Genomic DNA, 53,798 nt, shown 5'->3' on the forward strand with positions numbered 1-53,798 from the left:
GGCGTTCCTGGCCCGCCGCGGCTACGTCTACGGAGGCACGACGCCGGCCGGCAACCCCCGGAGGTACTGGACGTACGGCTTCCTCAGGTGGCTCGACGGCATACGCCCCGCCGACGACGGCGGCATCCGGGCGCTCGCGGCGCTGAGGAACGAGGTCGAGGCGGCCGACGAGACGAGGGAGGCCGTCCTCGCCGAATACAGGGCCGCCGTCGCGGCGGGCCCCCTCTCGGCCGAGGTCGAGGCGCTCCAGTCCATCAAGGGGTGCGGGTTCGTGCTCGCCGCCGCCTTCGCGTCCGAGGTCGGCGACTTCTCGAGGTTCCGTTCCGGAAGGCAGGTCACGGCCTATTTCGGCCTCGCGCCGAGTCAGAGGTCGAGTGGCGACTCCGTGCGACTCGGCGGAATCAGCGGTGCGGGCAACGCGCTCGTGAGGAGGCTGGCGGTCGAGGGGTCCTGGCGCTACGCCCAGGCCGGGCACCAGCCCAAGCTGATGCCCAAGGGCTCCGGAGTCCCGCTCGAGGTGAGGATGCACGGGAGGAAGGGGTCCGAGCGCCTGCTCCGGCGACGCGAGGAGATGCTCGCCAGGGGCATGCCCCAGGCGAAGGCGAACGCCGCCACCGCCGCCGAGCTCGTGAGGTGGCTGTGGGCCCTCGGCATGATGTGCCGGGAGGCCGGCGAATAGACATAGCCCCCGTCCCGGCGAGCCGGGCAGCCTTCGGGGATACCCCCGTTCTCGCTGTGCGCGCGGCGGTCGCCGCATTCGCGTCGACAGACTTGGGGAACCCCCGCCGAAGGAGAGGATTGCGGGCCGCCGGAGCGGTATCCGCGGATATGAGACTGAGCCGAAGGCGTCGATGACATGCCGGGGGCGGACCGGGACGGGTTCAACGGCAGGCCCCGCCGACCGATTGCAAGCGGTCGGCGGGGCCATTGCGGCTCTTGACAGCGGATTGGGTCATATGAGCGAGCGGGTCGCATTTGTGACAAGGTGACGTGAAACAAAAGGGCGCTGACCTTCTGGTCGCGCCCTTGAAGTTGAACGTCAGATTGTCCAAATGCGGCCCGCGCAGCGTCGAGCAGTTACGGCGTTTGGTAAAACGCCGTAACTAACGTGCTCCGTACTGCTCGTAGTAGGCATCGATGGCGGCCTTGAGCTCGTCGTCGATGACAACCTTGCCGTCGATCTCGTGGTTATAGAGGGTCTCGACGACCTCGGCCATGGAGACGATGCTCGCGACGGGGAAGCCGTACTTGGCCTCGATCTCCTTCTGGGCGGTGGTCACACCGCCCTTGCCGACCTCCATGCGGTTGAGGGACACGATCAGGCCCTTGATCTCGACATCGGCAGCAGCCTTGACCTTGGGATAGGTCTCGTCGATGGACTTACCGCTGGTGGTGACGTCCTCGACCATGACCACGCGGTCGCCGTCCTGGGGCTCATAGCCCAGCAGGTTACCCTTGTCGGCACCGTGGTCCTTGGCCTCCTTGCGGTCGCAGCAGTACTTGACCTCCTTGCCGTACAGCTCGTGGTAGGCAATTGCGGTCACGACGGCCAGCGGAATACCCTTGTAGGCCGGTCCAAACAGCACATCAAAGTCGTCGCCAAAGTTATCGTGGATGGCTTGGGCGTAATACTCGCCCAGCTTCTTGAGCTGATAGCCCGTCACGTAAGCGCCGGCGTTCATAAAGAACGGGGACTGACGGCCGCTCTTGAGCGTAAAGCTGCCGAACTTAAGGACGTCGGACTCGACCATAAACTTGATGAACTCTTGCTTGTAAGCCTCCATGCGGGCTCCTCTCGTAATCGCGTACGTGCCTTCCAGTTTAGCGCAGGCGAAGCGTAGATGCGGGCGCGCTTTGGGGCCACGGCATTCTGTAAAGGCTTTGTCAGGGGGAATGGTTTTCCGAACAATGGGGTTGACATGTCAAACCCCCTCATCAAGAATACGGGCGGATTAAAAAGGGGTACGAGATACCCAAAGCGCGCTGCGCTCAGCCTTTAGGAGGTGTGCCATGGAAGGCAGTCCTAGTCGAAAAACCTGCATGTCGCCCTCGGCACGCCGCGAGGACTCCGCACACGCATAAACGCCACCGGCAGATCGCCAAAACCACCGCAAAGGCGCGCTGCACCCTTTGTGGGCTCAAGAGCTTGACGTGAGCGACATCTAGGTTTTTTGAAGCAAATACGACACGTACGCTAACTCCCCTCAACAAGGAGGACCCTATGCTGATGCTCAAAACCGTCACGGTACTCGAAGCCATCTCCAAGCGCCGCCGCACGGCGCGCCCTGCCGCTCATACCGGCCTGTCCAAGAACACCATATTCGCCGCCACCCATAGTGCCGAGGACGCCCTCGTACTGCTTGACGCCACGGCAAACGGCCTCACCGTCGAGCAGGCAACTGAGCGCCTGAACGCCGCCGGCCCCAACACCATCGAGGCAACGACCAAAACGCTCGCCCGCCGCATCGCCGACGCGTTCATCGATCCCTTCGCCGGCATCCTCGCCGCGCTCGCACTGGTCTCGCTCTACATCGACGTGCTCGCCGTGCCCGAACCGCAGCGCGACCCCTCCACGGTCATCGTCATCGGCACCATGCTGCTGGTATCGGGCGGCATGAAGTTTATCCAGGAAGCCCGCAGCGGCAATGCGGCCGAGGCCCTCAAGGACCTGGTCTCCAACACTTGCACCGCCCTGCGCGACGGCGAGCGCATCGAGATCCCCTTCGACGAGCTCGTCCCCGGCGATGTAATCCGTCTCTCTGCCGGCGATATGGTGCCAGCAGACGCCCGCATCATCACCGCGCGCGACCTGTTTGTGATCGAGTCCGCACTCACCGGCGAGAGCGGGGCCGTCGAGAAGACCACCGCCACCACCGTCGTCGAGGGCGCCGACGGCTCCGCACTGCCACTCTCTGCCTGCAAGAACATCGTCTTTACCGGCACCTCCGTGCAAAACGGCGCCGCCATGGCGCTTGTCGTTGCCACCGGCTCGGACACCTACCTGGGCGGCATCGCCAAGATGCTCAACGGGCGCGGCGAAAAAAGCGCGTTTGACCGCGGCGTCTCGAGCGTCTCCATGCTGCTGGTGCGCCTGATGCTCGTTATGGCGCCGGCCGTCTTTGCCATCAACGCCGCCACCAAGGGCAACGTCATCGACGCGCTGCTGTTCGCCACGAGCGTGGCCGTGGGCATCACGCCGCAGATGCTTCCCGTCATCGTGACCACGAGCCTGTCGCAGGGCGCCAAGGACCTCGCCCGTCGCCAGGTTATCGTCAAGGAGCTGCCGGCGATTCAAAACCTCGGAGCGATGGACGTCCTGTGCTGCGACAAGACCGGCACCCTCACCGAAGACCGCATCGTGCTCGAGCGCTACCTCAACACCGATGGCAGCGAGGACGCGCGCGTGCTGCGCCATGCGTTTTTGAACAGCTTCTTCCAGACCGGCCTCAAAAATCTTATCGACCTGGCCGTAATCGACCGTGCCGATGTGACACCCTCGACCGTCGCACCCGATTCCATGCTGGGCCAGAGCCTGCGCGACCGCTACACCAAGGTCGACGAGGTTCCCTTCGATTTCTCGCGCCGTCGCCTGAGCGTAGTTGTCGCCGACGCCCAAGGCAAAACCCAGATGGTTACCAAGGGCGCTGCCGAGGAAATGCTCGAGATCTGCTCCTTTGTCGAGATCGATGGCATCGCTCAGCCGCTCACCGACGAGAAGCTCGCCCAGATTCGCAAGCAGATCGCCGGACTTAACGCCGAGGGCCTACGCGTAATTGCCGTGGCGCAGAAGACCAATCCGCGCTGCGTGGGCGAGTTTGGCATCGCCGACGAGTGCGACATGGTGCTGATGGGCTTTTTGGCCTTCCTCGATCCGCCCAAAGCAAGTGCCGCGGGCGCCGTCGCCACCCTCGAGGCCAAGGGCGTGGCGGTCAAGGTCCTAACCGGCGACAACGACCGCGTCGCCGCCACCGTCTGCGAGCAGATTGGTATCGATGCGAGCAACGTCTTGCTCGGCTCCGAGATCGATACGCTCGATGACGCCGAACTTGCCGAGCGCGCCGAGAAAACCCACCTCTTCGCCAAGCTCTCGCCGCTGCAGAAGGCGCGCCTGGTACGTGTCATGCGCGAGATGCTCGACCACACCGTGGGCTTTATGGGCGACGGCATCAACGACGCCGCCGCCATGCGTGCGAGCGATTGCGGCATCTCGGTCGATTCGGCCGTCGATATTGCCAAGGAATCCGCCGATATCATCTTGCTTCAGAAGGACCTGGGCGTGCTCGAGCGCGGCATCATCGAAGGCCGCCGCACTTACGGCAACCTGCTCAGGTACCTCAAGACCACGGTGAGCTCCAACTTTGGCAACGTGCTGTCCGTGACCGTCGCGAGCCTGTTCTTGCCGTTTTTGCCCATGAGCGCCCTGCAGCTGGTACTGCTGTCGCTGGTCTACGAGATCGTGTGCATCGCACTGCCGTGGGACACCGTCGATGACGCCTGGACTGCCCGCCCGCGTGCCTGGGACGCCGCGTCCATCAAGGGCTTTATGCTCGAGCTGGGCCCCGTGAGCTCGCTGTTTGACATCGTGACCTTCGCCGCGCTCTTCTTTGTCGTGTGCCCCGCCGCCGTGGACGCAAGCTGGTCCGAGCTTGCCGCCGCGGGCGACGTCGCGGGTATGGCGACCTTTGCTGCGCTCTTCCAGAGCGGCTGGTTTGTCGAGTCCATGTGGTCGCAGACACTCGTGGTCCACATGCTGCGCTCCCCGCATCTGCCGAGCCCGCGCGACCACGCCGCGCCCGCATTGTGCGTTCTTACCGTGCTGGGCCTGGCGCTCGTCACCTGGCTGCCGGCAAGCCCCATCGCCGATGCACTGGGCCTCATGCCGCTGCCCACGAGCTTTTTTGGGCTGCTCATTGGCATCGTTACCGCCTATATCGCGCTCACCCAGCTGGCAAAGCGCCGCTACATTGCCCGCCACGGCGAGCTGCTGTAGCAAGTAGACGGAAAACACCCTGCCAGCTGCCGTTGCCACTACCACAGCTGCCAACGCCGCTGCCGTTGCCTCTGCCGCCGCCGCAGTCTATCCCCCCAGCAGTTGCGGTGAAATAGTTCCTGTTTAAAGCCCCGTGACTTTAATTTAGGGACTATTCCACCGCAACTTATTGGGGGATTAGCTAGTCTTGAGGCGTCCAGGACCAGTAGAAGTTGATAAGGGCCACGCGCGAGGCGGTGACGGTCTTTTTGTTGATTGAGGAAATGTGACGGTAGAGCGTGGAGCGCGAGAGGAAGAGCGTCGTGGCGATGTCCTGAACGCTCTGGTCCGAAACGACCAAGGCCTCAAGAATATCGCGCTCGCGCTCTGTAAGCCCAAAGGTGGCGACGAAGGCATCGAGGCGTTCATCGGACGTGAGCTCCGCTGCCTCCACGGGCTCGGGGTCGGAGCATGTGGGCGCAAGATCCCCACCAAGATCGTCGGTGGCAAGCGGCAGGCCATCCTGCATCACGGCATCATCGGCTCGTTGCCCCAACTGCCCCAGCAGCGTAATCGCAATGCCCACAAACATCACGAGCGCCGCACCGACCGCAGCCAGCACATTTTGACTCGAGATAATCGCCACTGCCGGCGCCGTCACGAACATCGAGCACACGTTGTTGACGACGCGACCCATGCACGGCCAAAAATATGACCAGCGCGCATAGAGCGAGACGGCGGCATATTTTGTGGTAAAGAACACCACGAAAAAGCCCGAGCCCAGATAAAAGATGATCGTGGCAGCAAGCTCGTTGCCGCCATTGCCATCGACGATGAGCACAAAGAACGAAAGCGTGGACAGTATGGCGGCACACGTCATGCCGATATTCATATACGAGCGGCCGTGCAGGTCAAATAGTGCGCCAGCGACCAACGAGCTCACGACAAGCAGCAGGCGCGGCCAATCGCCCAAATCGACGGCTCCGACAGCATGCAGGGTCGTGAAGCCCGCGTTGAGAGCGGCGAATACGCTGGAAAGATACGCCGTCGCCACGGTCAGGCGAACTACGGCGCGACGGAATGCCGCCTTTGCCTCGGGATCGTCATGCCACTTGGCGCCATATTCCAGAGCATCTACCGAAAGCCCGGCAGCACTGGGTTCAAAGTTGGGATCGGACTCGTCGCGCAGCTTGGCGCGTCGGGCACCGTGGAGCAACGCCACCTGCGCGATCGCACAGACGACCAGAACAGCCTGCTGAGGAATGCCGACAGGCATCACCATGTGGTTGAGAACCTGCACCAGAACGCCCATGGCGTAAGAAAGTGCGGCGGCGCGCGCCAAGCAGGGCGTTCGCGCAAAGCGCCTCGCAAAATTTGCATGAGCAGTCGATCCGCAGTAGCCCAGCGCGCAGCACGCCACCAAACCGCCGGCAATTACCACCTCAACCTGAACCGCCATAATCAACAGCAGCAATGCCGCCACCAGCAAAACGCCCGTGACGTCACTCGTTGCGTCGATAACATGGGGACGGCGATAGTACAGAATGGGACGCACAAAAAAGCCAATCACGCTCGCGCCGATGACAAGGCTCTCATAAATAACGACCTCGTTCGGAGACACGAACTCGGCCATGCGCACATCAAAAAGATACTCGCACGCCAAAACGTGAAGAAGAACAGCGCCAGGCATATAATCTCCCGAATGCCCCGACGCAAATATGCGTTTGTGTCTCCCATGCCCCTCATGGTTAACCCCCAGCCGCTCAATTGTCTGGAAATCTATTTTAATAAAGAACCAGTCTCAATATCGAAGCCAGGCTCGAAATGTTGCCAATTCGACCCCAGCCGTCCACATCACGCCGCGATTTTGAGCCGCATGGACCAGAAGGGACGCGCGCGATCTCTAGCTCGGCCAGGAGTGTCCCCAACTACCACTCATTTAAGTACGTCCCCAATGAGTGGCCGAAGAGTGTCCCCGGCGTCCAATCAAAAAATGGGCCATGTGTCCCAGTTGTGGAGACTCCTTGAGCCGTCTGGGTATCGCGAAGGATCGCGCACTCCCCCATCATCAAAAGTGACACACGCTACCAGTTGATGGGAGGCAGCCATGGGCTTCTTTGACAAGATGTTCGAGAAGAAAGAGTGCGCGATTTGCGGTACCGAGCTGGGACTTCTAGGTAAGACAAAAATCAATGAAGGCTACCTGTGCAAAGAGTGCGCCGGCAAGCTCTCCCCCTACTTTCACGGCTATCGCTCCAGCACCGCGGACGATATCCGTGAGCAACTCGCCTACCGCGAGGCCAACGCCGAGCGCCTGTCTTCGTTCAACCCCACGCGCACGCTTTCTGCCGGGCGCACCAATATTATGCTCGATGAGGACGCGGGCCTGCTGATCATCACTTCGCAGAGCCGCTGGCGCGACGCCAATCCCGACATCATCGAGTTCTCGCAGGTACTCGGCTGCGATATGGATATCGACGAGCATCGCACCGAGATCTATCGCGAGACCAAGGACGGCGAGCGCGAGAGCTACAACCCGCCGCGCTACGACCTGGATTACGACTTTAATCTGACCATCCACGTCAACACGCCGTACTTCACCGAGATCAACCTGCGCGTGAACGACTCCACCATCGATCAGCGCGGCTCCATCGAATACCGCGAGGCCAAGCGCCAGGCAACCGAGGTCCGCGACGCCCTGGTGCAGCTGCGCCAGGAGACGCGCGACAGCGTCGTGGCCGCCAAGGCTCCCAAGACCGCGGTGACCTGCCTCTTCTGCGGAGCCACCACCATTCCCGATGCCAGTGGGCGCTGCGAATACTGCGGCGGCGCCATCGGCGCATAGCCCCCGGCAGCGAAAGGACCGATCATGGCCTTCGAGAGCGTTAACTATCAGTGCCCTGCGTGTGGCGGCCCCCTTCACTTTGCCAGTACCGAGCAAAAGCTCGTCTGTGACTACTGCGATTCTCGTTTTGAAGTCGAAGAAGTCGAGGCCCTCTATCGCGAGCGCCAGGACAAGGCAGATGCCAAAGCCGATGCAGCAGCCGCAACGCCCAAGCCCGTCGCCGACGACGCGGTGCAGGAGCTCGCCCAAAACGCTGGCTACATCTGCTCGTCGTGCGGCGCCGAGCTCGTGTCCGACGGCACCGTCGCCGTCACCACCTGCCCGTACTGCGGCAACTCCGCCGTGGCACCCGGCCAGCTCTCGGGCGACTTCTCACCCGACCTGGTGATTCCGTTTAAGCTCGGGCGCGACGATGTCATGGCCGCGCTCAAAGACCACTACAAGGGCAAAATCCTGCTGCCCAAGAGCTTTGTCACCGGCAACCATATCGACGAAGTCCAAGGCGTTTACGTGCCGTTTTGGCTTTACGGCGCCCGCGTGGACGGCGAGGTGTGCTTTGATGCGACCAACGAGACCGTAACCGAGGAATCCGACCGCACCGTCACGACCACCGACCACTACGATGCCTACCGCAAGGGAAACATCTCGTTTAAGCGCGTGCCCGTCGACGGATCGTCCAAGATGCCCGACGGCCACATGGACGCCATCGAGCCGTTTGACTACGACGCGCTGCGCCCGTTCTCGGTCGCCTATATGCCCGGCTACATCGCCAACCGCTATGACGAGGATTGCGAAACCTGCAAGGCGCGCGCCGAGCGCCGCATGGAGGAGAGCACGATCTCGGCCCTGCGCGAGACCGTCGTCGACGAGTACGACGACGCCACGGTCGAAAGCAAGCAGCTCGACTACACCTGGGAAGACAGCGACTATGCCCTGTTCCCCGTGTGGATGCTCTCCACCTCGTGGAACGGCAAGAGTTACCTGTTTGCCATGAACGGCCAGACCGGTCGCATGGTCGGCGAGCTCCCCTGCTCCAAGCCCAAGCTCGCCATCGCCTCGGTGCTGTTCTTTGTGATCGGGTTTGTCCTCTCCCAGATCCTCTTTATGGGAGAGAACGCCTTCAATCCGGATTACCTCACCTTTGATATCGAGGGTATCCTCATCAACATCGTCGCGCCGCTAATCATCGTGATCATCGCAGACGTGCTGCTGGTGGGCCAGCTCAAGACGGCCAACGAGGCCACCCACGCCGATTGCTACTGCGGCGAGCTCGACCTGACCGAGAAGCACGACACCTTCAGCCACACCGAGACCACCGTTGTCATGAAGGACAACAAGGACGATTAGCCATTCTGACCAATACCACCCGGCCTTTGACGAGAAAGGAAGATCACCATGGGACTCTTGAAAGCTGGATTGGGCGCTGCCGGCGGCGTCATGGCCGACCAGTGGAAGGAATTTATCTATTGCGAATCGATGCCCGCTGACGTCTTGGCCTGCAAGGGCAGCAAGCGCACCGGCGGTCGCAGTTCCAACACGCGCGGCGAGGACAACGTTATTTCCAACGGCTCCGTCATCGCCGTCAACGACGGCCAGGGCATGCTCGTGGTGCAAAACGGCAAGATCATCGAGGTCGCGCTGGAGCCTGGCGAGTTTGTCTTTGACACCGGCAGCGAGCCGAGCGTCTTTAGCGGCAACCTGGGCGACTCCATCAAGGAGACGTTCGCCAATATCGGCAGCCGCTTTACCTTTGGCGGCGACGCAGGCAAGGACCAGCGCGTCTACTTCATCAACACCAAGGAGATCGTCGGTAACAAGTACGGCACCGCCTCGCCCGTGCCTTTCCGCGTGGTCGATAACAACATTGGCCTGGACGTCGACATCTCCGTTCGCTGCAACGGCGAGTATTCGTACCGTATCACCAACCCGCTGCTGTTCTACACCAACGTGTGCGGCAACGTGACCGATAGCTACACGCGCGATAAGATCGACAGCCAGCTTAAGTCCGAGCTGCTCACCGCTCTGCAGCCCGCTTTTGCCAAGATCTCGGAAATGGGCATTCGCTACAGCGCTATTCCCGGCCACACCACCGAACTCGCCCGCGCGCTCAACGAGGTCCTCTCGGCCGACTGGCGCGACCTACGTGGCGTCGAGATCGTGAGCTTTGGCGTCAACTCCATCGCCGCCTCGCAAGAAGACGAGCAGATGATCAAGGACCTGCAGAAGGCCGCAGTCATGCGCGATCCCACCATGGCAGCCGCCAACATCGCCAGCGCCCAGAGCGACGCGATGCGCGCGGCAGCGGCCAACCCCAACGGCGCGATGGCAGGCTTTATGGGCATGGGCATGGCAGGTGGCATGGGCGGCATGAACGCTAGCCAGCTGTTTGCCGCCGGCCAGGCACAGCAGCAGGCTGCCCCGCAGCCGTCTCCGGCTCCCGCCCCCGCACCGGCACCCGCTGCCGCACCTGTGGCCGGCGCATGGACCTGCAGCTGCGGCGCCACCAACACCGGCAAGTTCTGCTCCGAGTGCGGCAGCCCCGCACCCGCCCCGGCACCGGCCAAGTGGTTCTGCCCCAACTGCGGCAGCGAAAACGGCGGCAAGTTCTGCAGCAACTGCGGAACGCCCAGGCCCTAACCCCTCTATCTGGTAATTGGCGGGGGATCCGCCACCCCCGCATTTGCTTCTATGGGTTTCGTTCGATAAAGGAGGACACCATGAAGACAACGTTCAAAAAGTCCGCGCTCGCATTCCTGACATGTATCTTGGCGCTCGCCTTTGCCCTGACGGGCTGCAGCGGCGGCGGCAAAGACCCCAAGGCCAACTTCGTCGGCAGCTGGCAGTACTCGGGTGGAACCTTGGACGGCGAAGAGCTCACCGATGAGTACATGGATATGCTCAAGGAGTGGGGCCTCAACTGTATCCTGATCCTCGACGAAGACGGCACGGGCGTCCTCGACATGTTCCTTGAGGTCGCCGACCTGAAATGGGAGGCCAAGGACGCCACCACCGTAACGATTACCGCCGAAGATGAGTCGCACGACCTGAAGCTCAAGGACGACAAGCTCGTCCTGGAGGTGGACGGCGACAAGCTTATCTTTACGAAGTCCGACAAGGATCTGTCCGGTACGGTGAAGAAGGATCGCGAGAACGCCGAGAAGGAAGAAGAGATCGATGAGGCCGTCGAAGACGACGACGTCCAGAGCATCGAAATCTCCCCCGCCGTCACCGTCGCCGATGACGACCTGTGCACCATCACCATCACCGAGAAGTTCAAGGACGACTGGGGCGACATCGGCTTTGTCGTCAACATCACCAACAAGAGCGACAAGGACCTGACCTTCTACGCTCCTTCCGGCAAGACCAACGTCAACGGCACCATGAAGGAACCCTGGTTCTCGGCTCACCTGATGCCCGGCACCAACGCCACCGAGGAATTCACGTTCTCGAACGGCGAGCTTGACAGCCTTGACGACCTCGTCAATACGACCATCGGCATCGACGCCTACCTGACCGATTCCTACGAGGACGTCGCCTCTTACACCGCAACCATCGCGTAACGGCAGACACCGACAGCCGCGGATTGGCGGACACATCCGCGCACATGCCAGACGGGGCCGCAGGAGTTGATCCTGCGGCCCCGCCGCTTTATGCCGATGCGTAACGAGTGCTAGCGCTCCATGTTGGGAACGATGCTGCCCTCCGTTACTGCGCGCACGGCCAAGCGCATGATGTTGTCGTAGCCGGTCTTATTGAGAATCTCCGAGATGCGGCGTTTGATGGTGCCCTCGCTCATAAACAGCTCGGCCGCGATCTCGCGGCGGCTTTTACCCTCGCAGGCAAGGCGCAAGATCGACAGCTCGACATCGTCGAGGGCCGCCGTACCCGAAAAAATACTCTCGGGCGGCTTGGGAAACGTGCAATAGCCCGCCAGCGTGGAGCGCATCACGGCGAACAACTCGTCGATACCGACGTTCTTGTACACAAAGCTATCGACGCCCGCCTCGCGGGCCTGATCGACAAAGGTGATCTCGGGCATGCCGGTCATGATAATGACGCGGCACTCGGGCAGTTGTTCTTTAATGCGCGCCGCCGCCACGATGCCGTTGGAATCATGCTCGGTGCATACGTCCATCAGTATCATGTCCGGGCGCTCCTTGAGCGCGACACCCAAGGCCTCGGAAGCATCGGCAATGGCGGAAACAACGGTCATATCGGGCTGGTCGCCAACGGAACGCGCCAGGCTCTCGCGCAGGATGGCCTGGTCTTCGACTATAAGGACGCGGATCATGAGCTTCTCCTTTGAGCTGTGGCGCTGGCGTTGAGCGGGATGGACACCGCAAGCGTAAAGGGCGGGGCGGCATGGATTTCCAGGCAGCCGCCCAGATCTTGCGCGACATGCCTCATACCTGGGATACCCGTTCCCTCGCGATACGATACGGGTGCAGGCGCGCCGTCGTTAGAAACGGTCATCCGCGCAACAGCGCTGTCTTCCGACGTCTCCCGCCACAGGCGCACATGGACCCGATGGGCCTGTGCATGCTTGGTGGCATTGGTCGAGGCCTCACGGATAATCTGCAAAAATGCGGCGGCGACACGCGCGTCCTCAGGCAGCGCACCCTCAACATCGATCTGCACACTCACCAGGCCAAAAGCATGGACGATATCACCCAGCTGCTCTGCAGGCTCGCTGGCACCGCCACTGCGCAAATCGGCGGCAATTGAGCGCAGCAGCGGGTCGATCTGCTCGAGCGACTCGTCATCCAGGCGCCCCTCCTCCAGATAACGATGGAGGATGGACAGGCGCTGCCCGATCACGTCGTGCACGCGAGCGCGCATACGCAGATAGGCCGCATTGTCAGCAACTTTTTTGACTTCTTCGATCTGGGCTTGGAGCTCTTGGCCCGCAAGCTCAAGCAGGTGGTTGGCTTGCGCTAGGCGATCATGAGCATGCGCATACTCTGTTACATCCAGGCCGATAATGCGCTCAAAGAGGCGGCCCGAAACCACAACGTCATCGTGCACAAACAAGCGAATCTCGGCGGGAGAAACCTCGACCACCGCCCGCGCCTCACCAAAGCGGTCCAGATTAATCCGCACACGGTTCTGGCTGCTTTCGGGCATTTGCATGCTGAGTTTGCGCAGGCCGTTCCATGTACCGCTCATATCGCCTAGGTCGGTGGGCATATGAAGCTCCACCAGGTTTTTGCGCATGCAGCGGTTCATGAGCAGCGGACGGCCCCTCGGGTCCAGATACAGGATGCCCACGGGAATCACGTTGATGGTCTCGATCGTCGAGAACATGGTGATATCCTCCTGGCGGTTGCGGACATCCATCAAGAGCGCCGCGATGGAACGGAACAGGAAGAACGCTCCCTCTGCGATAAGGACAACGGTCCACGCCGAGCCCATGGCAAAAACCGCCGGCGGTGTAACGGTGACAACAAGCAGCAGCTCGACCAGCATGACGGGGCGACGATAGCGCACCATAAGCACCACGCCGTAGGCAAAGATCACGGCATTGAGCCACAACGCTCCGCCCATTGCCCTGGCGCAAACGTCAAGCGGCGCCACCAGATATGAGCCAGACGACGCGAACAAGATGAGCGCCGAAATAACTAGGTGAAGCACAAGGCTCGCCTCGTAGGCACAAATCACCTTACGGTTATAGGACGAGCGGCGCGATGCGATGAGCGGGACGTGGATAGTCTGCAGACACGCAGCCAGGGCAAAGACAACATCGAGCGCAACGATTTGGGGAAGAATGAGCGAAATCTGCATCGTCACTCACCCGCCCTCGGCATCAAGACGATCATGCGCATCTGGCCGGGCTCGCCCTCAAGGCGGTATGCCACGTTGCGCCCTTGCAGAGCGCTATCGAGCTCTTGCGCAGCGGGCGTCTGCGAAAGATCTGCATCATCGTTGGAAAAAAGCGTGGCGCGTAGCTCGACACTGCATCGGTCATGGTCGCCCAAGTGATACATAAGCGCCGGATGGTCGGTGGTGTAGGCAAAAAACGCAAAGTCATACACGCAGTCGTACAGGGCGCTTACCGTACTGGCGTGCATCGGGCGCCGTATGGCGATAATCGAGGCGCAATCGATATCGATGGTGCGCAGGTCGCTTGCGAGCTCGTTGGCAATGAGCTGAATGCGGTCGCGATCAAAACCGCTCTCCCCGTGCTGTGCCAACGTGAGCGACCCCTTGCGCTTGCAATAGGCGACGAGCATCTTGGCGCGCTGCAGCATGCGGTAACGTTCGTGCGAAGACGATTCATCGGTCAACGGCGGCAGCGAGCTCAGCAGGTCGTACATCCCTTCGAGCGCGCGGGCAAGCGCCTGGTCCACGTCTTGGACCAGCAAGGTCTCGGCCTCTTGGTCTGCCAGGTGCGTCTTAAGGTCGTAGTCGGCGGCGAGCAGCTCATTTTGACGCTGCAGCTCCATACGACGATGTGCCAGTTCACGGTTAAGCTCGTTGAGATCCGACACGTCTTGGGCAAGCAGGGCCGATCCGCCCAGCAGTGGAAAGGCACGGTACATCACATCGGGATTGGACTTCACGGCAAAGGCATGGGCATGCCCGTGTTCCTGGGCTCGCAGCTCTTCGCACACGCCCGCCGGCATTGGCTTTGACACCGGCGTGGCATAGACCTCCTGCAGGTCGCGCGTTAGAACTTTGAGGTCAAGCGGCAAGGTGTCGAAGATGCCGGCGATGTCGTGATATGACGGAATGACACCGCAATCGAGACAGATTTCCATCGCCACCACGCACAAGACGCAATAGATGAGCGAAAAGTTGAGCCTCCATGCCCAGGGCACGCGCAACGCATATGAGATGGCAAAGAACGCGCCGCCCAGCAGCACGAGCGCCGCCGTGCCCGAGAAACGTTGGATGCGAAAGGACGAGGACCGGCCCACCAGGATAAAAAAGGCCACAAAGTTAAAGGCCGTCCACACGAGGACGGCGAAATAACCCCAGCCGTACGTGTAATCGTTGCTCCAGGTGTCGCTTGTACGGTCAAAGTGGAAGACCTGCTGGTGAAAATCGTTGGTGAGAACAAATCCGATAAGCAGGATAGCCACAATCCACAGCGCAGCACAGTAGCGGCGACCCAGGCGGTGTTGCTCCAGGCCCGCAAGGCGCAAACCACACAACTGGTAGAGCAGCGGAATGAGCGTCATGGGCACGTAGTACAGGTACCACAGCACGGTGGCATAGAACGGCGTGAACGACTTGTACTTGAGAATGACTTCGATCATCCACAGGGCGCAGATGGTGGCGACGGCAACAAGGCGGCGGCGCAGCACATAGTCCAAACAGCGCAGATAGACCGATACGCCCCAGATCGAAAATGCAATTGCGGCAACAAGCAACGGCAGAGAGCTCGAATGGACGAGCGCATCCACGACCTCTTCGGACACCTCGCTATAGGCGGGCACGGCGTTAGAAAGTTTGGGGTCGAAGGCGAACAGCGCCGGCAAGACTGCCAAAAGCATGAGGAACATCGCGGTGATGACACCGGCGATAGCAAAGACGCGGTGGCGGTACACCTGATGTGTTATGCCAACAAGGAATCGCGGCATGGCGAAGAGCCTGCCGCCCCTGGGATCCGCCACGGGTGCGGATCGGGCGGCCGCGTTGCCGATATGTCGCTCGCGGGTACCCATAGTGCTTTTAGTGTACCGACAGATGGGTCGAAAAAGCGGGCCGCATGTCCCAAAATCCGCAGACGGCAAGGCGCCCGGCGAGCATTAACTACTCGCCGGGCGCCTTGGTTAGGAGACTCTGAAGTTGAGTGTCTCAGCTTCCTTAGGAAAGGTCCTCACCATTAGAAGCAATAACTTTCTTGTACCAGTCGAAGCTCTTCTTTTTGGAACGCTTGAGGGTACCGTTGCCGGCGTCGTCGCGATCCACATAGATAAAGCCGTAGCGCTTGGACATCTCGCCCGTACCGGCGGATACCAGGTCGATCGGGCCCCAGGTGGTGTAGCCCAGCAGGTCAACGCCGTCCTCGGTCACCGCATCGCGCATCGCGGCGATATGCTGGCGCAGGTAGTCGATACGGTAGTCGTCGTTGATGGAACCATCCTCCTCGACAACATCCTTGGCGCCCAGGCCGTTCTCAACCACAAACAGCGGCTTCTGATAACGGTCGTACAGGTCGTTGAGCGTAATGCGGAAGCCCAGTGGATCGATGGCCCAGCCCCACTGGCTCTCCTGCAGGTAGGGGTTCTTGGCGCCGGCGAAGGCGTTACCCTGGGTGCGCTCGACATCGGGGTTATTGGCACCGGCGGAGCAACGGGTGCTGTAATAGCTAAAGCTGATGAAGTCGACGGTGTTAGTGGCCAGGATCTCGCGGTCCTCGTCCGTCATGCCCACATCGATGCCTAGACGCTCGAGCTTCTTGACGGCATAGGCCGGGCAGTAGCCACGGCTCTGAACGTCGACGAAGAAGTAGTTGTCCTGATTGTCGAGCTGCGCCTGGCGCACATCGCCCGGGCGGCAGCTGTAGGGGTAGTAGCTACCTGCGGCGAGCATGCAGCCGATCTTGACCTCGGGGTCGATCTCGTGGGCAATCTTGGTTGCCCAAGCGCTGGCGACGAGCTCGTTGTGGGCGGCCAGGTACTCGACGGCCTCCTTGTTCTCGCCTTCCTCAAAGACCAGACCGGCACCCATAAACGGCAGGTGCAGAATCATATTGATCTCGTTGAAGGTAAGCCAGTACTTCACCAGGCCCTTGTAGCGGGTGAAGATCGTGGTCGCGAGGTTCTTGTAGAAGTCGATGAGCTTGCGGTTGCGCCAGCCGCCGTACTCCTTGATGAGGTGAATCGGGCAGTCGAAGTGCGTGATGGTCACGAGTGGCTCGATGCCGTGCGCCTGACACTCGCGGAACACGTCCTCGTAGAAGGCCAGGCCAGCCTCGTTGGGCTCGGTCTCGTCGCCGTTGGGGAAGATGCGGGTCCACGCCAGGCTCATGCGGAAGGTCTTAAAGCCCATCTCGGCAAAGAGGGCGATGTCCTCCTTGTAATGGTGATAGAAATCGATGCTGGTCTGCGCGGGATAGTAATAGCCGTCCTCGAAGTCGAGCATTTTACGCTGGCCGGAGACCACCGCATAGCGCTCGGGGCCGTGCGGAGCCACGTCCACGTTGGCAAGGCCGCGGCCGTCCACGTTATAGGCGCCCTCGCACTGGTTGGCAGCTGTCGCGCCGCCCCACAGGAAGTCATTGCGGAAAGCCATGTATCAATCCCTTCGCACGCTGTTGTCATAGGCTCAGTATCCCTGCAAACAACGCGTCGCTCAACGGCAACGGCACGGGCCGATACTTCTTTTCGCACACGGCGGCCCAGCAGCCGCCCCGTCTGACACTTTTTGATACCCGCCCGCCCAATCCACCACAAAGGGGACAGGCACCTTTGTGGTGGTTGGGGGCGGTTTGTCTCGATCTGTAACGGCTAGGCCGTCAAAACCGGGCCCGGTGTTACAGATCGAGATCTTTCGGGCAGCCCCTGCAGTTTGTCTAAATCTGTAACAGGTAGAGACGATTTAGCCCGCTAGATGTTACAGATCGAGACAGAAGATTCTAGTCGCAGGCGATGTCGAGGTTTTGCCGACGAGGCCTACGTAACCGCCTTCGCTCAGCAATTCATTTGACTGAATAGGAAAGAAAGGAAAAAATAGGAAAAAAAGGAAAGGAGACTTATGACTGAAACCATCTTCTCCCCCTCATTTGGAAATCGCCCGTCCTATCTGGTGGGTCGCGGGAACGTGATTTCGACATTCATCTCCGGTCTTGAGCAGGAGCCGGGCAATCGAGACCGAGCCATGCTCATGCTCGGCCAGCGAGGCAGCGGCAAGACGGTTCTTCTGTGGGAACTTGCCGACCGCGCACGCAAGCTCGGTTTTGTTGTCGCCACACCCACCGTAGCCTCCGAAGATATGCTTGAGCGCATTGTTGAAAAAATCCAAGAAGCAGGCGAGCCTTATGTCAGCAAGCGTCATCTCCCCAAACTTTCTGGCGGTAGCTTGAGCGTCTTCGGCTTCTCAGCCGGTCTCGAGTTCACACGCGATGTGCAGGAGACCAAGAGTTTCCAGTTCAAACTCACGCAGCTGGCGCGCAAGCTGACCGAGCAGGGGCACGGCATCCTCATCCTTATCGATGAGCTCCAAGCTAATTCACCTGAGATTAGACAGCTCGTCACCGCCTATCAAGAGCTGGTCGGTGAGGGACTCAACGTCGCGCTTGTTATGGCAGGTCTCCCGGGAGCCGTCTGTGCAACGCTCAATGACCGCGTGCTGACATTTCTCAACCGCGCTCGCAAGGTCACGCTCGAACCGCTTTCAGTCGGAGATGTCGATGCCTATTATCAGCGGGCTTTCGAAGAGCTCGACCTTGATATTCCAGGCGATCTTCGCCTCCGTGCCGCTCGCGCAACCCAAGGCTCGCCCTATATGCTGCAGCTCATCGGCTATAACATCGGCAATCGCTGCAAGACAGGAGAACACGTAACGCCAGAGCAAGTCGACGGAGCTATCGAAGCGTCAAAAGCCGATTTCGAAAACGATGTTTGTGAAACGACGCTCGCCGCGCTATCGGACCAAGACGTCGCGTTTCTCGACGCAATGACTGATGACGAAGACGCCGTTTCGCGCATTTCCGATGTAGCGAAACGTATGTCAGTCACACCCGACTATGCGCAAAAGTATCGCCGGCGCCTCATCGACGCCGGCGTAATCGAACAGGCGCGCCGCGGTTACGTGCGTTTCGCCGTTCCATATATGGCTGACTATCTGCGCAGCCAACTCTAGGCAGCCACCACAAAGGGGACAGGCACCTTTGTGGCGGCTTGGGCCCGGTTTGTCTCGATCTGTAACAGGTAGAGACGATTTAGCCCGCTAGATGTTACAGATCGAGACAGAAGATTCTAGTCGCAGGCGATGTCGAGGTTTTTGCCGATGAGGCCTACGTAGCCGCCCTCGGCTGCCTTGGGGCTGTCAGCATGGCAGAGAACCCACTTGTCGGCCTTCCAGTAGCAGTAGCTGTCACCGGTGGCAGGCATGTCGGTTGCGGCCTCGGGGCGCGGGCCGTTGGTGCCCGCCGGCAGCGCCACCATCACCTGGAAGCCGCCTTCGTCGACCATGCACGGCGTGTAGTGCAGCGTGGTGTTGAAGACCTCAACAAGCGTACCGGCCGGTACACGGAACGCCTTGACGCACGCGGTGTCGAGCTTGCCGTCCTCGATCTCCCAGCGATGCGCCACGAGCAGGATAAAATCGCGTGCACCCAGGTTGAACTCGCTGGCGCGGTGATACTCCAGGCAGTTGAGCTGCGTGTTGTGGCCGTTGCACCAGCCGAGCTGGAAGGGACGGCCGCCAAACATGAGAAAGCCCAGTTTATCGGCATCTTTGACGCCCTCGAGCTCCGGCGCGCTTGCTACGTACTTGCTGCCCTCGGGAATGGGCGTGGCTGAGAGCGCCTCGAGCACGGGCGACGTGAGCTCGGACGGAACGTCATCCCAAACGTTGCCATAGGATTTGAACTCGGGATCGTTGACAGAGTAGATATGCATGTTCACTCCTGTTCGTAAATGTGACTATACGAACATTCTAGAACAAACATAAGCGATTTTAAACACTCGTCCCGACCACTCAGCAAAAAGGCGCCCAATGCGCGCGTTTTGGGCGATAAAGCCCTTACGCCTGCTGATAGTGCAGGTGCTTCTCGTCGATATCGGCCAGGTCGCGGTCGAGGTAGCGGCGCGCAAGCCAGTTGGCCATGGGGAGGTTCTGGTCCAGGTAGTTACCGCACTCCTCGGGAGCGGCACCGGGGACATCGCCCTCAAAGCCGGCGACAAACTCGAACAGCTCACGCACGAGCGGCAGGATCTCCTCGCTCGTCACCTCGCCAAACACAACCAGGTAAAAGCCCGTGCGGCAGCCCATGGGGCCAAAGTAGACAATGCGGCCCGACCACTCGGCATGATTGCGAAGGAACGTCGCGCCCAGGTGCTCGATGGTGTGGCACTCGGCCGTGTTCATGACCGGCTCCTTGTTGGGCGTGGTCAGGCGCAGGTCAAAGGTGGTGACGGCGGCCCCGGTCGCCGGATCGCGGTCGATGCGGCTCACATACACGCCGGGCTCAAGCAACAGATGGTCAACGGAAAAGCTGGCGATGCGCTCCATGGCAGATCCTCTCGATAGTCAAATTGGGACGGGGCTCTTTTAGCTGGTTCGATTGGTCGCACCAATCATACCAGTCAAAAAGCCCCGTCCCAAAAAGACAACTTAGCCCAAGACGCGGGCCATGCGTGCCTTGAACTCGGAAAGGAAGCGCGGAGCATCCACGGTCAGTGCCACAAGCGCGCTCTTGTCCGGATTGGACAGGCGGCGCTCATCGCAGATGGTGCGGCCGCGATACTCGCCCAGCAAGTCAACACGCAAGTTGCAGGCGAGCGCACCTACGAGCGTGGGGTCGATCGCCACGGCAACCGCCAGCGGATCGTGCAGCGCGCAGCCGCCCAGGTAGGGCGCGTTCATCTCGTACGAACCAATGTAGTGCTCGACCATGCTCGCAAATGCGCAGCCAGCCATAGTGCCCGAGCCCGTCCAGCCGGCAACGTCGCGGCGTGTGAGCACCACGCGATGCGTCACGTCCAGACCCACCATGGTGAGCTTGCGACCTGAACGCAGCACCGCGTCGGCTGCCTCGGGGTCGCTCGCCATGTTGGCCTCAGCGCCCGCGCTCACGTTGCCGGGCACGGTAAGGGCGCCGCCCATCACGACCACGCGGCCGATGGACATCATCGCCGCCGCATCGCGCTCCAGGGCGAGCGCCAGGTTGGAGAGCGGGCCAGTCACTACGTAGACCAGATCGGGACCATAGGTGCGCGCGGCATCGATCAGATAATCGACCGCAGCGTTGCCGTCGGCCGAGGTCGCCCCCACCGGCTCGTAGGGCGACGCGGGCACGCTCGCGCCGCCGATGCCGTTCTTGCCGTGAATGAGCGCGGTGGACGCCGGCGGCGCATAGGGTTCAGTCGCCTGCAGAGGACGGTCGGCACCCAGGTACACCGGCACCTCGGGACGACCCAACAGGTCGAGCACCGCCAAGCAGTTGTGCGCCGACTGCTCGACGCGTACGTTGCCAAAGCACGTGGTGATGCCCACGAGCTCCACCTCGGGACTCGCGATGGCATAGGCCAGCGCCATCGCATCGTCCACACCCATATCCAGATCAAGGATCAGCTTCTTGATTGCCATTGTTCTACTCCGCTTCTCCGTCTTTATCGTTTAACCAAACCAATGTTCAACTTCGGCGCGCGTGGGAATCGATTGCTGAGCGCCCAGGCGCGACACCGTCACTGCCGAGGCGCGAGCACCCGCGGCCATGCACTCAAAGAGCGGCAAGCCCTCTAGGCGAGCCGCCGCCAACGCGCCGATAAACGTATCGCCGGCGGCCGTGGTATCGACTACCGTGCTCGAAAGTGCCGGCATGCGCAGCAGCTCACCGTCATCGCCGAGCGTAACCGAGCCGGCACCGCCCAACGTGATGACCGCAGCTCCGGCACCCCTAGCGAGCAGGGCGTTGAGCGCCACGACGCAGCTTGCATCGTCCGCGGGCAAGATTCCCGTCAGAACCTGGCACTCGGTCTCGTTGGGACAGACCAGGTCGACCGCAGGCCAGGCCTCCGCAGGCAGCTCGCAGGCAGGCGCCGGATTAAAGACCGTATAGAACCCCAGCTCGTGAGCGCAAACAAGCGCATCGGCCGTCGCTGCAAGGTCACATTCACCCTGAGCGATAAAGACGCTTCCGACAGCCGGGGCAATCTCGCTGGCGTCGCCGTCGAGCTCATGGGCCGCCAGACGCCTCAACGCGCAGGCAACGTCCGCGCCCGCAAGCGCATGGTTGGCGCCCGGTGACAGTATGATGCGGTTGTCGCCCTCGCAGCGAATGATGGTTGCCGTTCCCGTCTCCACGTCATCGCGATGCACTACAAAGTCACAGTCCACACCGGCGTCTTGGAGCCCCGCCACGAGCGACGCGCCGAACGCGTCGCGACCGACCGCGCCGATCATGTGCGTGCAAGCGCCCATACGCGCGGCAGCTACGGCCTGATTGGCGCCCTTGCCGCCGGCGTTGGTGATAAACCCGCTGCCGCCGACGGTCTCGCCCGCACGCGGTATGCGCTCGCACGCCACCGAAAGGTCCATGTTCATGCTGCCGAACACCGCAACGATGCCGCGATCTGCCATGGAAACCTCCTCATCTGCGGGCCTTATGCCCACCGCCAGCCGTCGATCGTGCACTCTCGCACCCCCTATAACTTTAGTTCACTTTGATGTGGACGCGCGCTTGAGCTTGCGCCAGCAGCAAGCATTCACAGGAGCAGGCAGCTACAATGAAGGCGTGCTGATTATTCTCGTCATTGGATGATGTTTTATGGAACAACTCTCGCAATCGGGCTCGCGCGGTCGACGCCGCACGGGCAACGAGCCGGCGCCGCACGAACGCGTGAAGGGCGAACGCCGTGCCAACGAACCGCGACGCACCGTGAGCCCCCATCGTGCTTCTGCCAACAACGCGGGCCGCGCCAACACTCCCGCCGCGGAGCAGACGCCTGCTCGCCCCAAATCCCGCTACATCCCTGCCCTTGACGGCCTGCGTACGCTCGCCGTCGTCGCGGTGGTGCTCTATCACCTTAACCTCACGTGGGCGCAGGGCGGCCTGCTTGGCGTCACGATCTTCTTTGTGCTTTCGGGCTATCTGATCACGCGCTTGCTGCTCAACGAAGTCGCTAAGACCGGACGCATCGACCTTAAGAGCTTCTGGATTCGCCGCATCCGTCGCCTGGTCCCCGCCGTGGTGACCGTCGTGGTGGTAACCTGCGCGCTGTGCACTCTCTTTAACCACGTGATGCTCACCAAGATGCGCCCCGACATCCTGCCGTCGCTGCTGTTCTTCAACAACTGGTGGCAGATTGCCCAAAACGTCTCGTACTTCAATGCTCTGGGCGACCCCTCGCCGCTCACGCACTTTTGGTCGCTTGCCATCGAGGAACAGTTCTACCTGATTTGGCCGCCACTGCTGTTTGCCATGGTATCCATGCATGTGAGCAAACCCAACACGCGCCGCGTGGTTCTGGGCCTTGCCGTGGTATCTGCCCTAGCCATGATGGTGCTTTACAACCCTGTCGCCGACCCCAGCCGCGTGTACTACGGCACCGACACCCGCGTGTTCTCGCTGCTGCTGGGTGCCTGGATGGCCTTTATCCCCGATCGCGACCTGGCGCCGGTGCGTCTCGCTCATCGTTTGGGGCTCAATCGCCTGGCTGGCGCCGCCAAGCACGGCAAGAACGCCGAGGGCAAACCTGGCGAGAAGGCCGACGAAGCAGCCGAGACCGCCCCGGCACAGCCGAGCGCCCTCGTGCGTTTTTGGTCCTCGCCCGCATCCATCGATGTGTTGGGCGTCGTGGGTCTGGTTGGCCTTGCCGCCATGGTCGCGCTCACCAACGGCTACACCGCCTTCCAGTATCGCGGAGGCACGCTGCTGTGCTCGATCCTCACGCTCATGGTCATCGCGGCCTGCGTGCAGCCCCAGGGAATGGTTGCCCGCGCGCTGTCCGCCGAGCCACTCGTGTGGGTTGGCAAGCGCTCCTACAGCATCTACCTGTGGCACTATCCGCTGCTGCTCCTCATGAACCCGGTCGCCAACATCAACGATACGCCGTGGTGGCAGTACATTTTGCAGGTGTTGTTGGTGGTCGCCGTGGCAGAGTGCTGCTATCGCTTTATCGAGACTCCGTTTAGGAAGGGCGCCTTTGGGCGCACCGTCGCCGAATTCCGCGATGGCACCACCACGCCCGCCAACTGGGCACGCACGCACATCCCTGTCTGCGCAGCCTGCGCTGTCGTGTTGGTCGTTGCACTGGGCGGCCTGATCTTTGTGCCCGAGACGTCTGCGCTGAGCGGCGAGGGCGCCGAAGTTCTGAACAAGGAAGCCAAGAACACCGCGCCCACCGACCAGCAGGCGGCCGACGACACCGACAAGGACAACGACGGCTTCCCCGATGGCTCCTACGATCTGCTTATGATCGGCGACTCCGTGTCGCTGCGTGCCGTAGACACCTTTGACGGCGTGTTCCCGCACAGCCATATCGATGCCGAAAAGGGTCGCCAGTTTGATGCGGGGCGCGCGACATTTGAGGGCTATATCCAGCAGAACCTTGCCGGCAAGATCGTGGTCTTTGCCCTGGGCACCAACGGCTTGGTAACCGACGACCAGATCGACGCCATCATGGCCGATGCAGGAGATAAGCGTATTGTGGTGTTTGTGAACACGCGCAGCCCGCAGCCGTGGGTTGGCTCTACCAACCAGGCCATCGCCAACGCCGCTACGCGCTACAAGAACGTGCGCGTTATCGATTGGTACGGATACAGTGCCAACCGCAACGACCTGTTCGATGGCGATGGCACGCACCTATCGACCACTGGCGTGACTGAGTACCTCAACTTGATCCACGATGCCGTCAAGAAGGACCTGCCCGTACACCCCGAGGATCACGTCAACGATCCGCAGCCGGCAGCCGTCAAGTCTGCCACCGACGCGCTCGTCAATGCGCTCGCTCTCAAGCCGCACAAGTTGGGCACCGACAAGTAACCTGCAGCGCAAACTTCCCACATCCGGAGGGGGCGTCTGCCGTGGCAGACCCCCCCTCCGGCAGTTAGGGACGTTCCTTATGTACCGGTACCTAGGGACACTCCTGGCGCAGCCAATGAAGACCTCTACGGATGAATTCCAGGCCGCTCCGTCGCTCCAGACATCGTTTCCGCGCCTCGTGCCTGCCCCAAACAATCAAAACAAGCCCTTTTCGCCGCACCCTCAAAGGTCTGTGGGCAAAAAAGGGCAAATATGAGTACTGTTACCATTTTAGTAGCAGGCAAAACCACCCAAAATGACGTCCGAGCGACCCCTACAACCCCCTAAAGCAGCCAACCTGACTGGTTTAAGGCGTATTGGAGCCAATTTTAATGAACAAACTAAAGGCTATGTTCATTATCTTTTAGGATGTAAATGCTATTCACTTAGCAACAGTACTCATATTTGGCATTTTTTGTCCATTGCTATATAACTAACACCCTATAGCAGACAAAAAACAGGCCGCAGCCCATCGCTGCGGCCTGTTCGGAAGCAAAAGTGGGCGTTAAGCGCTGTAGCCCATCGCCTGCAGAACAAACATGACGACCGTGAGCACCGTAATCACACCGATAGTCGCCCAAGTGAGCACATTCCACACGCGGCCGTTGCGGTTGGCACCCATAATGTGACGGTCGGCTGCGATAACCACCTGGAACACCAGAACCACGGGCAACAGCACACCATTGATGACCTGTGAGGTCATCATAATCTGGAACAGATCGACGCCGGGCATAAGCACCAGCACGGCAGAGATACCGATGATGGCCGTAATGATGCCGCGATAGACCGGGGCCTCGTCCCAGCTGCGGTCGGCACCGCGCTCCCAGCCAAATGCCTCGCAGATAGCGCTCGACGTAACGCCCGGCAGCACGCAGGCAGCCAAGAAGCTCGCCGCGACCAGGCCCGAGGCAAACAGTACCGTGGACCACTGACCCGCAATAGGCTCCAGCGCGCGGGCAGCATCGGCAGCATCGCTAATCTGAATGCCCGCCGGGAACAACACCGTACCGGTCGTGATGATAATAAAGCCGGCAATGACATCGGCAGCAAGCGAGCCGCTCACGGTATCGATGCGCTGCAGCACGATATCGTCCTCGCCCGCGTTCTTATCGACCACGTTGTTCTGCGCCAAGAAAATCATCCACGGCGCGATGGTGGTACCGATCGTCGCGACCACGAGCGACACGTAGCTGGGGTCATTTTGAATGTTAGGCACGACCAGGTCGACCGCGACCTCACCCCAGTTGGGGCCAGCCATAAACGCGGCGACAATATAGGTCACGAACACGCAGCTCACCAGCAGCAGAATCTTCTCGATGCGCTGGAAACTACCCGACATGGTAAGCATCCACACCAGCAGCGCCACCAACGGCACCGAAATGCTCGCCGGCACGCCAAAGAGAGCAAGGCCGCTGGCGATGCCCGCAAACTCCGAAATGGTAACAGCCGTGTTGGCGATCAACAGCGCCGCCATAGCAAGTACACTCTTGCGCACGCCAAAGCGCTCACGAATGAGCGATGCCAGGCCCTTGCCCGTGACGCAGCCGCAGCGTGCCGCGGTCTCCTGCGTCACGATGAGCAGCACAGTCATGACGGGAAGCATCCAGAGCATCTTGTAGCCATAGCTGGCGCCCGCGCTGGAATACGTTGCAATGCCGCCGGCGTCATTGCCCGAAAGCGCCGCCAGCAGACCGGGACCCATAGCGCCAAAGATGGCCGCGATGGTCAACTTTTGCTTGGTGCCCGACTTTTGCTTGGTATTTTGCACGCGACCACCTAACCCATGACCGACATGGTGAGCAGCACCGCAGCGGCGCAGTACGCTACGCACGAGATCATGACGGCAATAACGTTCATGGCGGTGCCCGACGTGTTGAGGTCATGCTCGTCACGCCAGAACAGCACCATCAGGTAAATCACGGCGCTCATGTTGCCAACCAGGCAAATGATGGCAGCGATATTAAAGCACCCGGTAAAGAGTTGCTCCTCAAACATGGGCGCATCGGGGAACGCGGCAGTGCGCACCAGCTGCGCGCACAGGTAAGTAACAAGCGAAAGGATCAGGCCCATACCCGTGCTCTGGAAGAAGAATCCCAGGTACGGTTTGGGCTCGTCGTCGTGACCGTCGTACTCGAGGAAGTAGTTCTTGACGAACGACACCATACGCGAGGCAGCCAGCAACACGAGCGGCATGGCGCACATGGGGAACACCACCAAATGCGCGGAGCCCAGCGCCGTCCCCAGCACCGTTGCCATGATGCACGAGGCGATGCCCCACACGACGACCCAGTACTGACGATGCACGAACCAGCTGAGCACGTTCGTCGAGTCGTCCGACGCGCTATCGCCCGAGCCGACACCGGCGATCTGCAGGTCCTCCTGATGCTCCTCGGCAATAACGTCCATGGCGTCGTCGAAGGTCACGATGCCCAGGATATGACGGTTCTCGTCGCAGACAGGGATGGCAACCAGGTCGTACTTGGTCATCTCATCCGTCACGTCTTCCTGGTCCTCGTCGGGTGACACGTAGACCAGATCGCGATAGGCGAGCTGGCCCAGCGTGGCGTCGCGGTCGGCCACGATCAGCGTGCGCAGCGAAAGCACGCCGGTCAGCATGCCGCTCGGGTCCTCGGTATAGACGTAATAGACGCTCTCAAAGTCCTCGTCGAGCTTGCGAATCGCCTCGATGGCGTCGCCGACCGTCGCCGTGGCGGGCAGCGAGACAAACTCCGAGGTCATGATGCGGCCGGCGGTGTTGTCCTCGTAGCCCAGCAGATTACGAATCGCCTTCTCCTCCTTGACGCCCATCAGGCGCAGGAGCTTCTCGGCCTTCTCATAATCGAGTTCGTCGATCAGGTCGGCAGCGTCGTCCGGGTCCATCATGGCCAGCATCGACGATGCGTCGGTATCGGACAGGCCCTCGAGCATCTCGGTCATAAGCTCGTCGTCATCGAACTCCGAGATGGCCTCGGCGGCCTGGGCAGTATCGAGCTGCGCAAACACCTGCGCACGCAGGCGCGGGTCGAGCTGCTCGATAATGTCGGCGATGTCGGCAGGGTGCAGCTCGCCGAGCGTCTTGTGCGACACCGAGAGTTGAATGTTCTTGGTCGAGCGGTCGAGCAGGTCCATGTAGGACCAAGCGATGATGTCCTCACTGAGCGGCTTGCCCAGGTGCTTCATAAAGCCTTCGACGATATGCTCAAGTGCGGGGCTGATCGCGCGTAGCAGACCGCGGGCGCCCACTTCGGCGCCCAGCAGGCGCAGCTGATTTTCGCCCGACATGGAAAACTTGATGTCGTTTACGCGCACGACTTTCATGCCCTGCGTGTCGACGATCTGCTTGTTGAGCACGTCGCGGGCAAGCAAGAGTTCGGTCGGCTGCAGGTACGAAAAACGGATTTCGGTGGCCGACGTCTTAAGGTGTACACCCGTCTCGTCGATACGGTCGACCCATTTGCGCCAGCTGATCATAAACGGCGTCTTGCCGGGTCCGCGGAACGCGAGCGACGTCACGTGCGGAAAAACTTCGCCGGTAGCAATGCCAAAATCGTTCACCACGCCGAGCTTTTCGCCGTCGACGTCCAAGACCGGCAATTTGAGCATCTCACTCAGATAATTCAATGGTGCTCCCCATCATTATTCCTCCGGACGCGGCCGCATGTGCGGCGTCCGGGGGCTTCTGGATATGTATACGCATGCGCGGGCGGCACGCCGCTCGACGCTTACACCCCGTGCATGCGCAAAAAGCACCTGCATGGGGTCATCGACTGTATGGTCGAGGTTTGGATTTCACCTGTAACCTTTCTCTTGACCCTCATTAACCGCAGTAACTATAGCATCAGCATCGCCCTGCGGCATCGAATTTATGCGCTGCACATTGCAGGCATACCAAACGCTGACGCATCCGTGACATAGCCATTGGGGACGTTCTTAAACGACTACCCAATGACTACTCTGTGGTGTCGTTGTCCTCGGCAAGTTGGGGGAACACGGCGTCCTTGGGCATGGTGACCTTCGTCAGCGAGGTGAGCTTTTTGCTCAGCGACGTGTCCGTCTTGACCAGGTCGCTGAGCGTCACGATCTTGTAGCCGTCGGCAATGAGGCCGTCGATAATCTGCGGCAGCGCCTCGAGCGTCTGCTCGGCGCATTCGTCTCTATCGGTGAGCAGCACGATATTGCCCGGCGTCACCGAATCGAGCACCGTCGAGACCTGCTCGTCGGCACCGTTGAGCAGCCAGTCGCCCGAGTCAATATTCCACGAGACCACGGCGGAGACCAGGTCCATCGCATCAATCCAGTTTTGCTCGTCAAAGGCAGCGTAGGGAGCACGCAGTAGCATCGTCTTCACGCCGGTCGCCGACTTAATCGCATCGGTGCCTTTCGTGATCTGTTCGCGTACCGCCTCACGGTCCTGACCCTTGAGCGAATCGTCGCTGTAGCTGTTGGATCCGATCTCGCACCCGGCATCGACAATCGCCTTGGCCGTGGCAGGCGAGGCCTCGGCCGCATCGCCCGAAAGGAAGAACGTCGCGGTGACGCCCTTTTCCTTGAGCACCTGCAAGATCTGTTTGGTGGCGCCGCTCGGACCCTCGTCAAACGTCAGCGCCACGTACTTTTTGTTGCCCTTGGGCGCCACACTGGCGCACGCAACAACGCAATCGGTGGCGGGCACAACCTCGCCGCGGTCTTGCGTCTTGCCCGACTGCTCACCAACCCACACCTCGGAGCGGCCCTGGACACCCCACGTCTGCACATACTCGATAGCGCCCGTGCCCTCGACCTTGAGCTTGGGCTCGATAACCGTAGCCTGAACCTCGTGCTTCTCGTAGGTGTTACGGCCATCCTTGACCGTCACCTTCTCGCCGCCCTCGAGTTCGCGGCTATCCCATTTGCCCTGCTTCACGCGCTTGCCGTCGACCTTCACCGACAGCTTTTCGCCCCCATGGCGCTTGAGCACGCTGTCATCGACGGCCAGCAGGTCGCCTGCGTCGTAGGTGTCAGTCAACTCCTGGTCGTCGATGAGATTCTGCAGCGTAGAGCCCACGCGCACCGCGGTCTTCTGGCCGTTAAGTTCCACGTCCACGCTGCGGTTGACGTAGCCCACGACGGCAGCGATAAACAGCACGAGCGCGCAACCCACGGCGATGAGCGCATAGGGCAGGCGAGACGAACGACGGGGTGTGCGGCTGTTGCCGATGCGAGCGCTGCGATCGCTAAAGCCGCGGCTATGGTTGAGATACATCGCGCCGGGCTTACGGTGACGCTTGCGCTGACCGCTGGGCAGCTGCCCCAGGTCGCGGCGCGCCGTCGGACGCGTACCCGAACGCCCGTTTAAGTTGGATCCGTTTTGGCGCATGTGCCCTCCCCCATAAACACAGCAAGCCGGAGCAACAGGTCTCCGGCTTGCCTCCCATCATTTGGTACGTCGCTATTTTGTAGCTTTTGACGAGCCTCCGCTCGCCTTTTGGTATTCGTCCTTAAAGGCCTTGAACATGCCGCGCGTCTTGCCGAGCTGCTTGCCCAGTGCGCGACTGCCCTTGTCCACGGCAACCGATCCCTTGTCGTCGAGCACCTTGGCGCCCTTCTTGACCTTATCGCCCACCACGACGCTTGCCTCGGCAGCCTTGGCAGCCGCACCGCCCGAATACCCGAGCGACTTGACCTCGTCCGAGACGACCATCGCGCCGTTCTCGTAGCCGCGCAGCATCGTCGGCGGCACCTGCGTGTCACCAACCAAAACACTCGAAGCAGCACCGGCGGTCACATAGAATGCCTGCACGATGCCCGAACGCGGCTTGAACTCCACATCCGAGCAATAGCCCACGACGTCGCCCGATTCCGTGCGCACGTCCATACCGACCCAGATGATGCAATCGTCCAGGTTGATGTCGAGGCGCTTGGCGGCGGCGGCATCGTACGTGTCCTTGACGTCATCGACCGCAATGGCGCCCTCGTAGACACCAATGGCGTCGAGCGCTACGAATCGGTCGGGACGCTCGATCATGCCCGCGATATCGGACTGGCGGACCATAAAGCCGACCACGCGCGTACCGCCCGGGGTAAAGACCGGAAAGTGAATCTTTCCGAGCTTTTTAGGGCTGCGCGGCGTGCCGTCCTTTTTGGTGCGCTTGTCCTCGGTAGGCTTGCGATAGATCTTGGCGCCGACAAAATCCCCGGCGCGCATTATGCCTCGGTCGAGGGCTCCGCAGCCTCGGTATCAGCCTCGACGGCGTTCTCGACCACGACGTCGGCGGCAGGCGTCACGTTGCCGCCCGAAATGGCGTCGTTGAGCTGCTCGCGCAGCTGGTCCATGCGCTCGCGGGCCAGGTCGACCTTGGCGCGCAGGTCATCGGTCTTGGCGTCGACCATCGGGCCAAAGTCATTCACCGCAGCACGGGCCTCCTCGGCGCTGTGCTCGTAGGTGTCGCGCATATTGTCCCAGGCGTCGTTGGCGATATCGGCAGCCATGGCGCGGGTCTCGGCGCCCGAGCGCGGGGCCAGAGCAACGCCGACAATAGCGCCGGCAGCGGCACCAAAAAGTGCGCCGGAGACAAAGCTGAAAGTCTTACCCATGATCATTCCTCTCCTGCGGGCACGTCGGTGCCCACCGTTTGAATGCTGTCCATTATACCCGCAGCGCATCACTTGCCGCTCCGCTCATCTGCGTACGGCAAAGGCGCAGGTACGTGATGGTGATAAACGCGTAGGCCTACTCCTGGGGCATAGCCGGCATGGCCACCGTGGCACCCGGGTCCTCGCCGGCGCCGTCCACGAGCGGCAGGCCGCCCTCATGCGCAGGCCCTGCCGGAACCGTCGCCGCACCGCCAAAGACGGCAGCGGAGGCCTCGTGGTTCTCGGCAACCGCGCCCTCGATATCAATCGCCACCTGGGGCTCATCGTCAAAGTCGGGGACGCCTTGGGGCTCGGTTGGAACGGGCTCGGCGGTCGCATCGGCAACGGGCTCGGCGTCGACCGGCACATCGCCCTCGTCAGCGCCCTCGTCCTCGGCAGCATCTTCGCCGTTCGCAGCGGCGACGGCCTCGTGAGGATCCTTGCCCTCGGCCTCGGCGCGCATGCCCAGCACCAGGTTGCGCAGGCCCGCGACCGTGCCCTCCACGTCGGGGGCAGGCTGGTCGGCGTGCAGATAGGCCCAGTCCATCATAAAGGTGGCCGAAGACAGCGCGCCGATGGCCAGCGCGTCGTCGGGGCACGAAAGCTCAACCTCAAAAACGCGCTCGTCGTGCTCGCTTACGCGCGTGCGGCCGCACGAGATGCTGCCGGCAAGCCCGGTCTCGTTCATGAGCTCGACCGTCACATGCTCAAGCAGATGGCAAAGCTCGGTCTGACCCATGCAGTCCTGGAACTCGCGACCGGAATCACCCAGGCACAGGTGCTTGGCAATCGCCGGCACCAGGTAATACACGCGCGCCGTGGCCTCGATATCCTCCGAGGTCATGAGCGGCATGCCGGGGTTCACCAGCACATGCGCGCAGATCTTGTCCTCACTGACGGTGACCTTAAGGATGTTGAACAGGCCTGCCATAACTCTCCCCTACTCTTCCTTGTCCTACTCGTCGCCGTCGTGCGGATTCGCGGAACCCGCACCCGACGTCGTCGGCTCGTCTACCGAAGACTCGGAATCCTTCTTATCGGTTTCGACCGGAGCGATCACGCGAATGAGCGAGATGCGCTGGCCACGCATCGACTGAACTTTAAACTTGTACCCCGCGACCTCAAACACCTCTCCGATGTCGGGCACCGAGTCGCAAAGCTCCAAAATCCAGCCGGCGATGGTCTCATAATCATCGCTTTCCTCGAGCGGCCAACCAAGCTCAATCGCGTCATCGCACGAAAAACGCCCATCAACGAGCCACTCGCGGCGCGAAAGGCGCGTGAGATACTTGTTGTCGGGGTCGAACTCGTCCTCGATCTCGCCGACGATCTCCTCGACGATATCCTCGATGGTGATAATGCCGGCCGTGCCGCCGTACTCGTCCACGACCACCACGATCTGGTCGTGCGAGGTCTGCATCTCGGACAGCAGCGGCAGGATGTCCTTGGTGTCGGGCACAAAGGTGGCGTCGCGCAAAAAGCCGGCGATGGGCTGGTCGCCCTTGCCGTCGAGCGCGGGCTGAATCAGGTCCTTGATGTGCGCGATGCCGGCGACGTTGTCGGGATCCTCGTGATAAACGGGGATGCGGCTAAAGCCGGTCTGGCGCATGGTGGATAGCACGCTAGCGACCGTCTCGTCGTCCTCGCACATGGTGGTGTCCACGCGCGGCACCATGACCTCGCGGGCAACGGTGTCGCCCAGGTCGAAGATCTCGTGGATCATGCGCTTTTCCTCGTCGAGCAGGTCGTCCTGCTCCGAGACCATGTACTTGATCTCTTCTTCCGAGACGTTCTGGCGGTCGTCGGCACTCTTGATGCGCAGGATGCGGGCCAGGCCATCGGAGCAAGCGCCAGTCAGCCACACGAGCGGACGGGCGATCTTCTGGAAAAACGACAACGGCCCCACGACCTGCTTGGACACGCCTTCGGCGTTGGCCAGGCCGATGCGCTTGGGCACAAGCTCGCCGATCACGATGGACACGAAGGCGACCGCGACGGTGATGATGACCGGCGCCAGGCCGCGCGCGATGGCGGAGAGCGGCGCGATGCCAAAGCTCATGAGCCACGTGGCGAGCGGGTCGGACAGACTCGTCGAGGCGACGGCGGACGAGGCGAAGCCCACGAGCGTGATGGCGACCTGGATGGTGGCGAGCAGCTGGTCGGAGTCGGCAGCCAGCTTAATGGCACGCTCGGCGCGCTTGTCGCCTTCCTCGGCCTCGTGCTCCAACACGGCGCGCTTGGCCGTGGTGAGCGCCATCTCGGACATAGAGAAGTAGCCGTTGATGAGGGTCAAAACGAGGGTGGTGATAAGGGAGATGGTTATGTCCATCGGGAGTTTCTCGAACCTCCAAGATTCGGGACGTCAGGTTAAAACGTTGATGGCGGATACGGCAATTGCACCGGCGCCCAAACGAGAACGCGGGCGCGCAGGCATGGTCGCTAGATTACGAAGAGGATCACCGCCATGAACTGGAAGATGCTGCCGGCGAGCACCCACAGGTGAAACACGCTGTGCAGATAGCGCACGTTTTTGGCGATATAGAACGGCACGCCCGCGGTGTAGCACACGCCGCCGACGGCGAGCAGGGCAAGTGCCACGGGGTTGAGCAGCGCAACAAGTTCGGGCAGCTTAAAGACAACGAGCCAGCCCATCAGCAGGTAGACCAGGCCGCTTACCCAATGCGGCTGGCGCTCGCGTAGGAAGCACTCGAGGGCGATGCCGATGATGGCGATGGCCCATACGGCAAAGAACAGCACAGCGCCGCCGTCGTTTGCGAGCGTGATGAGGCAAAACGGCGTATAGCTGCCGGCTATGAGCAGGTAGATGCAGCTGTGGTCGATGATGCGAAACACGCGCTTGGCGCGCGCGGGCTGAATCGCGTGGTAGAGCGTGGAGGCTAGGTATTCGAGGATAATGCTGACGCCATAGACAATCGCCGCGGCCATATGGGCCGGGCCTCCGCCGCGCAGGGCGGCGAATACGATCAGGAGCACCAGGCCCGCGATACCCAGCAGGCAGCCGACACCATGGGTGACGGAGTTCATGATCTCCTCGCCCACTGTGTAGTGTGGAACGACCGCGGTCTTGGGTCGCGGCTTAGAACTGTCGCTCGAATCGGACATGCCGGTTACATCCTCCAACGTAAAGAGTTCTCAACACTATATCAAAGCGTCTAGGTACGTGCGAAATTTGCACCATACGTGACCCTTTGTTTACCCATTCTTTGCCTGTTGACGCATCAACGGCGAACGTCCATAATGCGCTTGCATTAAATGTTGATGTATTAACATCTTATAGGAGAATACCGCATGGCTCAAAACGCACGTTCCCATCGAAAGCTCAAGATAGCCGGCATCGTTGCACTAGTGGTTGTCGTTGCGCTGCTCGGATTTGCCGGCAACTTTCTGTTTGACTTCGCGCTGAATCCCCGCGCGCCATACACCATGAAGATGATGCAGGATAGCAAGAACGACAAAGAAGGTGAGCAGCCGGATGCCGAGGATACCGAGGCGCGGGCATGGTTTAAAGAGAACCGCAAGAGCAGCAACCTCACCGCGGACGACGGGACCGAGCTTGCCGCCTGGTATTTTGCTGCGTCGGAGAGCACGCACGACTACGCCGTCTGCCTGCATGGATATACCAACGAGCCCATCGGTATGGCCCGATACGCCAAACGCTTCCACGACCGTGGCATGAACGTACTCGCACCCGCCGCCCGCGCCCACGAGCGCTCCGGCGGCGACTATATCGGCATGGGCTGGCCCGAGCGCCTCGACATCGTCGCATGGATCGAGCGAATCGTTCAGGCTGACCCCAAGGCGCGCATCCTGGTCTTTGGCGAATCCATGGGCGCGGCGACCGCCATGAACGTCGCGGGGGAACCTCTGCCCGCAAACGTGAAATGCATTATCGAGGACTGCGGTTATACGAGTGTTTGGGACGAGTTTTCTCTGCAGCTCAAGGACGTGTTCGGCCTGCCCAGCTTTCCCTTGCTCGATGTAGCAAACTTGGTGTGCAACGTGCGCGCGGGCTACGACTTTCATAAGGCGAGCAGCGTGGAACAGCTCAAGCGCGCGACGGTTCCCATGCTGTTTATCCACGGTGACCAAGACACCTTTGTGCCGTACAGCATGCTCGACCAAAACTACGACGCGTGCGCCAGCAAGGTCAAGCAAAAGCTCACCGTCCATGGCACCACCCACGCCAAGAGCGCGCAGGTCGACCCCGAACTCTACTGGAACACGGTCGACGACTTCCTCGACGAGTATTTTTAGGCAAATAGTACGGTTTACTGGCCTATCTGACCCCCCTAGCACTTCCGAAAAGCCGCCCGTGGGCACTGTGCTCACGGGCGGCTTTTGCTAACAGTTGTGCTACAAAGGCGCTTGTTTTGTCTAATAGCTAGGTGCTACTTGACCTCGATGAGCTCATACTCGCTCGTGCCCAGGCCGATCTTCTCGGCATGCGCGATGCACACGCGCCAGTCGGTGTCGGGATGCGTGATGCAGAAGGGATCCTTGGCCTGCTCGCCCTCCAGATGCTCGTGGTTATGCTCCATCTTGGCCGCGCTATCGGTGAGCTCGGTGTTGGGCAGCGGCTCAGACGCCATGACGGCGTCGGCGCAGGCCTGGTCGATGGCGACCGGGTCGAAGCTCGCGAACATGCCGATGTCGTTGACGATAGGCGTATCGTTTTCGGGATGGCAGTCGCAGTTGGGACTGATGTCCATGGCAAGCGAGATGTGGAAGCTCGGGCGGCCGTCGACGACGGCCTTGGTGTACTCGGCGATCTTGCAGTTGAGCACGTCGGCTGCGGCCTCATAACCGGGCTTGATACAGTCCTGGTTGCATGCCGCAATGCAGCGTCCGCAGCCCACGCAGCGATCGTGGTCGATGGCAGCCACGTGCACCGTGCGAGTAGCGCCGCTGGCAAGCTCGCGCTCGCGGGTGCCGTCGAACGAGATAGCGTTGTGCGCGCAGATCTTTTCGCAGGCATGGCAGCCAACGCAGTGCTCGGTCGCGACGTTCGGCTTGCCGGCGGCATGCTGCTCCATCTTGCCGGCACGGCTGCCGCCTCCCATGCCCAGGTTCTTCATGGCGCCGCCAAAACCGGCCTGCTCATGGCCCTTAAAGTGGGTGAGGCTGATCACGATATCGGCATCCATGAGCGCCTGACCGATCTTGGCCTCGTGCACGTACTCGCCGCCCTCGACCGGGACGAGCGCCTCGTCGGTGCCCTTAAGGCCGTCGGCGATGATGATCTGGCAGCCCGTGGCATACGGGGTAAAGCCGTTCTGGTAGGCGGTATCGATGTGCTCGAGCGCGTTTTTGCGGCTACCGACATAGAGCGTGTTGCAGTCGGTGAGGAAGGGCTTGCCGCCCAGCTCCTTGACGACATCCGCGACGGCGCGGGCGTAGTTGGGGCGCAAAAAGCTCAGGTTGCCCAGCTCGCCAAAGTGAATCTTGATAGCAACGAACTTGTTCTCAAAGTCGATCTGCTCAATTCCGGCGTGACGGATGAGGCGCTTGAGCTTGTCGAGCTGGCTCTCGCGAGCATGCGTACGCAGGTTGGTGAAGTACACCTTGGCGGGTGCTGCGGGTGCAGTTGCGGTCATAGATATATCCCCTCGGTCTATATGGCGTTACAGACATAGAGGATGGTACCAGTTAAAGCAGAGTTAAAGTCAAGTACGGCACCTAGTCATTGGGGACGTTCTTAAATGACTACTCTTGGACTTTGAGTGCTTCGGCCAGGCCCACACGTTTGATGGAACGCATGTGCAGCAACGCCACGACCAGGTAGGTCGCAAAGCCAATACCGACGCATGCAGCCATGGACCAAGTGGGCACGTAGATCTCGATATTGCCGTTGTAGGCGAGCAGCATCGAGCGGAAGATGGCCGTGAGCGAGCCAATGATGACCGGCAGGCTCAGCACGAGCGACGCTGCCACGCACAACGTGATCGAGCGGATGTACAGATGCGAGATCTCGCTATCGCGGTAGCCAAAGACTTTCATGTAGCTGATCGAACGGGCGCTGTGGTCGATCACCGCCTTGGTCAGCAGGTACATAAACAGCAGGAAGATGAACACCGCAAGTCCAACCATCATGCCGATCATTTTGCTCATCATGCCGATGAACTGGTCGCCCACGGCGCGCATGTCGTCGGGCGTGGTGTCGCCGGCAAAGTAACGAGCATCGAGGTTGAGCTTCTCGTCGCTCACATAGCCGTTAAAGTAGGCGGCGTCGTTGCCGAACAGCTCGTTAAAGTCGTCGATGCTCATATAGACATTCATATCCGACTTAGAGCCCCAAACGCAGTCCTTGCCCACGTACTCAAAGGAATAATTCTTGCCCTCGTACTTGTCGCTGAGCGTGACCTTCTGACCCTCGCTCCAGCCAAACTTATCGAGCAGACCGCCACCAAAGACGACACGGCCGTCGCCGACGTTGAGGTCTTTCCAATAGCGCGAATCGGATGAAATGCCGTAAACGGAAATCGTCTCCTCGCCATTTCCGTCGCCGCGATCGTATTGCAGCTGGTAGACGGCGTATTTCTCGGCCTGCGCGATTGCGCCTGCACCGTTGTCGATCGTGTTGACCGGGTGAATGTCGTCGTTGTCGGTGTCGATCTTAGAGGCCTTGTCGATCAGGTCGATAGCCTCGTCGCGGTCGCAGCCGAGGGCATCGGCAAGATCATCGAGGCGCGCATAAAGCGCATCCTTCTTGTCCTGGACCTTGGCGAGCGCGTCCTGCGCCGCGGCCAGGCTCTCGGCAGACGGAGCGCTGGTCGCGGCATCGGCTGCCGCCTGCGCCGCATCGGCCGCGTCGTCAAGCTCGTCATCGGCATCCTGAGCGGCAGAAAGCAGCACGCCGTCAACCGACTGTAAGCGCTCGAGTGCCGACCACTGCTCGCGCTCCTCGGCAGTGCCCTCGAGCTCCAGCGGCGCCTTGAGCGTGTACTGGTGCTCGGCGACCAGGCTTGTCTCGAGGTTGTCCACATAGTGCGTCATCGTGGGCAAAATCGCCAGGCCAAAGAGCAGTAGCAGCGAGGCAAACGCAATGCCCACGAAGAGCGTGGCGAAGTTGCCCAGATTGCGCAGGAAGATACGCAGGCGGAAGCGGGAAACAAAACCCATGCGCTCCGGCAGCTGCAAGCCGCGCTTGGTGCCCGATTTGCCGCTCGCCTCGTGGCGAAGAAACTGCAGCGGCGTCTTGCCCATCTTGCGAAGCAGGCCCACCAGCGTGATGAGAATGAGCGCGGCGGCGGGAACCACGGCACACTTCACGAAGATCTCCCAGCTCCAGTACACCTGGAAAGGCGGCAGGCTGTACGAACCGTAATAGAGGCTGCGCATGGGCTCGGTAAAGAACACAACGCCGAGCGCAGTGCCCAAAAGCGCCGCGACCACGCCCACGATGGCGGGAAGCGCAAGGTAGTGCAGCACGATCTCGCGTCGACGATAGCCGCTGGCGAGCAGCGTGCCGATGATGGCGCTCTCCTCCTCGATGGTGGCGTCGGTAAGGACCACAAAGACAAACGCCATGATCACGATGATGATGTCGAGCAGCGTCATCCACATCATGGAGTCGCCGTCCACGTCATCGCGCGCATAGCCAATGCCCTGGTTGGAATCGGCGTCGATCAGATCGTCCACGCGCGCATCGGCGTCGGTCAGTGCCTCGACCATATCTTGCTCGGCGTCGATGCGGTCCGCGGTGGGGAGGTCGCGATCGGTAAAGGTGAAGGAGTAGGTGTAGGCGGGTGCGCCGTCGGCATCTTCGAGCGCGGCAAAGCCGCCATCGGTGACCTCGGCCACGCCGTACGTGATGGTGTTCACCGTAAAGTCCGAATTGTTGAGGAACAGCGCCTGGCTATCGGGCTGGGTCATGATGCCGCAGATGATGTAGGTGCGGCCCTCAAGCTCAACCTTATCGCCCACGGCGAGGTCGTTGTTGGTGGCAAAGACACGGTCGATTGCCACCTCGTCGTCCGCCTTGGGTTCCCTGCCCTCACAGTAGGACGCGATATCGACCTTGGTGCGGTGCGCATAGGTGCGCAGCGTGCGCTTGGTGCCGTCGTCGCCGGCGGTCTTTTTGATGATGGCGTCGATGGAGAAATTCTTGTAGAGCGTAACGCCGCCGACGTCGCCGGCTGCATCCTCGGCCGCCTTGAGCTGGTCTTTGGTGGCCTCGAAGGAGGTGGTCACGCGGCCGTCCTCAATCGTGTACGCATCGCGCATGTCGTCGATAAGGCAGCCGATGGAATGCGCTGCGAGCAAAAAACCCGAGGTGAGAGCGATGCTTCCGCACATAAGCAAAAAGATGCCCAGGTACTTGCCGATATTGCGGCGCAGCTCGCGCGGGAGACGTTTTGCGAGAGGTGTCATGGCGCCGCCTACCAATCGAGCTCGGCGGCCGCAACGGGCGACTCGTTGAGCTCATCCTCGACGATGCGCCCGTCGCGCAGGCGCAGCACGCGATTGGCCATGCGCGCGATGGCGGCATTGTGGGTGACAATGATGATGGTGCAGCCGTAGGTGCGGTTTACATCCTCCATGAGCTGCAAGATTTCCTTGGACGTCTTATAGTCGAGCGCGCCCGTGGGCTCGTCGCACAGCAGCAGGCCCGGGTTTTTGACGAGCGCGCGGCCGATGGCACAGCGTTGCTGCTGACCACCCGAAACCTGGCGCGGGAACTTGTTGCGGTGCTCGTAGAGGCCCAGCGAGCGTAGCAGGTCGTCAATGTTGAGCGGCTTTTTGGACAGGTGCGCCGTGACCTCGATGTTCTCCTTGATGGTGAGATCGGGCACCAGGTTGTAGAACTGGAAGACAAAACCCAGCTCACGGCGGCGATACTCGCCCAGGTCGGTAGGCTTGAGCACCGTGAGGTCGCAGCCGTCCACCATGATGGAGCCGCCGTCGGCATCCTCCAGGCCGCCGATCAGGTTAAGAAACGTCGACTTGCCCGAACCCGAAGGCCCCAGCATGACGCAGATCTCTCCGCGGTTGATGGACGTGTCGATGCCGTCGAGCACCGTCAGGCGTGCATCTCCATCGCCGTAGTGCTTCTTGAGCCCCTTGACCTGGACGTAGGCTTGCTTCGTCGCCATGCTATCCCCCATTGTTAGCCTATTGCTACTTTATGAGCGTAATAGTAAACCATGGCGAACTATTTTGGAGCGAGGCTCGGGATTTATTTCAGACTGGTCATTGGGGACGCTCTAAATGACTAGGTGGCTAGGCGCGGGATTTGGCGCGTGCGAGGGCCAGACCTACGGCGGCAATGGCGGCGGCGAAGAGCACCGTGACGCCCAGATCGCAGGCGATGTCGCTCAGCACGGCAGACGTCAGATCCGAGGCAAGTGCCTTGCTGATCGCATCGTTCACCCAATATGTCGGCACAAAGTGCGCCACGGTCTGCACGGCCGAGCCCATGAGCGACAGCGGCATCCAAGCGCCGCCCAAAAACGTCATGAGCATGCCGAGCAGGTTGCCCACACCGTTGAGCAGCTCCTCACGCGCACCCAGGCTCGAAAGGGCAAAGCCAACGGCCAGCGGCGTGCACGCCAGGGCAAACGTCGCTGCCAGCGCCAGGCACACACGGCCCACGCCGACCTCGGCGACCGCGCCGGCAAAGCCCACAACGCCCATCATGCTCGACACAAACCAGATGCAGACGGTGAGCACGGCGGCGGCCGCAAACACAGCAAGCGAGCGCTGGCGCTCGGAGACCGGGCCGGCCTCCATGCGGCGCACACGCTCGGGCTCGTTCATGCCCGAGAACACTAGTCCCACCGACACGATGACCGACGAGATGATCGCGTACGCGCCAAAGTTGAAATACGACTCGAGCGTGGCGGCAGCCGTCGAGTCGACCTTGACCTGCTCGATCTGGACCTCCGCGCGCTTTGCAGCGGCATGCTCGGCGGCCTTGGCAACATCGCCGTTAGAAGCAGCGGGCTCAAGCGCCGCCGCAGCGCCCGCGAGCGAGATCCAGCGCGAGGCCTCGGCAGACGAAAGCGCCGCCGCCATGGTGCCGGAACCGTAGGTCACGTCGAGCTTGGGCAGGGCCTCCCTCGCGCGGGCAGCCGCGACCAGGTCGTCCTCGAACCCCTCCGGGATAAAGAACACGCAGTCGGCGCTGCCCTTGGCACTATTGCTCTTGGAGAGCGCGTCCGCGAGGTCGTAGGTGTCGTCGCCGACGCCCGTGACCAGCTCAAAGCGCGAACCCAGATGTTTGGTAAGCGCACGCGAAAGATCGCTGTCGTCGCGATCGATCACGATCACGTTGGTGTCGTAGGGCTTGTACTCGGTGAGCTGCGACGAGTTCCAGCTCACCGATGCCGCGATGAATACGCCCATGAGCGAAATGAACACCGTGTAGATAAGCAGATAGAGCGGGTGTGCGAGCGCCATGCGAAGCGCGGTCTTAAAGGTGCTCATAGCGGCTCCTTCCAAAGATCAGCGTAGCGGCGGCGACAAACACCAGCGTCATGAGGACCAGCGCGCCGGCGCGAACGACAAAGGGGCCCAAGTCCTCAAAGAAATACAGGCGGTTGAACATGTCGCAGACAAGCTTGACGGGGTTGAGCCAACACTCGGCCGGGCAGGCGCGGGCGACGTCGTCGGCAAGCGCCATCGCCGGCTCGCCGTAGAGGCCGGCGAACAGGGCGCACGTGGTGGCAAAGCCCGTGAGGATGCCCGACTTGGACGCCTTGCCGCCCTTAACGGGAAGCGTGCCCACAAAGAGCCCCAAGCCCGTGGCGGCAAGCGCGGAAGCGGCGGCGCCCACCAAACACAGCCCCTCGCGCCCGCCAAAGTCGACGCCCACGACTAGGCGCACGTAGCCGATCGCGATCACCATCGAAGCAAAGGAGACCAGCCACGAGCCGACAAAAATGCCGGCCAGCGACGCCGTCTTGGAAAGGCCGCCCACGCAGCGGCGCGCGCCAAGGCCCGACAGATTGGGCTGCAGGTCGACAACGCTCAAGGCGGCAAACTCGGCAGACATCATCGCGACCAGGCCAAAAAGCGCGTAATAGTAGATGACCGTGCCGTCGGGCGTGGTGCGCGTAAGGCTCACGCGACGGGTGCCGCCCTCGAGCGACAGGGCGCGCGCAACCGCCTCGGGGTCGGCGAGTGCCGCCGGGTTGTCCTGGGCAATCTGGGACATGAGCTCGGCATTTTGTGTATACGAGCTTGCCACCGTCTCCAGGATGCTGCGATCGGTGAGCACCGATGATGCGCGCGAGCTGTCGTAGCTCGATAGCAGTGTGAGCTTGGGTGCGCCCGCGTCGTCGACCGTATAGATGCCCGCGACCTCGCCGGCCTTAAGCACACGGTTCGCATCGGCTGCGTCGTCGCACTCGTGGATCTCGAGCAGCTGATTGTCGCTCTCCTTGGCAAGCGACGTCGCCACGTCCTTAAAGGTCGAGGCGTCCCAGGCCTCGTCCGCTATGACGGCAACCGGTACCGGGTCGACCGTGCCGTCAGAGCTCAGATTCGCAAACATAAACATGAACATCGTGGAAAGTGCGATGGGAAAGAGAGCGCCCCAGACCCACGTGCTCGGCCGGCGCAGCAGCGTCTTGACCGTAGTGATGATGGTGTTGAACATGACTGCCCCCTAGTCGCGCAGCTCGCGGCCGGTGATCTCGAGGAACACGTCGTTGAGGGTCGGCGGCTCGCTCCACACGCGGCCGAGCGCCACATCGGCGGCGCGCAGCGTGTCGAGGATGTCGACCAAATTGTGCGGGCTCGCTTCGCAGGTGCAGACGAGCTCGCCGCCGGACAGCTCAACCGAAAGCACGTGCTCGAGGGCGCGCAGCCGCTCGACCGTGGCGGTCTCGACGGCGCCGACCTCGACAGTCACGCGCTCGCCCATTTGAATCATGCGTTTGAGCTCGTCATTGGTGCCCTGCGCCAGCACACGTCCGCCGTCCATGATCATGATGCGGCTGCAAATCTGCTCGACTTCCTCCATGTAATGGCTGGTATACACCACCGTGGCGCCCTCGTCGCGCAAGCGGCAGATGCCCTCCAGGATGGCGTTGCGGCTCTGCGGGTCGACCGCCACCGTGGGCTCGTCAAAGAAGATGAGCTCGGGCTTGTGCGCGATACCGCAGGCGATGTTGAGGCGACGCGCCAGGCCGCCCGAGAGCTTGCCGGGGCGAAACTTGGTAAAGTCGCCCAGCCCGACAAAGTCGATCGCCTCGTCCACCAGCGCGCGGCGGCGCTTGCGGTCGTTGACGTAAAGGCTGCAGAAATAGTCGATGTTCTCGCGCACCGTAAGCTCGTCAAACACCGCCACCTGCTGCGGCACCACACCGATGCGGCGCTTGAGGTCGTAGCGGGCGGGCGTCATGGGCTCGCCGAACAGCTCGATGGTGCCTTTGTCGTAGGCGAGCAGCTGCAGAATGCAGTTGATGGACGTGGTCTTGCCCGAGCCGTTGGGGCCCAGCAGGCCAAAGATCTCGCCGGGGGCGATGCTGAGGTTAAAGTGGTCAAGCGCGATAAGGTCGTCGTAGCGCTTGACGAGGTTTTCGACGTGGACGATGTCTGTCATGAGGCGGCCCTTCTGTTGATTGCGGCCCGGTACGATTGCATCATCGCAGGAGCGGACGGCGCGCACCAGTGAGCTTTGTCACGAGTGCGGGGGCTCGGTCGCGTGGCCCGCTGACGCGACCGCCCCACCGTGCGGGAGGAATGTCACGGTTGCGCTAGGCGGCCCCTCCACCACGCGCAGCTTCGCGTACAATACCCGTATGAACAGGCTTTTCGACAAATCGATCGTGCTGGCGTGCTGTATTGCGGCCGCCATGGGTCTTGCCGTGGACGCTCGTCTGGTTGTGGCGTTTTGCCTTGGCATTATTGCCACCTCGCTGGCCGAGGTCGCACAGGGGAAACGCACCCGACGCGCAAGCGAGGCAGCGAGCTACGCCTGCATCATCGCGGCTGTCTTCGTGCCGCCGTTTGTGCCGTTTGCGCCTCTCGCCCTCTATGACATCGCGCGACGCGTGCGCCGCGAGCACGCCTGGGTCGCGTTGGGCATTGGCTCCGTCTTTGCCTTTGCGCTCGTCGCGGACCTTCGCGCCGATGCGCTTACCGCACGAACGCTCCTGCTGACCGCCATCCTTTCGGTTGCCGCCACCTTGCTATCGCTACGCACCGCCCAGTTGGAGCGCGAGCAGCGGCGCATGCGCCGCACCCGCGACGAGCTGCAGGAACGAGCCCTCGCGCTCGAGGCGCGCAACCGCGATCTTGCCGATCGCCAGGACTACGAAGTCGAGCTCGCGACGCTCGCCGAACGCGCCCGCATCGCGCGCGAGATCCACGATAACGTCGGGCACCAGCTCACGCGCGCCTCACTGCAGGCCGAAGCCCTACGCGTGGTCCACGCCGACGAGCCTGGCGTCGCCGCCGATTTCGCCGACGTTAAACGCACGGTTGACGAGGCGCTCCAGCTTGTGCGCGCCAGCGTCCACGCGCTCAACGACAACGCCGTCGACCTTTCCGTGCAGCTCGAACGCATTGTCGAAGGCACACGCTCGGACGGCGGCCCGCAGATTGAGCTTGAAGTTATGGCCGAACATGCGCCCGCAAACGTCGCCAACTGCTTTGCAGCGGTCCTGCGCGAAGCGCTCTCCAATACCATACGCCACGCTTGCGCCCAGACCGTCACCGTACGGTGCATGGAGCATCCGTCGTTTTACCAGCTCATTGTTACCGACGATGGCGTGGGTGAGGTCCAAGCAAGCGGCCGCGGCACCGCGGAGGGCATGGGGCTCGCCTCCATGCGCGAGCGCATCGAGGCGCTTGGCGGCACCTTCACCGCCGGCCCGCGTGCCGGCGCCGGCGGCTGGCGTGTGTTTGCCACCGTTCCCAAACAGCAAGGAGATGAGGGCCGATGAGGCTCATCGTTGTCGACGACGACCGCTTGGTGGTCGATTCGCTCAAGATTATCTTGGGCGCCCAGCCGCAGATCGAAGTGGTGGGCACCGGTGCCAACGGCAACGATGCGGTGGCGCTCTACGCCGAGCACGCACCCGATATTGCGCTGCTCGACATCCAGATGCCGAGACGCGACGGCCTTTCGGCCGCGCGCGAGATCCTTGAGCACGACCCTGCGGCGCGCGTGGTGTTTCTGACGACGTTCTCGGATGACGAGTACATTGTGTCGGCGCTCAAGCTGGGCGCCCGCGGCTACCTGATCAAGACCGATGTCGCTGCCATTCCGCCGGCGTTGGCGCAGGTCATGGACGGCAAACGCGTGCTCGAGGGCAAGGCGATCGAAGATATCAACTTTGATGGGGCGGACGTCGAGGCCGGCGCGACCCGCCGGCCCGCCGCCTTTGCCGGCCTGACCGACCGCGAGTTCGAAGTCGCCGAGCTCATCGCCCGCGGCCTCGACAACAAGGAGATCGCTGCCACCGCCTATATGGGCGAAGGCACCGTGCGCAACCACATCAGCTCGATCCTAGCCAAAATGGGGCTACGCAACCGCACCCAAATCGCCATCGCCTATCTGCGAGGCTAGCCGCTGGCTGCCGCCAATTTGATGCCATTTCAAAACTATGCCGGTTTACTACGATGAACCGCATATCTCCGACCACGGCAAATTGCGCACTTACAAAACCGCAGGTAGAACACTTGCGATATTTGCAAAAATGCGGGTGTGGTCAGGAATCTCGGATTCATCGTAGTAAACCGGCATAGTTTTGTTCGGGCGGCCCTGCACGAGTGTCTCCGCCAGCCTCGCGGGACCAAAATGAGCCGTTTTCCTCCGTCCCCAATGGATCAGCCGAAACCGCCCGCCACGAAATCGGCCCATCTACTACGTTTGACTCGATACCCCTGACCATACCTTCGTTTTGAACAAAACCGCAGTCGTTCTACCTGCGGTTTTGTTTTTGCGCTTTTCGGCATGGTTGGGGGTAAGGGGCTAAACGTAGTAGATGGGCCGGTTTCGTGGCGAACCCTTCTCGCCTACGCACAAAAGCGCCGCCACGGAGGAGGGAGATACCTCCGTGGCGGCTGGGGCTGGGGGTGGGGCTATGTTCTGGCTCCCCGCCGGCCGCCCGGGGCCTTCTGGCCCCGGGCGCTGCCAGCGTGCCTAGCGCTTACGGATACCCCAGACCAGGGCTCCGACGCCGGCCATGGCGATGACAAATGCCATAAGCAGAGCGGCAGCCTGCTGGTCGCCCGTGGTGGGCAGGAAACCCTTGACCGTCTTGACGATGTTCGTCACGGTCTTGGGCGTGCCGGGATCGGGTGTCGGCGTAGGAGTCTCGGGCTTCTTGTACGTGTTGTTGAACACGATACCCTCGACGCTCCTGTCGCCCTTGGCAAAGGCGACATTCGCCTTGAGGTTGCCCTCGCCGTCGTCGACCACGTTGACGGTCGCGGTAAAGACGGACTTGTCGTAGGTTATACCGGCCTCGTCGCCCTTGACCTCGCTGATGGTGTAGACGTACGTACCGGGCTCGCTGTACTCGAACTTGTCGAAGTTGATCTTACCGTCGGCATCGTTGGTGACGGCGGACTCGATGCCCTCGCCAACGAGCTTAAAGCTGAACTCGTCCTTCTTGAGCTCGCGTCCCTCGAGCACCTTGATGGCGCCGATGGAGACCTGCGTGGGCATGGCGTGATACTTGTTGGTAAAGCCAGCCGACTCGGTGGTTCCCTCGAGCTTGTGCGTCGCGGTCAGCGTGCCGTCGCCGTTGTCGGAAACGGTGGTCACGACGGTGTAGGTCGTGCCGTCATAGGTGACGCCCTTGTACAGGCCGAGCGCGTTGGGGCAAGCCTCGCGCAGCGTGTACGTGTGCGTGCCGGGCGCCTCGTAGCGGATCGGGCTCAGTGTCACAGTGCCGTTGGCGTCGTTGGCGCCGCTTGCGACAACCACGTCGTCCTCGAGCAGATCAAACGTGAACTCGCCAGCTGCAAGGTCGCGTCCGGTCAGACGCTTGACCGTCTTGACCTGATCGGTCACGGAAGAATCGGTAGGCGCCACGCTGTAGGTGTTGGTGAACGTGAAGGCAGCACCGTCGTCGCCTTCGCGCTTGACGCTCAGATGTCCGGTGCCGTCGTCAGTCACGGTATAGGAAACCTTGCGCGTGGCGTTGGCATCGTTAGTCACGCCAGGGGCGCTGCCGGTCTCGGTTACCGTGTACGTAAAAGTGTGCGAGCGCGGAGCGGTGGGGGCCGCAGGCTCGGGCTCGTCGGCGTTGGCGTCAGCGTCGGCCTCTTCAGCTTCGGTCTCGTCAGCCTCGTCGGCCTCGGCCTCGTCAGCTTCGTCCGCCTCGGCCTTATCGGTCGCATCGTCCGCCACGCCCAGGGCGCGGTTGAGGTCCTCGAGCGTAAAGTGGATCTTGCCAAAGTCCACGTTGCCGGCCGCGTCGTTGGTTGCGGTCGTGCGCTCGGGCATCGGGGCACCAGCCTCGTCGGCGGTCACGGTAAAGGTGAACTTACCCGTGATGTCGGCCGGGGCCAGGCCCTCGGCAACCTGGAGCTTCTTGGTACCGGTGAGCGCGGCATCGACGGCCTCGGTGCCGTAGACGTTCTCGAACAAGGGCTCGACGCCGCCGTAGTCGACCGTTGCCGTCAGGGTACCGTCACCGTTGTCGACGACGATAACCTTAAAGCCAAAGCTCCACGTTGTAGCGGAAACGCCATTTGGCAGCCCGAATAAATCTTCGTAGGCCGTGTAGTTAATGGTCCAGGCAAGCTTGCCGTCCTTATCGGTACGATGGGCAAGCCCAGCAGACTCAAGATCGGCAAGCATCTTGGTGTCGTAGTGCAGAGCATCAAAGCTCACGTGCCCGCCGATATTGGGCTTGAGATTTTCATAACCCACAAGCTCACCCTGATAGGCGATACCGAACCAGAACTCGCCGTCGACCATCGGGCGACCGGTCAGGGTCTTGGCGGCAACGACCTGAGCAGCGGTGCCACCAGGCGTGTTGGTCGTAGCGCTATAACTGTTGACGAACGGAACCACGGCGCTCTCGACCGCAGCCGCGCCGGTCTTGTACTCGGTCACCAGCGTGCCCTCGGGACCGCCGGAAACGGTCGTCGTAGCAGTGAGCGTGCCGGCGGTGTCGTCGGCGATGGCGATCGTCACCGTGCGCACGGCGTCGTCGTAGGTGTAACCGGGCTGGTCGTCGTTCTTCTCGGCCACGGTGTACGTAAAGGTCTTGCCGGCGTCAGCCTGCGTAAATATAACCTCATGACCAGCCAGAATGTCGATCAGTCCGACCGTTGCCTCTGCCGCTGCGGGGGACTTGAAGCTATTAGCCCCGGGCAGCAGACCGAGCGCGCGAGCCGAAGCGTCGTCAGCAGGTGTCACGGTAAAGGTGAACTGACCCTCGGTCATGGGGCGGCCATCCAGATACTTGCTGAGCCACAGACCGCCGGCAGCGGTGTAGTTAAGCTCAGTGCGGTACGTGTTGGTAAAGCGTCCGTTTTCCTTCTTGGTGACGTTGGCGGTCAGGCTGCCATCGCCGTTCTCGGTCACGGTCACTTCGGCGGTTGCGACATGCGCGTCATACGTCATGCCGACCGTGCTGCCCGCGTTCTCGCGAATCTCGTACTTATAGGTTCCGGCGGCAGCGTAGTGAATCTTGCCGAACTTGATGGCGGCAATGCCGTCCTTCGCGTCCTTCTTGCTCACGGTTACGGTTGCGGGATCGGGCAGTGGGGCGTCTTCGGGGGCGGTGATGGTAAAGCTGAACTCGTCCCCATCCGTCCAGTCGCGGCCGCTGATGACCTTGCTCAGGTCAAAGTCGAGCTCCGCATCGAGCGGGGCCACGCTGTAGGTGTTCTTGAAAGTCGCAGCCGTGGCGTCCTTCAGGACATGCTCGGCCTTGAGGGTGCCGTCGCCGTTGTCCGTGATGGTGGTCTCGATGGTGTACTTGGCGTCACTGTAGGTGATGCCCTTGCTGGTGGTTCCGCCCTTGATCTCGCGCAGCGTGTAGGCGTGCTTGCCGGGCTTGTCGTATGCGACCTTGCCCATCGTGATCGCGCCGTCGGCAGCGTTAGTGCCGGTAGCGACAACCTTATCGCCCTCGACGAGCTCGAAGGAGAACTCGCCTTCCTTGAGCTCACGCCCGGTCAGGACCTTGTTCGCGGTGATCTGGTCGGTGACGCTGAACTCGCCAGGATTCGGCTTGTAACTGTTGCTGAACTTCGCCTCGTCGGCGCCCTTCAGCTCATGCTTTGCCTTGAGCTCGCCCTTGCCGTTGTCGGTGACGGTGGTCTCGATGGTGTAGGTCTTGCCATCGTAGGTGATGCCGTTGCCGGCGTCGCCCGGGACCTCGCGCAGCGTGTAGGCGTGCTTGCCGGGCTCGTTGTAGATGATCTTGCTCATCGTGATCTCGCCGTCGGCGGCGTTAGTGCCGGTGGCGACGACCTTGGCGTCCTCGCCCTCGACGAGCTCGAAGGAGAACTCGCCTTCCTTGAGGTCGCGCCCGGTCAGGACCTTGGTCGCCGTGATCTGATCAGTAACACTGAAGCTCTTGGGCGTCACGTTATAGGCGTTCTCAAAGATCGCCTTCTCGACGTTCTGCAGCTTGTGCTCCACGCTGAGGGTGCCATCGTTGTTATCCTTGACGGTGGTCACAATAGTGTACTCAGCGGTGCTGTAAGTAATGCCATTTTCGGTGGTGCCGGCCTTGGTCTCGCGCAGTATGTAGGTGTGCTCGCCAGCCGCAGTGTAGGTGACAGGATCCATTACGATCTTGCCGTCGGCATTGTTGGTACCGGTGGCGACCACGTTATTGCCCTCGACGAGCTCGAAACGGAACTCGCCAGCCTTGAGGTCGCGCCCGTCCAGGACCTTGTCCGCGGTGATCAGGTCGGTGACGCTGGAGCTCTTGGGGGTCACGTTGTAGGAGTTCTTGAACTCGGCAACCTTGACGTCCTTCAGAACATGCGTGGCACTGAGCGTACCGTCGCCGTTATCGGTGATGGTCGTCACGATGGTGAACTTGGCATCACTGTAGGTGACGCCCTTGCTGGTGGTTCCGCCGTTAACCTCGCGCAGCGTGTAGGTGTGCGTTCCAGCCTTGTCGTACTTCACGGGGCTCATCGTAATCGTGCCGTCGGCGGCGTTCTTGCCGGTGGCAACGACCTTGGCGTCCTTGCCCTCGCCCTCGACGAGCTCGAAGGAGAACTCGCCCTCAGTCATGTCGCGCCCGGTCAGGACCTTGGTCGCGGTGATCCGATCCTCGACAGGCTTCACGTTATAGGCATTGGTGAACGTAAATGCCACATCGCCGTCTGGCTTGTGGGATACGCTCAGATTACCCTTGCCGTCATCGATCACGGTGTAGGAAACCTTGCGCGTGGCGTTGGCGTCGTTGGTCACGCCAGCAACCTTACCGGACTCGGTCACGGTGTAGGTAAAGGTGTGCTCGCGCTTCTCGCGCTTCTCGCCCAGAGCCTTGTTAAGGTCGTCGAGCGTAAAGGCGATCTTGCCAAAGTCGACCTTGCCCTTGGCATCATTGGTCACGCTCGCGTTCGCGGGCATGGGTGCGCCCTCTTCACCGGTCACGGTAAAGGTGAACTTGCCGGCAATGTCAGCCGGGGTCAGGCCATCAGGAACCTGCAGATTCTTCTTGCCCACAAGCGATACCTCGACAGGCGCGGCAGTGTAGGAGTTCACAAACTCGTTGCCGGCGTCGCCGTAGACAGCCGTCGCCGTCAGGGTACCATCGCCGTTGTCGGCAACGGTCACATATGCGTCAATTGCCGCCGTGGTAGCGCTCACGCCCGCAGGCAGCTCGCCGGTCTGCTCGGCAGCAATGTAATGAATAGTCCACGTGGGCTTATCTGCGCTGGCGTCAAACAACGCCTTGTCTTCCTCGACAAGCTTGACAAGCGACTTGGTCGTGTACGTCAGCGGACCGAACTCAACCTTGCCACTCTTGTTGGTTGCGTTCAGCAGGACCTCGTCGTGCCCCGCGTAGCTCAACGTAAACTTGAATTCACCGTCGGCCATCAGGCGCCCCGTGAGCGTCTTGGTAGCCTCAAGAGTCAGCGGGGTTTCCGTCTTGGCGCTATAGGTGTTCGTGAACTTAGTCTCACCCGAGGTCTTTTCAACGTCAGCCTTAAGCTCGCCCTTGGCGTTAACCGTCACAGTCACCTTGAACGTGACAACGTTCTTGCTGTAGGTAATGCCACCGGCGTCGCCCTTGACCTCGCGGACCTCATAGGTGTACTCGCCCGGCTCGACATAAGTAATCTTGCCAAAGTTAATGGCTGCCTTGCCCTTGTCGAGATCGGCATTGGTCACAGTTACGGTCGCGGGGTCGGGCATCGGGGCATTGTTGTCGGACGTCGCGGAGAGCTCAAACTCAAACGCATCCGTATCCGCCCACTTGCGGCCCTCGAGCACCTTGGTCAGACCAAAGTCAGTCTTGGTATCCACCGTTGTCGGCTTGGTTGCAAGGCTAAAGATAATCTTGCCGTTGTTGCCCAGGTGCGAATGCACGTGCGTGGAAGTCGCAACGGAGGAAAGGTCATTCCACCTGGGGTTAAGCACGTCGCGCGCGGTCTCGGTCTTGTTGCCGTTCGCCTCCACATCGTCCTTGGTGGTATGCAGCTGGTCGATATAGGCCAAGCGCGCGGTTCCCTTATTAAAGGACCAATAGCCGTCATCTTTGACCAGAGCGCCGTCGTAGTTGGCGATCTCGTGCCCCTCAAACTCCACAACGGCATAGTCGTCCTTCGGCTTGCCGTTTGCGCCCATCGCCACAAACTCGTCCTTGTAGTAATAGACGTCGTTGCCCCGCGGCTTTACCGTCGCGCGCTGGGTGCATTCCTTGTCCGTGTAGATAGGCGTGATTTTTTGGAAGTAATAGTAGCTGTTGGTATCGGCGGGCTCAAACTCGGCGACAACATCGCCCAGCTCGCCGCCCGACCACTTGTTGGCTAGGAAGTAGACCGTCTGGTTGTCGGCACCCTTATGTTTCTCGATATACTTCTTGAGTCCGTCATCGGGCGTAAACAGGTTGTTACGCGCGGCGTCCTTGACGCTCGAGGTGTATTTAATCTGAATAGGCTTGATGTCATTGAGCGACGTGCGCTCAAAGATCCCGTTTTCCATGTCCACGTGATAGCGGATCAGCGGAATCAGCGATGCGGGAATCTTGACCGTCACGATATCGCCCTGCTGCGCATTGGCAGAGCGCTCGACGGTGATGACCAGGTCCTTGGCCACGCCCGAAAACTCGTACGTGTCCGTATTGCCCTTGGTTGTCTTGGTCACTTCATCAAAGGGGACGCCATTAATCTGAGCGCTGACAAACGTATCGACCTGCATAAAGTCGCCCAGCTCATCACTAAAGGTGATGTAGCCGGACTTGCTCTCGTCGTAACCATCCTCGATCTGAGTGGGAGAACCCTTGCCCGAGGTGATAGAGCTCGAGATATCATCAAACACCTTCTTGAGCTCATCGGCATTCGACGCAGCCTTGTAGAAGTCGGAATTCTCGGTGCGCTTACCAAGACTATTGGTTGTGTAGGACGTGGCGTTTGGATAGTTACTCGACACGGCGTGCATGAACTTGTTTTCGTTGCTCGTCCAGTAGTTCGTAGGATCGGCAGCGGGATTCGCGTCATCAAAGATGCCGATGGTGTAGACCGTAGCGCCTTTCTCCTTCATTTTCTTGGCCGCGGCTATGGCATTGTTGGCAACCGTAGAGTTGAATTCACTGAAGTCTGTGGGCGTGCCATCCGTAAAGAACACGACTACCTTCTGGGCATCCTCGCGGCCTGACATGCCGCGAGCAAGCTCAAGGCCGTAATCAGCCTGCGTGGCGCCGGCGGGCTTGATAGAGCCGACCGTATCCTTAAGTTCCGTCGCATCGCTACCGACACACGGCGTCAGACTCTTCATAACCTGCGAATAGTTGTAATCGTCGTACGTAAATCCCTGATATTCGCGATACATATCGTTGCCGATCTCGTTGCTCTTTGCACCCGCGAATTTAACGATGGCAACCTGATGCTGCTTGGAATCATCTTCGATCTTTGCATTCTGCTCGGCAATAGCGTCGATAAAGGAACTGGCAGCGTTCTTAAGTGCGGTGATGCGTTTGATCTGATCATTGCCGCCCATGCTCTTATCCATCGAGCCGGAGGCATCAAGCACCATCACGATATCGAGCGGTTTAGTGACCAGCGACGTTGTGTCAGAAGTCGAAGACATCGTGGAGAGCGTCGTCACAAAGTCGGACTTTTCGTCCTCTGTGGGCTCGACCGTCTTGTCCGTCCAGATTCGGCCTACATAACGTGTCGTCTGGTCCTGCTCGCCGCCCGACGCCCAGTATTGCCAGCGGCCGGTAGTGTCGGGGTCGACTATCTTTTTGCTCGCCGTCGGTCCGTCCATTCCTGTGCTGGACCTGGCGTTGGCCTCGGGCAGCATGGCAAATGCTGCAGCCGGCAACACCAGCACCACGGCCAGTATCACCGCCAAGAGACCCCTCGTGTACTTACTCATCGCGTCTCCCTTCTCGCGGTCTCAGACCTTGCAACAGCCTAAAGTTACGAAATGAGACACAATTTGGGCAGGTGACACATGTTCCAGATTCTGTTTTGGATCGCGTCGAAAATGTTGGTGTAAGGGTGACGCCCTAGCGCCCGTTTAACGAAGAACGGCCTTCGTCCTAGAATCT

General features: G+C 61.1%; 36 protein-coding genes. 11 read left to right on the forward strand and 25 right to left on the reverse strand.

Annotation, left to right across the window (positions count from 1 at the left end; all coding sequences use genetic code 11):
- Positions 1-679: transposase (locus tag ACESUZ_RS06545; RefSeq protein WP_373199132.1), on the forward strand; the 679-nt coding region annotated here is incomplete at its 5' end.
- A 424-nt stretch (positions 680-1,103) separates the two neighbouring features.
- Here ACESUZ_RS06545 and pyrE read toward each other — a convergent pair.
- On the reverse strand, positions 1,104-1,784 hold the full coding sequence (gene pyrE / locus ACESUZ_RS06550) for an orotate phosphoribosyltransferase (RefSeq protein WP_089573524.1): 681 nt from the start codon (positions 1,782-1,784) through the stop codon (positions 1,104-1,106).
- A gap of 437 nt (positions 1,785-2,221) precedes the next feature.
- Between pyrE and mgtA the strand changes: the two genes are divergently transcribed.
- Positions 2,222-4,990, forward strand: a complete 2,769-nt coding sequence (mgtA, locus tag ACESUZ_RS06555) for a magnesium-translocating P-type ATPase (protein WP_373199134.1) — start codon at positions 2,222-2,224, stop codon at positions 4,988-4,990.
- 181 nt (positions 4,991-5,171) lie between these two features.
- Here the strand turns inward: mgtA and ACESUZ_RS06560 are convergent, their stop codons facing one another.
- The gene (locus ACESUZ_RS06560) at positions 5,172-6,632 is read right to left on the reverse strand and encodes a helix-turn-helix transcriptional regulator (RefSeq protein ID WP_373199136.1); all 1,461 of its coding nucleotides are present in this window, start codon (positions 6,630-6,632) and stop codon (positions 5,172-5,174) included.
- 444 nt (positions 6,633-7,076) lie between these two features.
- Between ACESUZ_RS06560 and ACESUZ_RS06565 the strand changes: the two genes are divergently transcribed.
- From ACESUZ_RS06565 to ACESUZ_RS06580, 4 genes are all read left to right on the forward strand, one after another.
- The gene (locus ACESUZ_RS06565) at positions 7,077-7,814 is read left to right on the forward strand and encodes a DUF4428 domain-containing protein (protein ID WP_373199138.1); all 738 of its coding nucleotides are present in this window, start codon (positions 7,077-7,079) and stop codon (positions 7,812-7,814) included.
- A 24-nt stretch (positions 7,815-7,838) separates the two neighbouring features.
- A complete protein-coding gene (locus ACESUZ_RS06570; RefSeq protein WP_373199140.1) occupies positions 7,839-9,161 on the forward strand; it encodes a hypothetical protein in 1,323 nt (440 codons plus the stop codon).
- Between the two features lie 48 nt (positions 9,162-9,209).
- Positions 9,210-10,451 (forward strand): SPFH domain-containing protein, encoded by a 1,242-nt coding sequence (locus tag ACESUZ_RS06575; RefSeq protein ID WP_373199142.1) that lies wholly within the window; start codon positions 9,210-9,212, stop codon positions 10,449-10,451.
- Positions 10,452-10,531: 80 nt separating this feature from the next.
- Positions 10,532-11,374 (forward strand): hypothetical protein, encoded by an 843-nt coding sequence (locus ACESUZ_RS06580; RefSeq protein WP_373199144.1) that lies wholly within the window; start codon positions 10,532-10,534, stop codon positions 11,372-11,374.
- A gap of 110 nt (positions 11,375-11,484) precedes the next feature.
- Here the strand turns inward: ACESUZ_RS06580 and ACESUZ_RS06585 are convergent, their stop codons facing one another.
- The 4 genes from ACESUZ_RS06585 to ACESUZ_RS06600 all read right to left on the reverse strand — a co-directional run bounded on the left by ACESUZ_RS06585 (position 11,485) and on the right by ACESUZ_RS06600 (position 17,054).
- Positions 11,485-12,105 carry a response regulator transcription factor gene (locus ACESUZ_RS06585; protein ID WP_006236292.1) on the reverse strand — a complete coding sequence of 207 codons (621 nt, stop codon included), beginning with the start codon at positions 12,103-12,105 and terminating at the stop codon, positions 11,485-11,487.
- Positions 12,102-13,601, reverse strand: coding sequence for a sensor histidine kinase (locus tag ACESUZ_RS06590; protein ID WP_373199146.1), 1,500 nt, complete (start codon positions 13,599-13,601; stop codon positions 12,102-12,104). The genes ACESUZ_RS06585 and ACESUZ_RS06590 overlap by 4 nt, the downstream gene beginning before the upstream one ends.
- A complete protein-coding gene (locus ACESUZ_RS06595) occupies positions 13,598-15,481 on the reverse strand; it encodes a histidine kinase N-terminal 7TM domain-containing protein (protein WP_373199147.1) in 1,884 nt (627 codons plus the stop codon). Before ACESUZ_RS06595 ends, ACESUZ_RS06590 begins: the two co-directional genes overlap by 4 nt.
- Before the next feature lie 142 nt (positions 15,482-15,623).
- Positions 15,624-17,054 (reverse strand): 6-phospho-beta-glucosidase, encoded by a 1,431-nt coding sequence (locus ACESUZ_RS06600; protein ID WP_373199149.1) that lies wholly within the window; start codon positions 17,052-17,054, stop codon positions 15,624-15,626.
- Between the two features lie 462 nt (positions 17,055-17,516).
- On the opposite strand from ACESUZ_RS06600, the gene ACESUZ_RS06605 reads away from it, so the two are divergent.
- Entirely contained in the window at positions 17,517-18,623 is a 1,107-nt protein-coding gene (locus ACESUZ_RS06605) for an ATP-binding protein (protein WP_117848350.1), read from the forward strand.
- A 116-nt stretch (positions 18,624-18,739) separates the two neighbouring features.
- Here the strand turns inward: ACESUZ_RS06605 and ACESUZ_RS06610 are convergent, their stop codons facing one another.
- From ACESUZ_RS06610 to ACESUZ_RS06625, 4 genes are all read right to left on the reverse strand, one after another.
- On the reverse strand, positions 18,740-19,384 hold the full coding sequence (locus tag ACESUZ_RS06610) for a DUF4867 family protein (RefSeq protein ID WP_373199151.1): 645 nt from the start codon (positions 19,382-19,384) through the stop codon (positions 18,740-18,742).
- A 124-nt stretch (positions 19,385-19,508) separates the two neighbouring features.
- Entirely contained in the window at positions 19,509-19,997 is a 489-nt protein-coding gene (locus tag ACESUZ_RS06615) for an S-ribosylhomocysteine lyase (protein ID WP_055310646.1), read from the reverse strand.
- 102 nt (positions 19,998-20,099) lie between these two features.
- Positions 20,100-21,074: a nucleoside hydrolase gene (locus ACESUZ_RS06620; RefSeq protein WP_373199153.1), complete on the reverse strand. Its 975-nt coding sequence runs from the start codon at positions 21,072-21,074 to the stop codon at positions 20,100-20,102.
- 30 nt (positions 21,075-21,104) lie between these two features.
- Entirely contained in the window at positions 21,105-22,067 is a 963-nt protein-coding gene (locus ACESUZ_RS06625) for a ribokinase (protein ID WP_373199155.1), read from the reverse strand.
- Between the two features lie 187 nt (positions 22,068-22,254).
- Between ACESUZ_RS06625 and ACESUZ_RS06630 the strand changes: the two genes are divergently transcribed.
- Entirely contained in the window at positions 22,255-24,471 is a 2,217-nt protein-coding gene (locus tag ACESUZ_RS06630) for an acyltransferase family protein (RefSeq protein WP_373199157.1), read from the forward strand.
- 544 nt (positions 24,472-25,015) lie between these two features.
- Here the strand turns inward: ACESUZ_RS06630 and ACESUZ_RS06635 are convergent.
- The 8 genes from ACESUZ_RS06635 to trhA form a co-directional block, all read right to left on the reverse strand.
- Positions 25,016-26,212, reverse strand: coding sequence for an Nramp family divalent metal transporter (locus ACESUZ_RS06635; RefSeq protein ID WP_006235731.1), 1,197 nt, complete (start codon positions 26,210-26,212; stop codon positions 25,016-25,018).
- Positions 26,213-26,286: 74 nt separating this feature from the next.
- Positions 26,287-28,131: a magnesium transporter gene (locus tag ACESUZ_RS06640; RefSeq protein ID WP_117758587.1), complete on the reverse strand. Its 1,845-nt coding sequence runs from the start codon at positions 28,129-28,131 to the stop codon at positions 26,287-26,289.
- A gap of 328 nt (positions 28,132-28,459) precedes the next feature.
- Positions 28,460-29,866 carry a polysaccharide deacetylase family protein gene (locus ACESUZ_RS06645; RefSeq protein WP_271737751.1) on the reverse strand — a complete coding sequence of 469 codons (1,407 nt, stop codon included), beginning with the start codon at positions 29,864-29,866 and terminating at the stop codon, positions 28,460-28,462.
- A gap of 72 nt (positions 29,867-29,938) precedes the next feature.
- Positions 29,939-30,694, reverse strand: coding sequence for a PRC-barrel domain-containing protein (locus tag ACESUZ_RS06650; RefSeq protein ID WP_055252569.1), 756 nt, complete (start codon positions 30,692-30,694; stop codon positions 29,939-29,941).
- Positions 30,694-31,083 carry a YtxH domain-containing protein gene (locus tag ACESUZ_RS06655; RefSeq protein WP_035136593.1) on the reverse strand — a complete coding sequence of 130 codons (390 nt, stop codon included), beginning with the start codon at positions 31,081-31,083 and terminating at the stop codon, positions 30,694-30,696. The genes ACESUZ_RS06650 and ACESUZ_RS06655 overlap by 1 nt, the downstream gene beginning before the upstream one ends.
- A 136-nt stretch (positions 31,084-31,219) precedes the next feature.
- Positions 31,220-32,053 (reverse strand): cyanophycin synthetase family protein, encoded by an 834-nt coding sequence (locus ACESUZ_RS06660; protein ID WP_373199160.1) that lies wholly within the window; start codon positions 32,051-32,053, stop codon positions 31,220-31,222.
- A 24-nt stretch (positions 32,054-32,077) separates the two neighbouring features.
- On the reverse strand, positions 32,078-33,451 hold the full coding sequence (locus tag ACESUZ_RS06665) for a hemolysin family protein (protein ID WP_373199161.1): 1,374 nt from the start codon (positions 33,449-33,451) through the stop codon (positions 32,078-32,080).
- A gap of 110 nt (positions 33,452-33,561) precedes the next feature.
- The gene (trhA, locus tag ACESUZ_RS06670) at positions 33,562-34,245 is read right to left on the reverse strand and encodes a PAQR family membrane homeostasis protein TrhA (RefSeq protein ID WP_006235740.1); all 684 of its coding nucleotides are present in this window, start codon (positions 34,243-34,245) and stop codon (positions 33,562-33,564) included.
- 186 nt (positions 34,246-34,431) lie between these two features.
- On the opposite strand from trhA, the gene ACESUZ_RS06675 reads away from it, so the two are divergent.
- A complete protein-coding gene (locus ACESUZ_RS06675; protein WP_373199163.1) occupies positions 34,432-35,397 on the forward strand; it encodes an alpha/beta hydrolase in 966 nt (321 codons plus the stop codon).
- A gap of 134 nt (positions 35,398-35,531) precedes the next feature.
- On the opposite strand, the gene ACESUZ_RS06680 is transcribed toward ACESUZ_RS06675, so the two are convergent.
- From ACESUZ_RS06680 to ACESUZ_RS06705, 6 genes are all read right to left on the reverse strand, one after another.
- On the reverse strand, positions 35,532-36,737 hold the full coding sequence (locus ACESUZ_RS06680) for a DUF362 domain-containing protein (RefSeq protein WP_250787356.1): 1,206 nt from the start codon (positions 36,735-36,737) through the stop codon (positions 35,532-35,534).
- A 109-nt stretch (positions 36,738-36,846) separates the two neighbouring features.
- On the reverse strand, positions 36,847-39,513 hold the full coding sequence (locus ACESUZ_RS06685; protein ID WP_373199166.1) for an ABC transporter permease: 2,667 nt from the start codon (positions 39,511-39,513) through the stop codon (positions 36,847-36,849).
- Positions 39,514-39,521: 8 nt separating this feature from the next.
- Positions 39,522-40,235, reverse strand: coding sequence for an ABC transporter ATP-binding protein (locus tag ACESUZ_RS06690; protein WP_373199167.1), 714 nt, complete (start codon positions 40,233-40,235; stop codon positions 39,522-39,524).
- 127 nt (positions 40,236-40,362) lie between these two features.
- The gene (locus ACESUZ_RS06695) at positions 40,363-41,568 is read right to left on the reverse strand and encodes an ABC transporter permease (protein WP_271731179.1); all 1,206 of its coding nucleotides are present in this window, start codon (positions 41,566-41,568) and stop codon (positions 40,363-40,365) included.
- Positions 41,555-42,742 carry an ABC transporter permease gene (locus ACESUZ_RS06700; protein ID WP_373199169.1) on the reverse strand — a complete coding sequence of 396 codons (1,188 nt, stop codon included), beginning with the start codon at positions 42,740-42,742 and terminating at the stop codon, positions 41,555-41,557. The genes ACESUZ_RS06695 and ACESUZ_RS06700 overlap by 14 nt, the downstream gene beginning before the upstream one ends.
- 9 nt (positions 42,743-42,751) lie before the next feature.
- Positions 42,752-43,690 (reverse strand): ABC transporter ATP-binding protein, encoded by a 939-nt coding sequence (locus ACESUZ_RS06705; RefSeq protein ID WP_152067463.1) that lies wholly within the window; start codon positions 43,688-43,690, stop codon positions 42,752-42,754.
- A 199-nt stretch (positions 43,691-43,889) separates the two neighbouring features.
- Between ACESUZ_RS06705 and ACESUZ_RS06710 the strand changes: the two genes are divergently transcribed.
- Together ACESUZ_RS06710 and ACESUZ_RS06715 are read left to right on the forward strand one after the other, a co-directional pair.
- Positions 43,890-45,035, forward strand: coding sequence for a sensor histidine kinase (locus ACESUZ_RS06710; RefSeq protein ID WP_161115233.1), 1,146 nt, complete (start codon positions 43,890-43,892; stop codon positions 45,033-45,035).
- The gene (locus ACESUZ_RS06715) at positions 45,032-45,661 is read left to right on the forward strand and encodes a response regulator (RefSeq protein WP_373199171.1); all 630 of its coding nucleotides are present in this window, start codon (positions 45,032-45,034) and stop codon (positions 45,659-45,661) included. The genes ACESUZ_RS06710 and ACESUZ_RS06715 overlap by 4 nt, the downstream gene beginning before the upstream one ends.
- Positions 45,662-46,237: 576 nt before the next feature.
- On the opposite strand, the gene ACESUZ_RS06720 is transcribed toward ACESUZ_RS06715, so the two are convergent.
- The gene (locus ACESUZ_RS06720) at positions 46,238-53,623 is read right to left on the reverse strand and encodes a Spy0128 family protein (RefSeq protein ID WP_373199173.1); all 7,386 of its coding nucleotides are present in this window, start codon (positions 53,621-53,623) and stop codon (positions 46,238-46,240) included.
- Positions 53,624-53,798 lie beyond the last annotated feature (175 nt).

The sequence above is a fragment of the Collinsella aerofaciens ATCC 25986 genome, from assembly GCF_964239575.1.
Taxonomy (GTDB): Bacteria; Actinomycetota; Coriobacteriia; order Coriobacteriales; family Coriobacteriaceae; genus Collinsella; species Collinsella aerofaciens_BQ.

Coding starts and splice junctions, on each gene's coding strand:
- ACESUZ_RS06630 (WP_373199157.1), top strand. CDS start 22,255: ATGGAACAACTCTCGCAATCGGGCTCGCGCGGTCGACGCCGCACGGGC.
- ACESUZ_RS06660 (WP_373199160.1), bottom strand. CDS start 32,053: ATGGCAGGCCTGTTCAACATCCTTAAGGTCACCGTCAGTGAGGACAAG.
- ACESUZ_RS06575 (WP_373199142.1), top strand. CDS start 9,210: ATGGGACTCTTGAAAGCTGGATTGGGCGCTGCCGGCGGCGTCATGGCC.
- ACESUZ_RS06620 (WP_373199153.1), bottom strand. CDS start 21,074: ATGGCAATCAAGAAGCTGATCCTTGATCTGGATATGGGTGTGGACGAT.
- ACESUZ_RS06675 (WP_373199163.1), top strand. CDS start 34,432: ATGGCTCAAAACGCACGTTCCCATCGAAAGCTCAAGATAGCCGGCATC.
- ACESUZ_RS06600 (WP_373199149.1), bottom strand. CDS start 17,054: ATGGCTTTCCGCAATGACTTCCTGTGGGGCGGCGCGACAGCTGCCAAC.
- ACESUZ_RS06635 (WP_006235731.1), bottom strand. CDS start 26,212: ATGGGTCCCGGTCTGCTGGCGGCGCTTTCGGGCAATGACGCCGGCGGC.
- ACESUZ_RS06715 (WP_373199171.1), top strand. CDS start 45,032: ATGAGGCTCATCGTTGTCGACGACGACCGCTTGGTGGTCGATTCGCTC.
- mgtA (WP_373199134.1), top strand. CDS start 2,222: ATGCTGATGCTCAAAACCGTCACGGTACTCGAAGCCATCTCCAAGCGC.
- ACESUZ_RS06625 (WP_373199155.1), bottom strand. CDS start 22,067: ATGGCAGATCGCGGCATCGTTGCGGTGTTCGGCAGCATGAACATGGAC.
- ACESUZ_RS06690 (WP_373199167.1), bottom strand. CDS start 40,235: ATGGCGACGAAGCAAGCCTACGTCCAGGTCAAGGGGCTCAAGAAGCAC.
- trhA (WP_006235740.1), bottom strand. CDS start 34,245: ATGTCCGATTCGAGCGACAGTTCTAAGCCGCGACCCAAGACCGCGGTC.
- ACESUZ_RS06580 (WP_373199144.1), top strand. CDS start 10,532: ATGAAGACAACGTTCAAAAAGTCCGCGCTCGCATTCCTGACATGTATC.
- ACESUZ_RS06615 (WP_055310646.1), bottom strand. CDS start 19,997: ATGGAGCGCATCGCCAGCTTTTCCGTTGACCATCTGTTGCTTGAGCCC.
- ACESUZ_RS06710 (WP_161115233.1), top strand. CDS start 43,890: ATGAACAGGCTTTTCGACAAATCGATCGTGCTGGCGTGCTGTATTGCG.
- ACESUZ_RS06605 (WP_117848350.1), top strand. CDS start 17,517: ATGACTGAAACCATCTTCTCCCCCTCATTTGGAAATCGCCCGTCCTAT.
- ACESUZ_RS06610 (WP_373199151.1), bottom strand. CDS start 19,384: ATGCATATCTACTCTGTCAACGATCCCGAGTTCAAATCCTATGGCAAC.
- ACESUZ_RS06685 (WP_373199166.1), bottom strand. CDS start 39,513: ATGACACCTCTCGCAAAACGTCTCCCGCGCGAGCTGCGCCGCAATATC.
- ACESUZ_RS06650 (WP_055252569.1), bottom strand. CDS start 30,694: ATGCGCGCCGGGGATTTTGTCGGCGCCAAGATCTATCGCAAGCCTACC.
- ACESUZ_RS06695 (WP_271731179.1), bottom strand. CDS start 41,568: ATGAGCACCTTTAAGACCGCGCTTCGCATGGCGCTCGCACACCCGCTC.
- pyrE (WP_089573524.1), bottom strand. CDS start 1,784: ATGGAGGCTTACAAGCAAGAGTTCATCAAGTTTATGGTCGAGTCCGAC.
- ACESUZ_RS06585 (WP_006236292.1), bottom strand. CDS start 12,105: ATGATCCGCGTCCTTATAGTCGAAGACCAGGCCATCCTGCGCGAGAGC.
- ACESUZ_RS06570 (WP_373199140.1), top strand. CDS start 7,839: ATGGCCTTCGAGAGCGTTAACTATCAGTGCCCTGCGTGTGGCGGCCCC.
- ACESUZ_RS06565 (WP_373199138.1), top strand. CDS start 7,077: ATGGGCTTCTTTGACAAGATGTTCGAGAAGAAAGAGTGCGCGATTTGC.
- ACESUZ_RS06720 (WP_373199173.1), bottom strand. CDS start 53,623: ATGAGTAAGTACACGAGGGGTCTCTTGGCGGTGATACTGGCCGTGGTG.
- ACESUZ_RS06705 (WP_152067463.1), bottom strand. CDS start 43,690: ATGACAGACATCGTCCACGTCGAAAACCTCGTCAAGCGCTACGACGAC.
- ACESUZ_RS06665 (WP_373199161.1), bottom strand. CDS start 33,451: ATGGACATAACCATCTCCCTTATCACCACCCTCGTTTTGACCCTCATC.
- ACESUZ_RS06700 (WP_373199169.1), bottom strand. CDS start 42,742: ATGTTCAACACCATCATCACTACGGTCAAGACGCTGCTGCGCCGGCCG.
- ACESUZ_RS06680 (WP_250787356.1), bottom strand. CDS start 36,737: ATGACCGCAACTGCACCCGCAGCACCCGCCAAGGTGTACTTCACCAAC.
- ACESUZ_RS06595 (WP_373199147.1), bottom strand. CDS start 15,481: ATGGGTACCCGCGAGCGACATATCGGCAACGCGGCCGCCCGATCCGCA.
- ACESUZ_RS06645 (WP_271737751.1), bottom strand. CDS start 29,866: ATGCGCCAAAACGGATCCAACTTAAACGGGCGTTCGGGTACGCGTCCG.
- ACESUZ_RS06655 (WP_035136593.1), bottom strand. CDS start 31,083: ATGGGTAAGACTTTCAGCTTTGTCTCCGGCGCACTTTTTGGTGCCGCT.